The sequence below is a fragment of the Novipirellula artificiosorum genome, assembly GCF_007860135.1.
Classification (GTDB): domain Bacteria; phylum Planctomycetota; class Planctomycetia; order Pirellulales; family Pirellulaceae; genus Novipirellula_A; species Novipirellula_A artificiosorum.
Map to the genome: position 1 here is coordinate 1 of NZ_SJPV01000026.1, position 46,501 is coordinate 46,501.

The following is a 46,501-nucleotide window of genomic DNA, read 5'->3' on the forward strand; positions in this document are numbered from 1 at the left end:
TCCTGCTCTCGATGACCGATCTGCTAGAATCGCCCGACATCGACATCGGTCAACTGAAGCAAATGGCCGCCAACGCTCTCCCGTTCAGACTTGTGTAGATACCAATGCCCTCTGGGAGAGGTCGAGCCTAAGCGAGGGAGAGGGAAAACGGGCTGCGATGACAACATGAAATTCCAGCACTGTTTCTATACCGGCCCTCCCCCTCGCTGCGCTCGACCCCTCCCGCTGCGCGGGCAGGGGTGGTTGGATACCTAAACACTGTATTAGTCACAACTTAAAAACTGCACGACCTCGGAATGGGTGGGTGATCGTATCCAGGCTGGCGGTTTTCTTAGGATCGAGCGGAAACTAAGTGTCTGTTTTTGTCGTGTCCGTGGCTTCCAGATTAGCCTATCTTCATGCGGTTGCTACCAACCGATTNCTACCCCGACAGGNGTTAGATTCCGAAGCCCAGGGTCGCGATAGCGCACCCTGGGTCACCGACCGCATTTGGCAGCATACCTCGAAGAGGTTTTACAATTGACGGCATCGACGCCCCAATCGGAAGCCCATTGGCAGTGGCCCTAGGGTGCGCCGCTTCGCGTCGACCCTAGGCTATGGAATCTAACCGCTTCGCGGTAATGCCTCCTGCGGCAGCAATGCGGCGATTTGGAATCAAATCGCTCGGGACCTGCGGAAGAAATGGTGGAAGCCTATCTCAATGTTCAAGTCCGAAAGTAATTTCCCGATCGATCCTAAGCAGCGTGCGGGAAATAACTGGGCCAGGAAGGGAAGAGTTTCTCGCTGGGCCCCACTCTTGGTCTGAGCGTATCGGTAGCGATTCCATTAGAAAACAACGAGTTTTTGAGCAATCGAAACGTCGGTCGACAAAGCGTCAGACCCCTTTTCGGATAGGTTCTTAATCACATCGAGCGGCCATCCATGCACGGACCTTGATTGCTTGAGCGAAAAGCAGCTGCGGTTGGCCAACCAAGTCGACCCCCAAAGATTCGCACAGGGTGTTCTGCCGCAAGGTGCACTTTGCGGCATCCAGCGAAAAGAACCAAAACGCCGGGCTTGCCGTCATACGTCACATACGTGCGAACATTCAGTTCCAGAAAACGACTCAGCTTCGGAACGGTCGGACAGCATCTCGGTGCAACATTCGACATCAAGAACGGCACCACACCGATCCAAGCTTTGCCATCACGAGTGTCGAGCGTAAGTCCAGTGGGAAGCAGCGAGGAGAGTAACTTCGGCTCAACGGGCCAATGAGCGAAGAGCAGCTCCGACCAAGTCATCCGCCCGATCTTCGCAACAGGCCGGAGTGACGGGGGGGCCGAATGCCGCCTTTTCTTGCCCCTTGTCCCCCGTTCACCTTCGCGGTATCTGATCGCGTATATTGTGTGAAGGTTGGAAAGCACATTTCACTTCACAAAGGAAAGGTTCGACCATGTTACGCCACCGGCGAGAACGGTTTGCAGGATGGTTCCCATTAGTGATCGTTGTTCTATTCTCGCCGACGATTGTGTTGGGCGAACCCGTGGAACGAGTGTTTCAGGCCGGTACTGCGAAAGTGGACATCACTCCGAAGCTTGGCGGATGGATCATCGGTGGATGGGAACCGATACCGGCGGAAAGAGTTCATGATTCGCTGCATGTGAAATGCGTGGTGCTAGACAACGGACAGGCTCGGCTTGCTTTCATGGTTTGCGACAATTTAGGGATTCCGCGACAGGTCTTTGATGAGGCCAAGCGACGCATCTCCGATACAACCGGGATTCCTGAGCAGTGCCAAGTGATGTCGGCCACGCACACGCACTCCTCCGTCTCTGCCGGTTTCGACAATCGCTACGCTCCCGACATGCAGCTGACCGAATATCAAATGCGACTTGTCGAGGCGATGGTACAAGCTGCTGAGGCAGCGAACGGAACGCTGCAGCCCGCGCAGATTGGCTGGTCCAGCATCGATGTGCCGGAACATGTCTTCAACCGACGTTGGTTCATGAAGCCCGACACGCCCACGCCGAATCCATTCGGTGGGACCGATCTGGCAGTGATGAACCCGGGGCAGAACAATCCAAACCTCGATCGACCGGCCGGCCCCATTGATCCGGAGGTCTCGTTCCTGAGTGTCCGTTCGGTCGATGGAAATCCGATCGCTCTCTTGGCCAACTACTCGTTGCATTATGTCGGCGGGGTCGTGAAAGGAGAGCTCTCGGCCGACTACTTCTCCCTGTTCGGCAGTCGCGTGATGGAACTTATCGCCGATGGCAAGGATTCCAGCCCGATGGTGGGTATCATGACCAATGGCACAAGCGGCGATATCAACAACATTCACTTTGGCATCAAAACGGAACGCAGGCCAGCGTACGAACAAATGCAGTACGTCGCATACGATTTGGCCAATCGGGTTGCCGAAGCCGAACGTCAAATGACCTACCACAATTGGGTACCGCTCGCCGGTGCGGATGCCGAACTGGTACTAAAAAATCGCCAGCCAACCGCGGAACAACTTGCACGAGCAAAATTGGTGTCGGAGCGAGGCGAAGAGATCGAACTCTATCACCCTCACGAGCCAACCTACGCTCGGCGAGTGCTGCAGATGCAACAGATGCCGCCAACGCAGAACATCGTGCTGACCTCTGTGCGGATCGGTGACCTTGGCATCGTTACGATTCCATTTGAGGTCCTGGTCGAAATCGGGTTGGAATTGAAACAACGAAGCCCCTTAGGCGATACCCTTGTCATATCGCTTGCCGGCGGATCGGGAGGATACCTGCCGAATCCGAAACAACATGCCTACGGCGGATACGAAACCTGGCTGGGCACAAACGTTGTTGAGAAACAAGCCTCAGTGAAGATTGTTGAAGCGTTGCTTAAGTTGTTGAAGGAAGTTGCGGATTCTTAAAACGCTGGAAGCGTATCCTACATCCATTATCGCTGAATTCGATGTTATTGGAGCATGATTTCAGCGACCAACGTGAGCGGGCCAAAGCCACGACGCGCGGTAGCTCGCTTCGCCTGCGGCCGTGCCGCCCTTCGAGGAGACAAAGCAATTACCTCCATTTTTAAAAAGCAACCAGGTCTAACCATGAACCCTCCGCAGAACAAAAAGCCATCGTCCACAAGTCGTCGCGGTTTCCTTAAAGATTCGATGGTCCTATCCGCCGCTTCAACCGTTGGCGGTCTCGCGCTATCACGAAGTGCCCATGCTGCTGGCAGCGATGTGCTCAGGATCGGCTTAATCGGATGCGGAGGACGTGGCTGTGGTGCGGCCAATAACATCATGGCGGTCTATCCCGGAGCCCGTCTGGTTGCGATGGCGGATCTGTTTGAAGATCGTTTGGAAGCCGGACTCAAAAGTCTTTCCAGCACCTATCCCGATCAAGTGGATGTAGCACACGAGAATCGCTTTGACGGCTTTGATGGGTACGAGAGACTTCTGGAAACCGACATCGACGTTGTGCTGATTGCGGCCGCCAGCCACTTTCATCCCGAGATGACTCGGGCCGCGGTCGAGGCGGGAAAGCATGTCTTCACCGAAAAGCCTCACGGTATCGACGTCCCCGGTGCCAAACGGCTGCTGGAAGCCTGCGACTTGGCCAAAGAGAAGAATTTGGCGATGGTCTCGGGGCTTTGTTGGCGTTACTCTCCCCATGTTCGCGAAGCGATCCAGCACGTTCACAATGGTATGATCGGTGAAGTGGTCGCGATTCAAGAAAACTACCTCTCGCAGCCTTATGTCAAACGTCCACGACAACCCGAATGGAGTGAGCTCGAATACCAGTTCCGCAACTGGTACCACTTCAACTGGCTTTCGGGCGACCAGACGTCGCAACAATTGATCCACAGTCTGGACAAAGCCTCTTGGGTCTTGGGCGACGTGCCGCCGTTGAAGGCTTGGGGGCTGGGCGGACGTCAGGTCTGTACCAGCGATGATTACGGCGATCAGTTCGATAGCCACGCAATCGTTTATGAATATGAAACCGGCCAAAAGGTGTTTGCCTTTTGTCACGATCGACCGGACTGTTACAGCGCGACGTCGGATATTGTTTACGGCACCAAAGGACGTCTCTTCATGCCGCGTTGGAACGAAACTTCGATCACAGATCTGAAAGGAAATGAGCTTTGGAAATACAAAGGCGAGAACGTCAGCATGGTGGAGAACGAGCAACGAGCGTTGGTCGAGTCCATTCTCTCCGGCAATCCGATTAACAACCGGTCGTACATGTTCACAAGTACGATGCTTGGAATTCTCGGCCAGATGGCTTGTTACACAGGCCAGGAAGTCACGTGGGAAATGGCGCTTGGCAGCACACTTGACTTTCGCTTGAAAGAATACAAGTGGGATGCCGAAGCACCGATCGCTCCCCGGCCCGATGGCACTTATCCAACCGCGATGCCGGGGATCACAAAGTTTTCCTGAATCCGTTGTTTCGTTTGATCGAGTAGGATAGGAACGAAATCGATCGAGCAGACATGGTGATTCATCAAAAAAAGCCTCGCAACGATTCGATTGCTACCGAAAACACCGTCCCACTCAACCTCCGATAGTAACTATGTCACAACAGTTGTTCGATGTCACCAACAAAACGGCGCTGATCACGGGTTCGTCACAGGGGATTGGGTTTGCGCTCGCCCGGGGACTTGCGGCGGCTGGCGCCGCGGTTGTTCTGAACGGACGTGACACGAAGAAACTCGCGGATGCCGCTACAGTGCTCTCGGCCGAGGACGCGACGGTCCATCTGCTTGCCTTTGATGCCACCGATCATGACGCGGTTCGGGTAGCGGTTGACGGATTTGAACGGGACACCGGGCCGATTGATATTCTGGTAAACAACGCCGGCATGCAGTTTAGAACTCCGCTCGAGGACTTTCCCGCCGATATGTTTGGCAAACTGCTTGCGACCAATGTGTCGTCCGTCTTCAACGTCGGGCAAGCGGTTGCTCGCCATATGATTGGTCGCGGCGCAGGCAAAATCATCAATATCGCGTCGGTACAGACGTCGTTGGCACGCCCTGGAATTGCCCCCTATACCGCGACCAAGGGTGCGGTGGGAAATCTGACGAAAGGGATGGCGACCGACTGGGCGCAACATGGTCTTCAGTGTAACGCCATTGCGCCAGGCTACTTTGATACGCCGTTGAACGCGGCGCTTGTGGCCGACCCGGACTTTAGCGCTTGGCTTGAAAAACGGACGCCGGCTGGTCGTTGGGGCAAGGTGGAAGAACTCGTGGGCGCGTGCATCTTTCTCGCGTCAGCAGCGTCGGGTTTTGTGAATGGCCAGACGATTTATGTGGATGGCGGCATTACAGCCAGCCTTTAGGAGACCTTAATGCGCGCGATCGTCATCCATGATGCCAAAGACCTGCGGATTGAAGAAACTGTGTCCGCCGAACCGGGTCAGGGCGAAGTGCTGATTCAACTGGCCGCTGGCGGCATCTGCGGGTCGGACCTGCATTATTACAATCACGGTGGATTTGGCGCGATCCGACTCAAACAGCCGATGATCCTTGGCCATGAGGTTTCGGGCTATGTCTCAGGGCTGGGCGAGGATGTCAGCGACCTGCAAGTTGGCGATCTGGTAGCCGTGTCGCCTTCGAGACCCTGTAGGACCTGCCAATATTGTCAGTTGGGCCAACACAACCATTGTGAAAACATGCGGTTCTATGGCTCGGCCATGCCCTTCCCTCACATTCAGGGGGCATTCCGCGAAGCGTTGGTGGCGGATGCTAGCCAATGCGTGAAAGCGGATGGATTGAGCGCTGGCGAGGCTGCCATGGCAGAACCGTTTTCTGTCTGCCTGCATGCGACACGTCGGGCAGGTGAGATGCTGGGCAAACGGGTTTTGATCACGGGTTCGGGACCGATTGGGGCACTCTGTGTGCTGGCGGCCAAGGCCGCCGGGGCTGCCGAAATAGTGGTGACCGACCTCGTCGATTCAGCACTGGAATTTGCTGCAAAGGTTGACGCGAGCCGGGTGATCAATGTTGCGAGTGACGCAAACGCTTTGGCGACCTATCAGACTGGGAAGGGCTATTTCGACGTTCTTTATGAATGCTCAGGTGCCGCACCGGCCTTGGCATCGGGAATTGCCGCGATGCGTCCCCGTGGCGTCATTTTGCAGCTGGGTCTTGGCGGTGACATGACCGTTCCCATGCAAGCGATCACTGCGAAAGAGCTGGATTTGAGGGGCTCATTCCGGTTTCACGAGGAATTCAGTATGGCGGTCAGCTTGATGCAGAAAGGTACGGTGGATGTGAAACCGTTGATCTCTCATACGGTTTCCTTCGACGATGCGGTGAGAGGTTTTGAACTCGCAAATGATCGAAACCAAGCGATGAAAACGCAGATCCGGTTTTCCTGATTCGATCCTTTGCTGAAAGAAGCCGCAGTCGGTACAACACCGATCGGGGACATCGTGGCGGAGATCCTTCTCCTCCGGTGCGAATTGGTGATCCGCCGGCAACGGCGAACTTCGCTAAGATCGACATGGTTTCATTGCAAGGATGTCAGCCAACCCTCCCGTTCTCAGCAGGTCAGGCTGCAAGCTCAGAACGTTTTTGCCAGGTTGATCGGGAGGATCGGCAGCGAATCCATTGGAAAACAACGAGTTTTTAAGCAAGCGAAACTCGGTCGACAAAGGGTCAGACCCCTTTTCAGATAGGTTCGAAAACGCAGGGTCCCTTTTCTCGGACCCTGTCCAAATATCCTGCTGTCTGCGTATGCTGAGCTTCCATTCTTAAAGGCGTTTCCATCCGGTTTGAAGAGATTAAGATGTCCTCCTGGCTATCACGTCACACACCCAAGCTGATCGTTTGCCTGCGAGAGGGCTACACCCGGCAACAATGCTTCGGCGATTTATCTGGCGGACTGACCACAGCGATCATTTCTCTGCCTTTGGCGATGGCGTTAGGGATTGCAAGCATCCCAGAGGATGTGGCCGAACAGATGCGCTTGGTGCATCCCTGGCTGACGCCACCGGCGATGGGGCTGTTCACTGCGGTAATCGGCGGGTTTCTCATTTCTGGGCTTGGCGGATCTCGGGTCCAGATCGGTGGTCCGACCGCAGCGTTCATCCCAATCATTTTTGGCATCGCCGCCTCGTATGGCTACGAGGGCTTGATGACGGCAACGGCGATGGCCGGTGTCATTCTGGTGCTCATGGGGCTATTCCGGTTTGGTCAACTCGTCAAATACATCCCCTACCCTGTTACAACCGGTTTCACCTCGGGGATTGCGGTGACCATTCTGGTATCGCAGATCAAGGATTTCTTTGGAATGAGTCTGCACGATGAAATGGGTCAACCTGTGGCGCTACCCGCCGAGTTGATTCCGAAGGTTCAGTTGCTGGCCGGCAACATCTCGACCATCAATGTGTATGCAGCAGGCGTCGGTGTTGGAAGTTTGGTGATGTTGATCGCCTTGAGACGGGTGATGCCACGGATTCCCGGAGCGATCGTGGCGGTGGTGGTGAGTTCAATCATCGTTTCTGCGATGGGATGGAACGATGTTGGATTGACCGCCGATGGATTGCAAACCGCTCCATTGGTGGAAACGATCGGTACACGGTTCGGCGGTATCCCGGACTGCCTTCCACCACCAAGACTGCCTGCGTTTTCCTTTGATCTAATGCGAGAGTTGATTCCAGCCGCGATGACGATTGCAGTGTTGAGTGCGATCGAGAGCTTGCTCTCGGCAGTGGTGGCGGATGGAATGACTGGCGGACGACATCGCTCGGATCAGGAGCTTCTTGCCCAAGGAGTTGCCAACGTTGCAAGCGCGATGTGTTTTGGACTGCCGGCAACGGGTGCGATCGCACGGACGGCGGCGAACATCAAGAGCGGCGGAACGACGCCACTTTCTGGCATCGTTAGCGCCACCATTATTTTGGTTTTCATGCTCGCATTGGCCCCGTTGGCCAAGAGCATTCCACTGTCGGCGCTCGCTGCCGTGCTGATACTCGTCGCTTGGAACATCTGCGAGATCGATCATTTTCGCTCCTTGTTGCGTGCGCCGAGACCTGATGTCCTTACGCTGCTAACAACGTTCGGGCTAACCGTGTTCACTGATCTGGTCCTTGGCGTCGGTGTCGGCATGATCATGGCGTCTTTCCTATTCATGAGTCGCATGGCCGAGACTTCGACGATTGTTGGTATTCGAAACCGTCGAGGTTTTGACCAGGAATTTGATCAGGAACCTGCGACACCCGACCCGAAGGATCCCGCCACGTTAAGCGACATGGATATTCCTCCTGAAATCGAGGTCTATGAGATCAATGGTCCCTTTTTCTTTGGTGTCGCCGATCGGCTTAGCGATATCCTCCGCCAATTCAAAGCACCACCGAAAGTCTTCATCCTTCGCATGCGTTATGTCCCACACATTGATGCGACTGCCATGCATGCTCTCGAAGAATTCTTCGACAAGTGTCGGCGACAACACACCACACTGCTTCTTGGAGGCGTTCATATCCAACCTCTGTTCGAACTGACTCGTAGCGGATTGCTGGATAAGATCGGAAACGATCATGTCTTCGAGAACTTAGACGGTGCATTGACCTACGCACGCGTGATGGTTTCTGGATCCCCCCTCGCGGGTCAATAATCGAGAGACTTTCTTCGACAGCCCGATCAGGAACGCTTGGATGTCCGGAAGGACCGACTGCTCGTTAGGGTTACGGTTTCTCCATTTGCCAATTCCCTGGCGAGGCTTCGAACCAGGCGGCACCGAGATCCCGGTCGACGCGAATTTCGCGTGTGCTGGATTCGCCAGCCCGTCGTAAGTGCCAAACGCCGGCCGTGAGATCGGCGACCAACACGCCGGTTTTACCGGGGCCGGAAACCTCGATCGTTACCGGGTGTGAGGAACGTTGACCGTCGCGGCGGAAGAGCACCAAGCGGTTGCCTTCCGGACGTTCGATGAATGAGCCCACACGATCTGCTCGATCAACGAGCTGCACGGGAAGTCGTCCTGGAGCGGTTGGGTCGGTGACTTGCATCACGGTCAAAAACAGATCCTCGTTCGCGGTAGCTTTCGGCGACAACTCGATGCGCCACGCGCCAGGCTCCAGTGAACTCCTTTCCAAACGGGCAGGTTCCGTGTCGTTTGCGTAGTTCATGCCGAAGACCCAAAACTCCTTGCCTGGCCCGCCGACGCTGGTCAATACCTGGTTGTCCGCCCGAGGCAACAGCACGTCCAACGTCATTCGGCCTCGTTGGTCATGCTGTGTGCAGTCGACAACAGCCGAAGATCCATGGATGCGAGGCTCTTCCTGGGTATGCAGCAGCCAGGACTTGCGAAAATCGGGATCCGCACTCACGACGCGGTCCAGCACGACCAAGGCCGCCGGCACTTGCTCGTCCTGCAGATTCAAAAAGACGAAGGAACGCGTCACTTGTTGTACCTTGTCACTATAGGCATCGGTAATGTCTCCCGTCAGCAACGTGAATTCCGGTCTCTGCGAATCGGGGCCAAAACCGTGTGCGAGCACTTGGCCGGTACGATAGCCCTTGGCCGGATCGAGCAGGACTTCGAGCGAACGGGCTTCGCTGCGGTTGCCTGCCAGCCGCTGACCGCCGTCGTTGCCGTAGTCGCTCCTGCCAAAACGCTCCTGAGGATCATAAACCAGCAGGCTGTTGTGCGCGATGGTCCGCCAGTAGTAGTTCTGGCAATGGGGACTGCCATACTGGCCCGACGAACCGGAGTACAACCCCGAATCGATCGCCAACGCCCCTTTGTAGTAGATTTGAAATGCCCCGGCGTCCAAGTGCTGGTGGTTCACAAAGTTGTACTCATTGATCTTCATCTCGGCGATGACCGCATCCTGATCCCATCCGGTCCGAGCCACCATCCATCCAAAAGGCGAACTGAAGTATCGCGACAACGGGAGGTCGTTGAGTGGCTTGGCCTGAAGTTGCGTGTCACGCCAAAGAAACTCGAAGATGGCTTCGCTGTCGCTCGTGCCTCCTTGGTTTTGGAACTGCGTCAGCAGCGTGCCGTCGCCATAGTAGCTGGCGGTAAACAGCGTGCCCACAAATTCGCTCCACGGTTGGCCCCGCGGGCTGCTGGTCTTGAAGGTGTCACCGGCCCGAAGCCGCTGACCATCCGGCCGAGTGGTATAGACCCACAGATACGGGACAAACTGTTGCTCCGGGTTGTAGACATTCCCCGCACCCAACCGGTCGAAAATCCACAACGGATAGGTGTCCCAACTGTAGCGGTGCGCCCCGTAGGAATCGCCTTGGTGATAAGCATGGCCATGATAGAACCAATTACGGGCCGGCAAATGTTCGCGAAAGAACCGTCCGGCTGCCAATTCATACATTTCCGGGAACTCGTCGTAGATGGCAATACCCGCGGACAGCATGTCTCGCATGATCATCGCTTCGGAGCTATGGCCGGTAACCGAGCCTTGATGCACGGGCGGATACTCGCACTCCAACGTCTTCGCCAGCCGCACCAACTCGGTAATGAACGCCTGCTTGTCATCCGCTGTCAGCAGCGGATACAGCCAGTCATAGACGATGGCCCCCGTGACCATCATCCGCCCCGTTTCGCGGCAGGCATCCTGGCGGTCCGCCAATTCGGTACGTTTCAGCAACGCCAGAGCTCGTTCGATCGTATCGCGGCCTTCCGCCGGGTTTGGCTTGCACAGATACTGCAACGCCTTCCACTCGACTTGGCCCTGCGGAGACTTTCTGGCCATTGCCTCCAGCCGTTTCACAACCGACTCAAGCACCGGATCCTGTAGCCTTGCGGGCAACGGTGCCACGTTTTCCGCTTGCAGATACAGACGCGGATGTTCACCCGGCGGAACCGGGATTCTTGTTCCAGCGACGTTCTGCCAGGTCATTTCAGCCCCGGCGGAAATCGACATCAGAGCGGCGAGTGCGACCGCGACAGCATAGGGGAAGGGTTTGTTCATTCTCAAATCCTCGATGACCGGGAAGCCGATGGAGTGCGTCGGCAGCGTGCTGTGGCGGGATAGTCGTTCTCTCATAGAACGTCCTACAACCATGTCTCGTTCGTCCCAACGTCAGTCGCCCAACGCGTTTGCGAATCACCGTCGAACGCCCTCTCCGCAGCATACGCCGATTTCATCTTCCGAAACACGGTGACACTAGTTGCCGATGCAGTACAGGTATTTGTCGCTGCGCAGAAATAGCTTACCTCCGTCGACGATCGGGCTGGCGTTGAACGTGCTGCGATCTTCAAGTTCGTTATGAGCGAGTTGCTCGAACTCGGGCTTGGCTGCCAAGACGTACGTGCCGCCAGAACGAGTGACAATGTAGAGTTTGCCGTCACCTACCAAGGGAGATGCATAGGGTTGGCCGCGGAAGCGTTCTGCATACACCACTTCGCCGTCATCCATCCGTACGCAGTAGGCGATGTTGTTGCGGTCGCTGACCCAATACAGGTGACCGTCGTGAATGACCGGAGACACAACGTTTGCCCCCGCCTTGGCTTCCCACAAACGGTGCGTCTCGGTGACGTCACCTCGACCGCCAGCTCGTATCGCAATCGCTCGCGAGGTTCGGCCGCCGATGACATAGACAATACCCTCTTGCGAGATGGCACTTGGGCAAACGTAGTCTGGAATTCCGTCGCAGTTCCACAACGGCTCGCCCGTGTCAGGGTCGAATGCAAGAATCGCTCCCTTGACGCTGACCACCAGTTCCTGCTTGCCACCGCCAACATCCACCAAGTGCGGCGTATTCCAAGACGAGTCCATTCCGCCAGCGCGCCAAACTTCTTTACCATTGGCCTTGTTGATCGCGACTAAGGAACCACTTTCGACACTCGCGTTAATGATGACAAGATTCTTGTACAACACGGGTGATGTTCCACTGCCCCAACCGTGAGTTTTGTCACCGACATCGGCCTGCCAGAGCTTCTTGCCATTGAGATCAAACTTCAACACGCCCGTCTTGCCAAAGAAGACATAAAGATGCTCGCCATCGGTCGCCGGAGTTTGAGCCGCGTAGCCGTGGTCTCGTACTCGTTCGGATTCCGGCAGTCTAGGCTGGATGTGCTTGTCCCAGACAATCTTTCCGTCGGTTTTGAGGCAAACAAGGTGCAGCATCAAATCCTCCATCCTCCCGGGGTTTTCGCGGTCGATCCCGTAGCCGCTGTAGCAGGTCACATACAATCGATCACCAAGCAAAATCGGACTTGAGGCGCCATAACCGGGAAGCTCCGTCTTCCAAGCAAGATTCTCCGTCTCGCTCCACCTCAACGGCAGATTCACTTCACTCGTAGCGCCGTGCCCGCCAGGGCCGCGAAACTGGCGCCATTCGGCGACAGCTGAATTCGACAGGAAGATCGACGCAATAACCGTCATGACGAGATCGAAAGGAAGTCTCATGGTTTTCTCGCTGTGGGAAGGGGATTGGCGGGTGACCGGTGAGGCAAAGCTCGCCCAGCGTCAGTCCACCGGGCCTCGCAAATGGTCTTGAAGTCATTCTACCTCGCGGATGCTCTCAAGCACACTCCACCAAAGGCTGTGCAATGGAGGGGAAGGCTTCGCCGGGCGGGCGTTCAGGCAACCTGGGTGACGGCTAATGAAGTTTACGGTGGAGACTCAAAGTTGTCTCACTCATGTTGGCACAGAGGGGAATTGCTGGAAAAACGAGGCATAGGCTATGTTGTCTGTGTGTCATGCACAGCAACCTCACTACAAAACTCGCAGACACTCGATAAATAGGTAAAGCGCAACTGTAGTACTAACTCGTCGAACGCTCCATTTGTGCGAGGGCGGCGGTCGCTCGCAGTTCGAGTGACACGGCTTTTTGCTTCTTGGCAATCTCGATGGCTTGGCGATACCATGCAGCCGCATCGATTCTTGAGACTCCTTTCCGATTTGCGAGTTCTCCGCGAAGTCTCGCAATTTCGGACTCGTAGAACCGTTCTCCGGTTTCGTTGGCGAAGGCCTGTGCTTCGTCCAATGCGCCCTTGGCTTGATCGAGATCGCCGGCGTTGATCCAGGCTTGAGCTAGAAGCGTCAGCAAGTAGTGGCATCCCGCTCCACTTCCAGAGGCTCGCCACTGCCGGATGCCCTCGCGAATCGTTGTTGTCGCCCCCAGAGTATCCCCACGTTGGCCTTGTACCCAGCCTCGGATTGCTAGCGTCCAAGCATTCCAAAACGGGAAGCCAAACTGCTGTCCGAGTTCATCTGAAAGGTCACACGTCCGCTCCGTACGATCGACATCGCCGCAGAATTGGTGAATCCATTGAGAAAACCCAACGGGCAAGATGTAGGCGATCGGATGGTTCAACTTCAGGCCCTCGTCGATGGCTTGCTCGGATTCCGTCAGGGCTCGTTCCGTGTCTCCCATCAACCACAGGACTATCGACAAGTACGTTCGGCTTGTAACCCATGGATCGGCCGTATCGATCTTCGCGACCTCTGCTCTCAGTTCGGGAGTCGTTTCAATTGCCAGAACCTTTTCAAGATGCTTGCGGGCGAGTGATAGTTCGCCTTTGTAGACGAAAGTCGAACCCGCTACACGATTGGCAACGACGATCAGGCTTTCCAAACCCGTCTGCGACGATAGCGTTAGCAGTTGGCTTGCCAACTCACTGGCTTTTTCCAACTGCGCCTGCATCATAAAGTAGCGACACAACCCAATCAGTACCGAAACTGTCTCCAGCGGATCATTCAGACGGTTGCACAACTCCAGTGCAAGCTCATAGTTCTCACGAACTTCGGGAGAAATGTAGCCGTGAATAACCTGCAGGTGGATGCCAAGGAGGCTTCGTATTTGCACTTCACGTTTCATGCGCGAAGCCGAGTCATCAAGCTTCTTGAGACTTTCCAGGGCGAAGATCAAGTGGCGCTTCGCTTCCTGGTGTGCCGCACGGCTGGTGGCATTGTCGGCGGCTCGTTGCGAGTAATCCACTGACTTTTCCCAGCAGTTCGCCTGGGTGAAGTGATGGGCAAGTACTTCAGGGTTCTGGCTGCACAATTCGGGGAACTGTTCTTCCGAGACGGTCGCGATCTTGAGATGGACGTCCCTGCGATCTTTCTCGATCATCGCGTGGTACGCGACGTCTTGGATCAGTGCATGTTTGAACGTGTACCTTGCAAACTCACCATGCCCGTATCGATAGACCAATTCAGTACGCACCAACTTGTCAAGATCGTGCTGAAGATGCGATTCTGGAATACCTGATACTGCGGCGGCCAAGTCGAAACGAAATTCGCGACCGATCGCTGCCCCAATCTGAACCACATCGATGTTAAGGTCGATCTGGTCTAGCCTCGCTAGCAAAAGCTCTTGAAGCGTCTCAGGAACATCACCGATGGCGAAATTCTCAGATTGGATCATCGACGCGAGTTCTTCGACAAACAACGGCACGCCGTCGGTGCGGCTTGCCAACAGACTCTCCATCTCGGCGGGGATCGTCTCCAACGCCGAACACCGCAGAATCATTTCGCCGACATTCTGCTGACTCAGTCCGCCCAGCTCGATAAATTCGAAGTTCGAGTGTTTCTGCCAAGGTGACTGGAACTCAGGTCGGCAGGTCGCGACAACAAGAATTCGGTCGTTCAACCCGCGTGAAAGCAATCGGTCAATCAGCTCGAGGCTGGATGGATCGATCCAGTGAAGGTCCTCGATAGCGAACAAGAGAGGTTGTCGATGTGCACAACGTGACAACCACTCCAGTACGAGCCGAAAGGTCTTTTCCTTCTTTTGTTGTGGAGAAAGCTCCAGCGGCGGATAGCACCCGGCAAGAGGTATCGACAGCAGTGCCGCCATCAACGCAACTTCTTCGTCCCCCTCAATTCCCAAATCATCCAGGTGGCGCACCAGTCTGCTGAGTTGTTTGATCGGAAGGAGCTCATCGCTAAAACCAAGTGTTTGTTCTAAGAAACCGATGGCCGGGTGCAAACTGGTGGCTTGACGTTGCGGGTCGGCGAACCAGTCAACAATCATCGCATCTGGGGTCCTTGCATCAGGCGATTCTCTCAATACATGTTGCTTCAATTCATACACCAGTCGCGATTTCCCGATTCCCGCTTCACCTTGAATCAAAATCGCAGTGCCTTCGCCACTACACACCTTCCCCCAGTTTCCGACCAACCGATGGATTTCCGATTCACGACCAACCAGTGACGTGAGTCTCCCGCGCACACGTGCAGCATCAAACCGCCCTCGAATCCGTTCGGAGACCACCTGATGCAACCGAATTTCGTCACCGCCCCTAAGTCGATGCGACTTTGCGGATACGAAGTCAAAGTAGTCACGAACCAGCCGATGTGTGTCCTCTGTTGCGACGACCGTGTCGGCGCGGGAGACCAAGGCGATTTGCTTGACGACCGTTCGCACGCGACCGGACAAGGAGACCGATTCATCGTCGTTTAATCGGACGATTGCCATGTCGGTGTGGATGACCACCGATACAGAAAGTCGCACACCTTTCGTTCGGTGCAGTTTCGAATTGAAGGCCGTGGATTCTTGCTGAAGCTCGAGTGCCGCACGCACCGCTCGCTGTGTCGCGTTTTCAACGGACACGGGAAAACCAAAGCAGGCTAGCAGACCTTGATCGGTCATTTGAACGATTTGACCCAGGTGGCGAGCGGCGATGTCACGACAAAGTTCTTGAAAATCTTCGAGGATCTGGTTCTGTTCCCCCAGTTCCAGGAGACGCAAAATCTCGGCCGATTCATACACATCACTACTGAACTGTACAACGGTGACGCGACGGCGTGTCGCCCGATGCGAGCGGGAAACCGACGAATCGGTGCGATGCGAATGTAGAGCAATCGGTTTGACGAGGTGGTTTGTCTCGCGGAGTATTTGCTCAGGATTCCGCAATGCTTCACGCAGGTGCGCTGCAAAATCATCGGCCGTCGTGTACCGGTCAGGAAAGTCCTTTGCCATCGACTTCATGCAGATCGCTTCAAGAACGGGCGGCAAATTCCGAATCAATTGTCGGGGCGGTTGCGGATCATCTTCGCGAATTTGCTTGATCAGCGTACTTGATTGACCGGATCGAAAGGGGGTCTGCCCGGTCAGCATTTCATAGAGGATGACGCCCAACGCGTAGATGTCCGTCCTGCCGTCGATGCGATGCCCTTCACCAATGACCTGCTCGGGGGCCATGTAAGCAAATGTGCCGGCGACAATGCCTTTCTGACGTTTCTGTAGCTCGTGAGGTACGTCGTTGATGGCGAGATTAAAATCGATAATGACGGGTGATCGTCCACCGACCAGAATGATGTTCTCTGGTTTCAAGTCGCGATGCACGACTCGGTACGCATGTGCGTGTGCGAGCGCGTCGGCCAAGGCGATCGCAATTCGAATCGATTCGTTGACATTCGGCCGATGGTCTTGCAAGAATTGTCGCAAGCTTGGTCCGTCAAGGTGTTCTGAAACGATGTAGCAATTTCCATCGGATTGGCCCGCATCGAGAACCGACACGATCCCTGAGTGGGAAAGCTGGCCAAGCGAGCGGGCTTCGTTCAAAACATCCCGCTGTTGATGACGGTCAACCCGAGGAACCTTGACGGCGACCTGACGCTCGTGAACCGGATCGAAGGCAAGGTAAACGGAACCGAATGCACCTTGTCCTAGTCGCGATCGGATTTCGTAGGGGCCGATGTTCGTCGGTCGCTCAGGTTCGATTACCGACGTCATTCATCTGCTCCTTCTGCTGACCAGATCTGTCGAATCAAATTGAGCCTTCGTTCCACGCTGCGTCTCGAAAACTCAATTCGTGTTGCAATCTCGTCCACCGAGTAGCCTTCGATTCTCAGTAACGCGATGGTTTGCAAAATATCGTCTTCCAGTGAATCCATCAGATGCTGGCAGTCGGCGGAAAACTGGGCCAGTGTGCCTCGAGAATCAGGCACTTGTTCAAGTCCGCGATTGGAAATGTCACCAAAAACAGATTCACCACTCACTTTGCCTCCACCTCGCTTTTGCCTCGATTGTTCCCGCACATAGCTTCTTGCTTTTCGTGAAGAAATACAAAAAAGCAACTTCCATAGTTCATCTTCACCGGTAATTTCACCCAACGATCCGCGAGTGGCACCCGCACAAAAACTCTTGAACGCACTAAGAGCAACATCTTCCTCGTCCAGGACGCGGCGCAGGTGACTGGGCAGCTTCTGACGCGCGTACGCCAGCAGCCGAGGGTAAACGTACTCCCAAAGCTCCGTCGTCGCGGATTGGTCCCCCTCCTCAACCGCACGAAGGCAGCGATTAACGTTATCAGAGGAATCGGAGAGCTTTGACATGCACAACGAATGACGAGAGACAAGGATGAGATCCTGGCAGTATAACCTACTCGCGTCGTGTGCATGACAAATCGGTATTCGCTTTGCTCGACCGCCGGCTAATGGCTTAACACGCCTTCAGCGTAATAGACGCCGGCAATCGTCAGCTTCAACAAGTGATATTGCAGCGAGCTTTCGTCTTGAGCCGCGTTCGACATCTACGTAAGTCCATGCAAATCCTGGGCAATCAAGTCAATGTAGTCCAACTCGTTCTCGTCCTCGTCGTCACGTGTGTCCATCCACCATGCTTCGCTGTGCCTTGCATGCACTGGTTCCGGCAACGTTTCTGCGGCGATGGATTCGCCTGAAGCCCCCACCTGCAGCGCCAACTGATTGATCACTCGCAATGCATCTAGAGCCGTGACACTTCCGTCGCCCGTCGTATCGAAGAACGGCAATTGCGACTGATAGGGCCGAGCGCCAAGCGGGCCAGCCCCACGGCTTGCAAGTTCATTGAGGATCAACAAAGCGTCCAGTGCCGAAACACCATCTCTCTGATTCACGTCGTAGATCGATGTTGGGTTTTGCCAGACAAGGTCGTTGGCGGTGATGGTCACGGCGATTCGGTGCGTTACTCTGTTTTCAGGTGATTGGGGATCGGAAAAGTCTACCGAGACGATCATCGATTCGCCTTCATCGGTACTGATCAACTCACCCGATCTCAATCGCAGAGTTCCATCGCTGTACTCAAACCGCGGATCGCTGATCAATACAACCGGAGCGTCGACGCCGAGAATCTGTAGTGTGCTGATAGGCAGGCCGCTAATGTTCTCGACAGCTGCGGTCGCGATTTGATTAACCGTGCTTCCGCTGCCAAGCGTGAATGTGAGGACACTGCATAGCGGAGCGTGGGCAATCGTGTTGGTTCCCGAGCCTGCGTCAATGGCAAAGCAGTTTGCGGCCAAGTCAATGTGATCATCACCGGCCAACGTTTCAATGGACAGTGTGCCCAGTAGCGATTCGGGATTGACGATCACAGTGTCATCACCCTCGGTGCCCGCAACGACGGTCTCGCTCGACTTGACTGTCCCAAGGATCTCTGGACGCCGCGAGGAAAACCGGACCGAACCGGGCGACTCGACCGCTGTTCCCACTGGAATCCTGACTGCTACTTCACCGACGACTTCAATATCGCCCAACGCGGACAAACTTTCCATGACCATAATGGACCGATCGGAACGAATCGACAACGCTTGTCCCGCCTCCAATCCGCTGGCTCCACGCCTACGAGTCGCTGCGTCGGATCCGGTATCTTCGCCTTCAGCGGTCGCGGGCGGATCGACAACACCGCCGAGGGTCACGTCGCCAGTGTTCTCGATAAACACGTCGCCCGTTGTCGCTTGGCCCTCGATTGCTGATGTTGTGGTCGTGATGGGATTGTCCGCCGCACCGATGTGATCACGTGCGAACAACCACAATTTGCCGCCGAGCACATTCGCCTGATCGCGAGCGAGGCCGGTGTAAATGCCGCCGCCGGGTGCGGCGAGAAAGGCGGTTTCATCGTCGGTGTCGATACGACCGAGGTAGAAATCGCCGGTGGTTTCGATTACATAAGCATTGGCTCCGCTGCGAAGCGACACATTGCCATCACCGTCGCCAAATCGCGAATCAATATCAATCTCATTGCCGACCGAGCCGATTGCTGCGAGGTTCGCCGTGAGCGTGATGTTGTTGCCAATGATGTCGACGCGGGGCAAGCCTTCGATCTGGTCCGAGTCCGCCGATTCTGGATGGCTGGCGTCTTGCACATCAACTGCGTCCAGGATCGAAATATCGGCTACCAGGATGACGTCGCCCGCTTGCGAAAGCACCTGCCGCAGGTTCATGTCGCCAACCGTTTCGGTTATCACCACTTCTTGCGTGGCGATCGCCGTCAGTGTGCCTGTATCGGTGAGGTTGATTTCAAGTGGATTACCGATACTCCCAATGCTTCCGCCCGCATGCAGTACCAATCCTTGCGAGCGAATGTTGGTTCCGTCGGTGTCGAAGAAGTCGAGGATTGCACCATCGGCAGTGATCGAAATAGATGCGTTACGCGAGAAGATTTGATTGATACTCAGATCATCGGCATCTTCGGTCGCATTGGTTTGTTCCAGTTCCACGGCTCCGTTCGCTCGAGCGATCAAGTAGCCGCCTTCGGAAAGATTCATTCTTAGAGGCGATTCCATCGAGCCGATGCTGCCGACGGACGATTCCAACACAACACGTTGGCCAGTGATCATCGGTAGATCGGTTTCCGACGCATTGATCAAGTCACCGTGGGCTTTGATTTGCACTCGACGATCGCCGCCTGCTGTGATCTGTCCAAGTCGCAAATCGCCTTCGGATCCGATGAACACATTTCGCTGCGACGAGGCGTTGACGACCCCCGCGGTCGCAAGGTCGATGTCTTCGCGGCGAAGTACACGCAGGAAGTTCGCTTCGTCAGGATTCTGGTCTGGCACGACCGCAGCGATATGCATTTTGGTGCTCGGGACATATTCGAATTGACCGTCCGGCGTCTTTCCTTCTAAGTCCACTGTCATCAGCGGTCCGTCGAGTTCCAAAATTTCATAGAACACGCCTTCGTCCGTTGTCTCGCGAGTGTTACCTTCCAAGTATATCAACTGCCCGACTTCAAAGCCAAAGTCGGCCCAAATGCGCGTGTCGCCTAAAAGTTGCTGATATCGGATTTGGTTGTTGAACAAGATCAACTCGCTATAGAGCTGTTCTTGGCTCAGGTAGACCAAGTCGTTCGGCTCTGCCGTAAGGATCGCGGCACGCTGGTCTAGCGTCAATGTCGCGGGTTGACCATCGTCATCACGTAGTGCAATCGTTCTTCCATTTTGATACTGACCGATCGCCAATGCGTCCGTAATCGTGACACTTGTACCAGTGATGTTTGCATCCTCGATGACAAACTCAGTATCGGAGATATCAAGGACTTCGCCGGGCCGGTTCGTATTGAGCAGTTCTTCTTCGGTCCAAACCTTCATCGAATCGTCGATGGCCAGTTCGTCGTCAGCCGTTGCTTGATACTGGTACTGGCGGTCGTAGGCGTCACCCAATGGCCCCGCGTTTGGATGCAACGCGTGGTACTGCGTGGTGCGGTTGTTTTCGATTGTTGTGATGCTGTCGGCGATGAATTGTTCCAAATCGTCACCTTCCAAATCTTGCTCGCTTCCTTGTTGACGGTACTCATCGTCGTAGAACGCTAGTTCGTCTTCGGACAATTCGACGCGATGATTCTCATCGTAGGACGAAGAATCAGTTTGAGTGTTTCGGTATTCCCAGTACTGGTGGTAATCTCGCGATTGGCTTGCGACCAATGCGTCGAGTCTTTCTTGTCGACGTTCGCTTGCGCCGAATTGCTCGGTAAGTCGCAGGTCGGCCCAAACGTCGCTTCGAAGTGCATCGAGGGCGCGTTCATCGCGGATGTCAACCTTGTTGCCATCGATGATCGTACCGGTGGAGGAAAGATGGACCGCACCGCCGGCTCGGATTTCGTTGATGACGACATTGCCCGGATGATGCATCACAATGTCACCCGACGCGGTTGCCGTCAGCCGATCTTCGAGAGTGTTGCGAAAGCTGATCGCGCTGACTTGAACATTGAGCGGTTTGGCCTGGCTGCTTGGATCGCCATTTGGATCACCAAGATCGCCGATGCTGCCACGCTGGGCATGCAAGACGACGGAATTGCCGGCGATCAGACCTTCGGCTTGACTACCGCCGGCAAGCTGGCCCACTACGATGCTGCCTGCCGCAGTAACTTGGACATCGTTTTCGTTGAGCAGTCCCGGTGTAAATGCCGTCTTGATGAGTCCAACAGGCAAGTCTCCCGCGACTTCATGCACGAACAGATTGCCGGATCGGGTGGTCGCACTGAGGCTGGCTGGCGAGGCGATCCGTTGCCATCGATCGCTGGTAAAGTCCTCGACACCGACGTCAATGATCGCTCGCGCTTTCGGCAAAAATTCGTAGATGTCGCCCACAGTTCCCTGCTCCTGGAAATCGGGAACAACCAGCACACGTTGTCCTCGCATCACGGGCACTGCCCCATCGTCGGTTCGGTAGTCGTAGCGGGGATTTTGCAACACATCGGTCAGTATTGGCGACGAATGGCTACCAATATCTAAAGTAGACGAAAGCGTGATTTGGGGAGATTGAACAAGCGCTGCGCCGGACGATTGTTGGATGCTCCTTGCCTGAATCTTCACAGTGCCGTTGGATGTCGTTAACACGCCGTCGACGAACACCCGTCCCGCCGACTTGATGTCGATCTTGCCCGTTGCATTCCCCAAGAATTCGATATCGATTGGTCGGTCCGCCCGGATGCTGTGGCTGTGCAGCGTTAGCGTTTTCTGTTTGCGAGTAAAGGGATAGTAGACATTTCTAACCGCCCATAGGAATGCTCCCGTCCACTGTTCCCACGGTTTGCCAGCTTCCCAACCGGTATCGTCCGCAGTGTAATTCCTTTCGGCGTACGAGTACCGCGGGCGGCTGGTCTGGTCATTCGCTGTAAAAAAGAATGCACCTGAGCCGTGTACCTTTGCATCGAGCGTCGTGGGTCCCGATGTTGAAAAAACTTCCGCATCGGGTGCAAAGGCGTCGATCGCCCCCAACCAAGACGACGAACGAAGCGTGCGCCGCGAGATCGTGGAGCTATCTTCAGCCACAACCCAACCGTACCTCAAATAGGGTTTCGGCAGGTAGATCATCTCGTCGTCGAGTTCAAACAGTTCGTGATGAACTTCGCCGTTCAATAGGTAACGACTTTGCTCAACGAGATCGCCCTTGCGAATGTAGTGATAAGATTCGGGAATCGTTCCATCGCCACGTGCCAAGTCGTTAATGATGACTTTGCCTTCACCGCGACGACTTGCGTCAAGTCGTTGCAGCTCGATGTCATAGTTTGTTTGGTTATCGATGTTGATGTTGGCATAACCACCGAAGACCCGAATCTCGCCCTGCCGTGTGTTGGCGACGTTTCCCGTCAGTTCCACGTAACCGCCGCCGACAATCAATTCACTCACAACAATTCGCAGGCGTTCATAATCGAAACTGATAACAAAACCGGCACTCGGTTGATTTTCAAGCGGCACGATTCCGGTCACTCCGTTGTTGATGCCCCACGCGATCTCTTCCGCGACCTCTTGATCGATGGTCAAATTGAAATCGGATTTACCACTTTGAATCAATCCATTGACATTGATAAAGTGGGCCTCAATGAAAATCCGGCTGGCGGAAATGCTTGGCGTTGTCGGTTCGGCAGCCAGATAGTTGGTGAATCCCGAGTTGGAGTTAAAACTTGCTTCGATCGGCACAATGCCCTTGAACGTATGAGCGTTGTAGAGCTGGTTGTGGATGTCCGCAAATTCGGTTCCCCTCACTTCGTGAATCGAACCAACGCCCGGCAGGTTGATCGTCGCGGTGCCCAGATTGCCGGCCCGTGTGACCAACTCGGCCGCCACAATTTCCGCTGTGATGATGATGCTGCCCGCGCCGCTTTGGTGATTGGTCAACTCAATCGAACCACCGAGGTTGCGTAGCGGTGCGCCGATGACGCTGATGTTGGGCCAGGGGTAAACCACGTCATCGACCGTCGAGGTGACCGCAGTGTTTCGGACCGAGATGGATGGATCAGGCGCGCCCGCCCCGCCAACGATACTGGAAAAGTCCGCAGCAGCGTTGTATTCCGGTTCGAGCAGGAACAAGATATCGGTTTGAGTCGCGTTTTCCTCAGTAATCGCGGAATTAATTGCACCAATCGTACCGAGACTCGCTTCGGAAACCCCGACATGGTTGAACCAAACGCCACCGGTGGAGTCCGCGATTTGCATTCCCGAAACTTCGATGTGTACCAGCGATTGATTGGTCACTTCGATCGTGGCATCCCCAGGAGCGTCGATTTCGCCGGTACCAACCAACCGATCACCCGAGACATCGATGCGACCAGCCTGTGCAAAAATGTCGCTGATCATGACGACAACAGCGTTCTGCTCCGAGGCCAACTCCGGTGCGTTCGCTTCGGGGCGGACCAGCAACCCCTGAGTTCGCAGTTCATTCTCGAGCCGCGTGATCTCGCTTTGATAGAAATTCCGTATGCCGACGTTGTCACCGTACTCGGCAAGCTGTTCTTGGGCCCGTCGCAAATCGGCATGCAAGCCGCTTTCGATCATTTCAATTCGCTGGCTAAACGGAATGTCGCCCTGGGCGTCGACGTTGTAGTCATCGGCATTGTTGGGATCGCCATTGTCGCTCAGTTGCACACCTGCGATCACCAATTCACGATGGCGATTGATGCCGGTACGCAATGTGCCGTTGACCGTGATGACACCGAATGCAGCGGAGTTTAGTTTTCGTGTGGAAATCTCGACACCGCCTTCGGCTGCCGTCCCGTTCAGAACATCCCTTAGGCCGCTGACCCAATTAACGGCTTTGGCGATGCCCGCGACATTGTTTTCACCATGACGTTCGGCGTGCAGTCCGATGTTGCCGCCCGATTCGACGACCGCGCCAGACGCTACATTGATCTTGTTTTTTTCCAGCAGCGTGGCGGTTGCGTCGATGAATTCGAGCGGGATCACACTGCCGCCAAATGTATCCATTCGCGCCTCGACGTCGTAGTTGGATTCATCAAAGGTATCGATGCCCGCGGACAGAATGATATCGAGGTCGGCGCGAAGCGACGCATTACCTTGCAGATCAATTTCATTGCGTGGACGGAGTGTAATTTCTGAGCTTCCGCTTCCGATCGTGACGGGTCCGTAGGCGTCCGAGTTCGCCTGAATCCGTGTGTCCGCGGTGCCGGTAGCGTCCATTTCAATCGTGCCGGTACTGCTGAGCGACGCACCATCGCCGACAATCACTTGTGCATTCATTTGATTGGCGATGATCGACGAATCGACATGCGTCTGCGCTCCCGCGCCGCCGGCCCGCACGGTCAATCGATCTGTGGCATCGATCCAATTGGCTGCAGACAGGGCAAGCGTTGCTGCATCGCCGCCGGTTGCTCGCAGCGTTGCACCGGAGCCGATATTAACAGCGGTGTTCATCACAAGTGCGGTATGACTGCCCGCACCGCCACCAGTGATCAATCCGCCTGTGGTGGCGTCAACGTTTCCGGCGTCACCGAGGTCGGGTTTAGCGACGTACTGCTTAGCGTCGATATCGATATTGGTCGCTTCGATGGATGCATTGCTGCCGACATTGGCGCTGACCGTCGCGGTCACATCGTTGTAAACAAAGCCGCCTTGGCCCGACAGTACGCCGCCGGCGACCGCACCAAGCACTGCGTTGGTTTGTGTCAAAAAGTTCGCGTCGACAATCACGGACTCAACATTCAAGACACTGGCGTCGCCAATAACCGCTTCCGTTGTACTGCGATTGGCGACTTTCGACTGCGTGACACTGCCGGCACTGACGCCTCCGCTGCCCGCGTTGGCGTCGGAAAGTGCATTCGAGTGACCGGTAGCGCGAATCAACAAATTTCCGCCTGTGATCTGAACATTGTTGCCCAAAAGTGCTTTGGTCTTTAAGTTGTTGTCGACTCGGGCGGTGGGCACACCGACGCTGATTAGTCCGCCGGTGTAAGCGTCCGTTTCCGAGCGTTGCAGGTTTCGAGATTCCGCCTCGACCGTTGTCAACTCACCCACTTGAATATTGTTCGATCCATTGGCGATATTGGCTTGCACTTCGCTGGTGTCAATCGCTTCGGAGTAGGCCGAGTTCGTACCCATCAGCAAACCGCCGCTGGATGCATTGGCGATTGCCGACGAGGCGGAGTCTTGTAGCGGAACAGCGGCACTGCGAATCGTCAATCGTTCGACGTCCACCAACCGGTCGCCACTGCTGAGCTGGGCATCGATCACGCCGCCAACCGTCACGGTCGCGTCGGAGCCACCAAACGACGCACCCACGGCGACTTGGAATCCGAATGCCTCGGCGGTGGCCAACGGGTTGTACGTCGATTTGATTTCAAGGTCATCGCTGGTGACCGCTGTGCTGGACACGAGCGAGTCGACGGTTGGTTGGACGATCGCGGTGGGCACGCTGCCAAAACCGGCCAACCCGAGGACCGAGACGCCGACGGGTTTTGTATCGGAGTTTACTTCGGCAGTAACAATCGAAGCCACCGAGACTTTGGCACCGGCATTCAGGTCGCTGAGTGCAACCTGCGAATCGACATCGGATCGCATGCGACCGTAGGCGACCGCACCACCGCCCGTTACATTCGCTCCGATCGCCAGCGTCGCGCCGACGGCAGTGGTGTACGAGACCGTTTCGATGTCGCCGTCTTCGACGGCACTGACGTTAATATCGTTCACTGCGTTGACAGTCGCATGTTGAATCGAAGCGTCGAGCAGATTGTGAACATCCGACTCCGCTTTGGAAACCGAAATCGAAGCCCCACTGGCAAAAGTGCCGATCATCGCGCTGACCGTCACGGTACCGACGGTGGTGTTTACCTTGGATTCATCGTTAGCAGCGACATTGACGGAGTCGGCCGAATCAATCACGACACGAGCGTCGGCTGACGTCCCAGCAATGCGAGCCGCAATCTCGCTAGCGACTTTGTTGTAGGCGGCCGTTCCCGCGCCGGCTACACTCGCCGCCAATTCTGGCGATCCGGCTGCGGACACGACGTTCGCATTCATCGCGGCGGTGATGGAATCGCTATTGGTCGCCAATACGCTTACCAAACCCGTACTTACAATGGTCGTGTTGCCCTCGATCGACGCAGTGATTTGATTGGCCATTTCGGGTAAGGAGCGATCGTCAGTGATATCGCCGATGACGTTGTGCGCGTCGTTGATGCCGACTCCCAAGCCACCGCCGCCCGCCAAACTGAAACCCGTGGCGACCGAAGCGTTTAGGATTTGCGATTTGGTGTCCGTGTGACTATCAGCCGTGACGTTGACCTTCGACGCATACAGTTGACTATTGCGGATGGTCGCCAGCGTTTTATTGGAAACCGTATTGACCGACGAGGCTCCGGCACCGCTGATTCCGCCAGCGATTCCCGCGGCACCGGTGCCCGAAACCGACGTCGCGACCGACGCGGCATTAATCCTTGACGATTCACTTTGCTCGGCGGCAACCGTGACCGTTGGATTTTTCGTTTCCGCGAATGCAGCAGATGCGATCAAGGCTTCAACGCGGTTGTCAACGATGTTTTCCGCCAGCGAGATGCCGACTTGGACTGCTCCGCCGGCAGCACCGCCAACGAACCCGGCAACGGTGACGGCTGTCGTATTGGCATCAATCCTTGTCTGGTCAGTCGCCTCCACACGAACCGTACCGATCACGTCGATATCGGGAGCCGATTGGCCGTCAATTTTGGCTAGCACGGACGGACTAATGCGGTTGGTTGTCTTTGTGCCCGATCCCGCGCCGGCACCTCCAAAACTGACCGCACCAGCGATGACGAAACCGCCGACAAAGGTCTCCGCATCAATGTCTTGGTTTGAATCACTTGTCACCGCCAGATTGACGGTGTCGATCGTCGAGCCGATGACTTCAGCGTGAACGCGGGCGTCTTGCTTTGTGCCATTGAGCATGTAACCGACAAAGTTGTTCGCAACCGAGGCACCGATCGAGGCACTAGCGCCAGGAGCGGCCGAACCGGCGACGCTCGAGGTGACTCCGTACACTCCGGACTGGATCGTCGCTGTCGAATCCGCCGTCACTGACAGCAATCGCGAGACCACGTTCGCATTCTTCACCAGGGCATCGACGTCACTGAGGATGCCATTCGACGCTTCGGCTCCGCCGCCGCTCATCGAAAACGCGGGCTTTACGGCCGCACTGACCGCCAAACTTGCCGCGACGGCGACCGCGTTGATGTTCGCATTGTCCGCCGCATGGACATGTACCATTGCCAGATCGTTGTCGGATGTGGTCGTCGATCCACCCTCGATCTTCGCCGTTGTCGTGTTCCCGATTTCGTTGCGCGCGACGGACATTCCGACGGCGACCGCACCGCTCAGCCCCGCCGCAAACCCAGCATCGACTGCGGCACCGACGGTCGTGGCGATGATCGATGTTGCGTCATGAGCCAACACTTTGATGGCATGAAGTACCGACTCGACATCCGACTCGACAATCTCTGCGGTAATCGTATTGGCGACCTGGTTGTTACTGCCGCTGCCGGCACCCGCCAGTGACGCCGACAAGCCTTGACTAGCGGCGATACCCATCGATCCGGCAACCGACAATGCATCGACCGAGGCCGGTTGGGATTCGGTGTCGTCGATCGGCAAATTGGATTGGACCAGAATCGCTCCGCTGGTGCGAACTTCGGAGTCGGCGATGCGTGCCGTCGTCGAATTTGCGACCTCGTTGAATGACAGTCCGATTCCGAGCGCCCCGTTGACCTTGGTTGCCGCACCGCCCGAGAAACTCAATCCGCCAGCATCGGCGATCACTTTACTTTCGTCGCGAGCTAGAACACTAACATCGCCATCGAATATTTCAACGACTGAGTCATTTATGATCTCAGCGGCCACGGTTTTATTGACCCAATTTTGAACGGCGGCACCAAGCCCGCCAAACGTTCCCAATGCAGGCGTCAGTGCAAGCGTTGCGGCACCACCTAGCGCCATGCCGCGAACTCGCGATTCCGGCGCATCGTCAGTATCACCGGCTAGCGAAGCCACGCTGACGAGCAAGTCGCCGTTGCCCACATTGAGATGTGATCGATCAATCGTGGCTTTGGTGTGGCCGCTCACATCGTTAATTGCCACACTCGTACCAAATGACAGCGCTGTACCGCGTTTCGGGCCACTGCCAAAACCGATGGCCAACCCACCGGCATCGGATTCGATCTTTGAGGCTTCTGTGGCGGTAACGGTTATGGAGCCCAACGAAGTCACCAAGCTGTCATGAATCGTCGCGTCAACGGTTTGATGCGTGTTGTTAATACCGACGGCTCCGGCTCCAGCCAAATTGAGCTTACCCGAGTTGGCTCCGGCGGCAGTTTGGACTGCGAACGAGCCGCCGATCACCAGTAACTTGGTCGAGGTCTCTGCGTGAGCATCGATCTCGAGAGCCCCGAGTTCCTCCGCTCGCTGGTTGTCCATGTACGCATCGACATCCGTCGTCACCGAGTTGTACGCCACCGGAGCGGTGATCGCGATCGGGCCGGTTTGCTTAGAGTCTGCGTCGGCAAGTGTGCCGCCTAAACCTTGGACTGCACCGGAGATGACAATGGTTTGAACTGTGCCGGTTGCCGCTGCCGCGATTTTGGCCGGCCCGAGGGCGTACAGTGGTGATGCGGTCGCCGGGTTGCCGTCCGCCACCGTCTCTTCGCGACCAACAAACGCGGCCACGTTTTGCTCGACCACATTCACTCCGATCGACGTGCCGATTCCGACTTGTTCGCCTTTGAGCACCGCACCGGCGTAGGTGATGCGGTCGAGATCATCGTTTGCGATCACATCCAACGTGCCGACGCCGATCGCGGCGTCTTCGTGAATCGCGGCCATGGTCGTGGAAGTAAGATCCGAGGCGGCAATCGCGGCGGAGAAGCCGATCTCGGTCGAACCTGTGCCGGTTTGCACGCCCGCGAAGTTGTAGGTGTCGCTACCTGCGATCACGTGCAGATGCGATGCATTGACTGCTGCCTGCGATTCGATCTCCGCGATCACTCGGTTGTCGGTGGTGTTGATAATCAACGTGCCACCGAACGCTTTGTCACCGCTGACACCCAGTGGATTGACGAGGTCCTGCAGGAAGGTCGCGACGTCGAGTGATTTTTGGTTGGCCGCGTTGTTGAACGCTTCCACAATGCCGGGTACGCTTAAGTTGACCGACATCATTTGGCCGACTTCGATGATCGACGCCTCCAGATCCGCTTCCACCGAGACCGTTCGACGATGTGCAAAAAAGCTTGAGTCCTGATTGACCTGCGCGCCACCACCAATTCGCGCAATCACTTCGTTTTCCGTGAACGTCAATGCAACGCCGCCGCCGATGGCGAGTACTTTTTCATTGTTCTCGCTATCGTCGCCATTGGCGATCGATCGCGAGTAGACGTTCGTCAGATGGGTGAAGTCCAAATCGCCGGAAAGCCAAGCGCCGAATCCAGCCAGTCCCATGCTGACGGTGTGCTGGTTACCTTCGGCATCGGGCAGTAGTGGATAGACGACGCCGGCGCGGACGCGAGTGTCCCCCAGTGCATCCAGTGTTGCCGAATCATCCACGATGGCATGAGTCGTGTTGCGATACACACCGACACCGACGCCCAAAGCGAACTCTTTGTTCCCGCCTTCTTCGCTGAGAGCGTTGCGCGTCGATTCCGCCGTAACACCCAGCTTGACGGCTTGCTCGGTCGTCGCGTCGACACTTAAATCACCGAACGACCGAAGTGTTGCAGTCGTTGCGATCTTCGCCGCGACCTGGTGATCAAAGTATGCCACTGAGATCGACCCTGCCGCATCGAGATTCGGTTCCGAATCGGTTTGCGTGTTGCTTTCCGCTTGCTGCTTCGCATTGCCATCGATACCTTCACGCAGCTTGTCAATGAACTCGAAACCGAGCTGTGCGATGTCGTCGATCTGGCCGTTGCTGGCTCCTTGAATCAGTGCGGGCCAAGGTTGCTGGCCGTTGGTCAAATTGACTCCGGCTTGAGCAAAGTTGGTCGCGTCCAAATGTGCATTGACGCGGATTCCACCGTGAAGATCGAGACGCTCGATCGAAAAACTACCATCGCTTACCGCTTGCAAGTCGACCGTCTGGGCCAGTTCTGCATGAACCAGCGAACTCGCCAATCGCACGTCGTTCGGGCGATGCGGGTCGACGATGACTCGATAAGCCAAGTTGTTTTGTAAACCTCGAATCGGCGCATCGGGCAACGTCACATCGCCGAGCTTGCCGACTTGGTTGCCCTCGGCATCGAAGGCAGCGACTTCACGCGACATGGTACGATTGGGATCGACGCCGTAAACCAATAGGTCACCGGTTCGTAAACCGTGCGATTCCGGCAGAGTGATACGACCGGTTTGATGGTCTACAGTATCGCGTGGAATAAAGGCAATGATATTCTCGTAGTAGCTAAAGCCTTGATCGAGACTGTCGGCTGGGGCAGTGAAGTCGACGATTTCGCCAGTCTCCAACGAACGCAGCTTGATATGCACGCCGTCACGCACAACCTCGTAGCTCTCGTTTTGTGTCAGGCCCGCGATGCCTTCGGCGACGGTTTCTGCTTCCGATTCGTTTGGGCTGTCTGGCCCCAAATAAGTCACGCGGTCCACATTCGCGGGCAACGAAAGTTCAATCAATCCATCACCGCTGGCGGACTCGGTGCTGATCGCCGAAACGGGAAACTCGATCAGTGCGAGTTTGGAAAGCGTATGCTCGCTCTCCTCAGGAACTTGTCTCGCGTCGACGGGCAGACTTTCTGCACGCGTAAGACGCACGGACTGCGAAACTTGCCCTTCACCTGCATCGACCGGTTCGGTCGCTTCCGCGACGATGTACTCCGCTTGGTCGTGCAGTCCGATTTCGGTATTCGCCGACGTGTTGGAGGTAATCCGCTCGCCTACTCGTAGCGGCTCGCTCGACGGAACCGTCATAAGGATCTGATCGCTCGTGGCGTCAACGTCACTCACAGAGAATGGCACAGTGCGCACGTTGGTGGTATCGCCGCTAACGATATTTCCGGCGATATTCGCGCGAACCTCCGCGTTGTCGACTCCGATGGCTACCGAGAACGCCGCTTCGCCATCTTGGAACAGTGCTGTGTCGGCTTTGGCCTTGTTTGTCACCGTGGCTTGCGCGTCCAAGTTGACTCGGCCTTGGGAGTCAAGTGTGACGAACTGGCCGACATCGATGACGGAGACTTCGTGCGTCAGTGCGACGGCCAGGTTGAATGCGTAGTCGACGTCGCCGGACGAGAAATGCGAGCCGCCTTCGGAACGAGTGGTTGTCTGTGCCGTACTGGTCGCGTTGGTTTCCACGTCGATGTAACTAGCCGCATCGAAGGTTGTCGTACCCAGCAAACTGATCGTTGCCGACGATGCCGACTTGCTAAAGCCAACCGAGCCCATGAATTCTCGGTTCGTGCCGTTGATGGCCAGTGCGTTGATCGATGAATCCGCGGTCGCCGAAGCGTCGATATCAATCCATGTCGAACTCGTAATGCCCGCGTTTTCAATCACGATCGATGACGTGGCCTCGTGAATCTTCACTTGCCCCGATACAGGCGAGACGGCGCTGATGCCGATTTGCGGAGCCTGCTGCAGGGCATCAATCACACCCGAGGCGATATCATTCTGATACGCGGCGACATCGTCGTACCGCGACAGCGTATTGCCGTTTGCATCTAGAATGACATCACGTCCAAGCAACACCGAACCGGTGATCTGCAAACTGGAGTTTCGTGCGTCGCCCACAATTGGCAGGGCGGCATCCTGAAAAAAACGGTTCAGGTCCGAGATCCGATCGACCGCTCGCAGCGTGATTTGCCCCGCCGCCCGAGTGGAATCGGGGGCAACTTGAGTGTCGAGCTTTGAACCCGAGAGAACTTGAATCTGACGAGCTTCGAACAGCAGGGCTCCCGCGTTTTCTAGATCCTCAAAGTCCGTCGTGACGATCTCTGAATCGGTAAGATCAATCATCTCGGCGTAAACGAATAGCGAGTTTCCATCGAGTGCGAGATCCGAATCGGCCACAAAAGACCGGCTCCTGATCTCGATTCTGTCATCGATGTCGACCAGCAGTGCCTGATCGAGGATCGAGTTATCAACTCGATCGCGGATCTGGACAAGATCGCCCACCATCTGCAGCTCGACGTCCTTGTAGGGGACATCGACGATCAGGTCGGCTGCCAATAGTTGCCGCTGCTCAAGTCTCTCAAACCGCCCCAATCGACGCACACAGCGTGCTCGCCCACGACGTCGAAAGCGACTTCCGGATTCTTTATGTAGAGTCATCAGATCAGGCTGAAAAGGAAAAGAGAATCGCCGCCCGTGACGAGCCAGCTTCACCCCAACGTGGCCAAGCGACTCCCCCTCCCGCCATGAAAACTGGAAATTTTGACGGAATCCGCCCATCCAAGTCGTCTCGAGCATTGATTCAAAAACGCCCCTGAATCATTGACCCATTGATATTGCAATCACGCCAGAACGGGGTTTGGCGGGCGCGAATTGCGAAATTCGCTCTCCAATTTTCGCAGAAAGCGCTCCAGCTAGGATATCGCAATACAGGAATCCAATCGATTGTGAGAGTTGTCGCTGCACTGGCTAGGTTCTGTGTTGTTGTCCCCGCCCTCGCGGTGGAACAAGCGGTAGATGAAGACCGATCTTGACTTGTAGTATCGGATCGCCAGCTGGATTCGTCCTTCGATTGGCGACGACGAACATCCAGTCTCTCGCCACGAGCAAGCTGGATCGCTCGACCGCGTCTACTCGAAAAGGAAACATTGAAGACAGGATTAACAGGATTGACATGACGCGCTAATGCGACAGACATGAACTTCTTATTCTGTAGATCATGTCAATCCCGTCCATTCCCCAGCCAATGCGAGACAATAGAACTCAAACAATGAACAAGAGCACACATCGACGCAGTTTTGAGTACTGCCTTGCACCGAGAACCCCACCGCTGATGGGACCGGCCATCATGCACGAGATTCCACTGCTCAATGGAACACGATGAGACCGCTTAGATAATTCCAAAACTGGCTGCCGAGTGTAGCATGTCGATGCTTGATCCGCACGAAGGCTCGTTGACCACAACGCAACACTTGGCTCTGCTCGGCCGTCAGCGAGATGAACGCGTTGATTCGTGGTTCGCTCAACAGGAGTTCCTCCGTTTCCGTCTTCAGTACCGGAAGGTTGCCTCCGTTAATCGCGATCAGCGACTCATCGGGAATGCTCACACTGGCGCGAGACTCGACGTGCGATATTTGAGCCATCCAACTCGGCTGCCCAGCCATGACAACCAGCACAGGATTCGTCGACAAGCCCTCGTGACGACTTGCTTCACGTTGGCTCAATGATATCTTCAATCGCTTCTGCTGCTCCACTCCGATCGCACCGAGCTCGTCACCCTGATGCACATAGCAACCGAGTTGCCATGCCAACTGGCGAGCGACGACACGCCCGCCACCGGGCGCACGCACGACCAAGCTATCCAGCTCTTGTTGTTTCGCCTCGACTTGTTCTCTCAACCCAATGAGTTGCGATTGCGAGTCGCCTAACAGAGAGGTATCGCCGTTCCATCGCGCGGAACGCACGGCCAGTTCCATTTGCGCAATTTCTTTCTGAAGCAGACCAAGCGATTGCACCAAGTCGTCATTGCGAAGGGTCACAAGCGGTTGGCCATCGGTGACCGTTTCGCCATCAAGCACATGCACTTGGTCAACGAATCCGTCAAGCGGTGCTCGCACCACCAACGGTGGATCGTACTGAACGATGGCAGGCGTGGTCATTTGCAAATCCGTCGGAATGACGAATGTCAGTGGCAAGATGGCGGCAAACAAGATGCCGAGGCGAAGCAATAGGCGAGTAGGATAGAGATCGCCAGATTGCTTTAGCGATACCAGATGAACACCAAGCCGGTATAGCGGCAGCAGGATGAACGAGATCAAGCCCGCAGCCGCGATCACGAGGCCCGCGCCGTGAAAGAACGCAGCAGCAATGATCAATCCGGATATCGTAACGACCCGATAAGCAGCGGCCGAAAGACCGTAAACTTTCACCCAAGGCGGATTTCCTGCGGGCATCGGAGGAACATGCTGGTTGAGTCCGAGTATGTACCGCCCACCAAAGTATCTCGCATACGATTGGCCGTAGTTGTAGAGATTGTCGACGCCGGTTGCATCGGCCAGCGCGAAGTAGCCATCGAAACGCAACAGCGGATTCAAATTGAACAGCAGCGAAGTCACGGACGCTAGAAGCACGAAATCCGCAGCGACTTGCTTCCATGTCAAGGAATCGATGAATTGCCATGCAATCAAAGCAACCCCAGCAACGAACAGTTCCACGCCAATTCCTGCCAATGTCACATGCAAACGTTTCCAACGCGAATTGAAACGCCATCATGCCTGACTCGATAGACGTTACGTCGGCTTCAGGAATCGCGATCTCAGCGACGAGTTGATCAAGGGGTGCGATCTCGAACAGGTTTTCGCCGATATGCAGCGGGACGCCTTCAGCGCGTTCCAAATCACCGCTGATGACAACGCCTGTGATCGGTGAGCGGATTTCTAGGTTCCGTTTGCGATCCTCGAGCAAATGAATTTCACTTTGCAGTTGAAATAGCTCAAGACGCTCGAACTCGGCCTTGGATCCAACGCCGGATGACAAGGCCGCCGAGCGCCGCTGAGCGGTTTGGTCCATTTTGGCTTGCAGGCTTGCGATCTGTGATTGTAGTTCGCCGCCATCGAGTACCGCCAACAATTGCCCCTCGTCCACTTGATCGCCCGGTCCAACGTATGACTTCAATAGCTTGCCATCGAAAGGAGCAGCAACAAAGCGCCGCAGCGCTGGTTCGCAGGTGACATTGCACTTGACAGAATGTCGCCAAGGGACGAAGCCAATCAACATCAATGCTGCGACGGTTACAAGGTAGAGCTTCGCATTGCGTATGTTTTCAACGGCGAACGGTATCATTCGACCGTACCAACGGACTCGAGATGGCTCGTCATCGAGGTGCTCAGACGCAGCCGGAAAGACGGCGTTGGAAACGGGGGTATCGATCTGCACAAGCGTCCCCTGCTTAGTTGTAGCGTCTGTTCAGCTGATAAGTGTCGCTCGCGATGCCTTTGTTTGATGCATCCACATTCAACAGATGGCACCGAGAACCCGCACTCAGCGACCGATCGAAGTTATCCACATGTACTTTGACAGAATACATGTTGGTCTCGCCATCGGGATAGGGCGACACGTAGTAGGCGGTCCCGTTGGCTCTGCGCCCTTCGTCGACGAACAAGATCGTCGCTTCGTGGTCCAGTACAATTTCATCGCATCGACCCTTGAGGCGTTGCAGAAATCCAAGCAAGAAATCAGCAAGCAAAATGATGAATTAAGGTATTTAGCGACTCGAGACCCGTTGACAGCGTGCTTGAATCGAAGACTGTTTTTTGAGATGTTCGACGAGCAATTCAATCATGCGAAAGCGAATGCTCTTCCGCTTTGTGCAATCATGGTTGACATCGATTACTTCAAAGCAATCAATGATGGTTACGGTCATAGCATGGGGGACGAGGTCCTCCGAGAAGTCGGGAACTTGCTAAACGCTGCGACGCGAGCGGACGATGTGGTCTGTCGCTATGGGGGTGGAGAATTCAGCCTGCTGATGCCAGCTGTAACGGCACTCTTGTCAGCACTGTCGTACCGCGACAATCAAACGGGTCAGCATTCGACCCGTGTTTCCAACTATGCAGCACTTCTTGCACAACGAGTATTGAGTCCACGAGATGTGTATGTGGTCGAAATGGCAGCGTTATTGCATGACATTGGCAAGATCGGTGTGCCCGATGCCATACTATTGAAACCGGGACCGTTGACGAAGGACGAATGGGTGCAAATGGAACGTCACGATCGCATTGGAATCGAGATCATCAGCAAGTCGTTCAAGCACCCCGGGTTGACGGACATTGTCAAGCATCACCATGCGCGATACGACGGAACCAACGGAAGTGAGAACGAACCTGTTGGCTCGGAGATCCCAGTGGGTGCCCGAATCTTGACGATCGTCGATGCATTTGATGCGATGGTATCGGATCGGCCTTATCGAAAAGGGATGCCGGTAGCGGACGCCGTCAGCGAACTACGCCGTTGTGCCGGCTCGCAGTTTGATCCTGAATTGGTCGAGCACTTTATCGACGTCATCGCAAATCTGGGGTCTGTTCTTCCCGAAAATCAGGGCGAGACGATTTCCAATGACTTGGTACTGAACATTGGCGAGCAGGTTGAGCGGCTTGTTGACGCCGCGGATGCCGGCGATAGCACGACCTTCGCAGCCATTGCGGAGCGACTACGAATGACTGCGGAGAAATCCAACGTGCCATCACTTGCCAGCGCTGCATCGCGTGCCATCGAGGTTGTCAGTGAAGAAGTTCAGCTCGAGCAATTGATTGAGCAATCGTTCGAGCTTCTAGCTGTCTGTCGGTCCATGCGAAGCAACCTCGCGTCGACCGAGGAAGAGCTGGTTGATTCACGCATGACTTGACATTGGGGCGAATCCAGGCACTAGCAGTGACCATCGAAGATGGTTCGTTCGCCTTTTTTTGACCCCGCGCGATCAGATTTCACCAAGACTGCGCAATGCAACGGCATCGTCGCTGTCTTCTATCTCCGAAATGAGCGAGCGAAGTTGGTCAATCTGGGGTTGCAGCCCTTTGGCCTCCGTGTGGGCAAGCAAGTCCCTTTCCAATTGTCGGAGTTGAGGCAAGTTCGGCTTGGCGGCGCCACCGTAGATTGCCAGCGTTTTGAGGCAACGTGAAATTCGATCACGCTTACCCCACTTGTCGATCTCCATGATCTCGATGCAAAGCGGGATGCCTTCCTTGATACGGTGTTTGGCCAACAGGTCGATTCCGGCCAAACGGACTCCACTTGCGAACATGATTCCACTCGGGGCGGGTGTGACGATCGCCTCGTGGATGGCGGGCAACAGCGGCTTGATTTCTTCGTAGGTCAACTGTTGATAGATTCCGCCGACCGTCCCGCGAGCTCGCCCATCTTGGTTGTTCAATCCGGCCGCCACCGCTTGGCGAAGCAGTTGGCGATCGACGTCGTCGAGGGACCGTTTCAACATTTGCCCAAAGACAGCGAAGCAGAGGTAACGCTGCTCCATCCCACGCGGGTCGTTCTCGGAGGGGCCTTGTGCCAGCATCGTGAGCAGTTCTGGCACCGCCGACATGGCTGGCTTGCCGATTGCGGCCAAAGCATCTGCGGCCTTCACTCTCAGCCAGAGATCATCATGCTTCAGGGCCTTCCTCAGGGCCGGTACGGCAGCAGCAGTTGCGCCCTTGAGCGTCAAGATGGCCTCACAGGCGCCGTAGCGTGCTTCGAGTCGCGGTGATTCCAGTAGCGAAAGGACCGAGTCGATTGAGATCGCTCGGCGCCGAGCCAATGCCTTCGCAGCCCGCTCACGCACTACTGGCGACCAGCTTTCCAGACGCTCGATGAGCTCGTTTTCATCCAGCTTGTCATAGTAACTGTTGCGGTCTTTATTCGTCCAGCCACACCCGTCTTGAATCAGCGCTTGAGCGGCTGTGGCATCAAGATGGGGAACGGTCGACGACCCTTTGCCGGTCAGACAGATCTTCTTCAGCGGCATCGCATAGGCCAGCAGATAGCCGCCGGTACAATCCCAACCTGGGTACTTGTCGTTTTTCGATTGAGGTGGACCTTGGTGCAGAAAGGTTCCATCCCAGCGTCGTGCAAGATCAAAATACCAAGCACCAAATTCCTGCATCCATGCCCCCGTGGCATGGGGGCCGGATTGGGAGACGCCAGGAATCGACCACAGGATGTTGAAGAAGTTGCCGGTGTGTCCACCGTCACGCTCGGCACCGTAGGAGGCGACACACATCCGCGAGAAGAATTCGCCTCCTTGAGGATTATCGAGAAGGCTAAACATAACCGAGGCCATCCCGCATTTTCCGTTGTCCTCGTGGGTTTGTGTCCAAGGGTGATGATCGCCGTAGGGGACCGCTCCTTTGCCGATGTAGAACCGCATCAATCGCGCGCTCTTTTCAATCGCCTCGCTCACTTCCGGATCGTCGACCCCGGCCTCGCGTGCCAGGATCATCCCAATCGTCAGCGGCAGGCCGGGGGCATTCATCATACCGTAGCCCAGAAGACGTCCGTCGGGTCCAGCAAACTTGTGCCCCCATGAACCAACGATGCTTTGCCCCTCAGCAGCTTCCAACGCCAGACGCCGCAAGCCAGGCATGACCGACTCGTCGCCGGTAACCATCTTGTACTCGGACAGCAGCATGATGACGTAGCCGTAATACCAAGTCTGAAAACTATCGGCCGAGTAGTCTGCCGCCCACTCGGCCTCTTTCTTCACGATTGGCAGATATTCAGATTTGCCGCTGGCCAGCAGTGCCAACGCGTTCAAGCAACGCGTGATCGGATCCTGCCGATACGCGGGGCCTGCGATACGCTGGGCCAATACCTGGCAACCTTGCTCAAAAATCCGCTTTGACTTTGGACAGTCGTACGGCGCCATGGGGCTGTAGGAACCCAAGACCGAAAGCTTGACGATAACGTTCTCTGTCGTGCCCGTTCGCCAACGAATCAACGACAGATTTCCCTTACCGGTCTCCGATTCCGCCATCGTCAACGCCTTGCCCAATTCGGTGCGAGGGTCGTAGGAAAACGGCTTACCGCTCACGCCAAGAATCACATCACCCACCGCGAGGATTCCATCGGCGGGCGATCCTTTCTCCACTTTGGTGATCGCGATTTGCCGCGCGTCGGTGGTGACAAGCTTGTCACTAAACATCCAGCCTCGGGCACCGGTAGCTCCCAAGTTCCAGTCGTGATTGGCGCCGGCGGGGATCTTCTCACCTTCAGTGAAGTCCGGGTTAGTCATGGTGGAACCAGGCCCAGCGGCAAACGTCGGTGTCACGTCAAAGAGGCAAATTGCCATCGCAGCAAAGGAAAGGGCAACGTGTTTTAAGTTCATGGCGGGAGCTCTTCGTTTGTTTAAGGGAGACAATTTTAGTCGCTTTTCGCGGGGCACATGAGAAAAACAACTCTGGTATCTGAGAAGTGGCGTAAGCTTTCAGCTAGCGATATCGGTAATGCATGCTGGAAGCTGGCGCCACCTATTCTTCTTACGTCCCTCGCGGCCTGAGTACACCAAACAACCCCTCCCGCTGCGCGGGCAGGGGTGGTTGGATACCTAAACATTGTGTTAGTCATAACTTAAAAACCGGACGACCTGTTTGGGAGGGGGAGGGGTTGGCCGGCGTGAAGCTACTCGCAAGGCCATGCGAAAAACGACCAACATCGATTCACAACCTCGTGGACGGTCAGCATTAAATTTTAGGGTAGTGGATTTCGCCAGAAATCCGTAACTCAATTGTTCTTAGGGACTTCTGGCGAAGTCCACTACGTCCCAACTCGCAGTTTTAACCTTGACGGTCCACTAAGAGCGAAAGTCGTACCTCTTTCAATTGTTTCGCTGCTGGTCCTTAGCGGGGTATTAAAGTGATTTCCAAAGACTTCGTCGTTTCGTGCTGGATCCACACGATCAAATCGGAGTTTTCCAATCCGTGGCGGTGCCCGATTCGGAAGTTTGGGCCTTGAGATACTTCTTTGCCATTGATTTTGAGCGTCGCTTCGGAAGTACCCCAACCTTGAATCACCAAAGCGGGATTGTAAATGGGGCTGTTGTCGTCGGCGGCAAACCTGATCTTTAACTCGTCGGCCTTGTCGCCGGTACGAGAGAGCACGAAGGCTCGTTGGCCACGGTCGTAGCCAAGATCTTCAGCACCTTGGCTTAAACTCAAATGCGGCGGATGGTTCCAGCTCTTTGCCAAAGTAACGAGCTTCTTCATCGGCAGGTCGGTCATGCCATAGATGCCGTTCCACCAACTACGTCCCCCTTCTTCGTGGACCGGTGGTGAGGAGATGGGAAAGCCGAGGAAGTGCGTTGGACGGTCCGCCGCTTGGACGGTGCGACCGTCACAACGAGCTTGGCCCACAGGCCAGTGGTTGCAGGCGCCGGGCCGATCGAAGCCGCTAATGTCGCGGTCTTTGACGTACTGCATGCGGTTGCCTGTTTCGTAAATGATGACCGGGTCATGCGGCGAACGGAAGTTGTAACGCTGGATGGTCAACTCATCCGGCACGTTGTCCAATTGCTTGGCAGGATTCTCGACGAAGCGAAGCGTCAGTTCTTCGCCACGCATATTGGCTACGGTGCAGAATTCCTTCTCGACCACATCGTTGTTGTATTGGTCGGGGTTCGTGAACGGCAGCGATTCCTGAAACTGCCGCGGGTTGCCAAGTGTTCCCGTCATCCATGTCGGTTTTCGCACCCCGATGGCGTCCGGGTAAATCGTATAGTATTCGTCGACCCAGCAGGCGCGACCGGTCTTTTCATCAACGTTCCAAAGATTGTCCTTTGAACTGACGGGAGCGTAGCGCCAATGGACGACGGTGCGAGCGTCGTTACTTTCGATAATACGCACGTGGCTGTAGCGGCAGAGACGATCCTGCATGTGCTCGAAGCAGCCATCGGTATCCGCATCGCCGGTTTTCCAGGCCTCGACACTTTGATCGGCCATCCATTGGTCATCGTTGGTTACCCAAGCAGGCGAATAGCGACTGCCGCGCCAAAAGACGACGCGGACCGGCGTCTGATCAAAGCGCACGAGCACGTCCGGATGATCATCGACCCGCCACAGAGCATCCCACTGTTCGTAGTACTTCAAGTTGCAATAGACGGCGCCGAATCGCCCAGGCCCCTTGGGACCGGAGGGCATCCGCCGTGGTTGGATTTCACAGCCGGCTACCGGTTTGGCACTTTCAAATGCCCTGGCGAGGTCGGAGGGAGAGAGTGCCCGGTTGTGGATCTTCAATTCGTCAATCGCCCCGTCGAGGCACCAGAACGACGCGACCGTGCCATGTTCGCGGTGGATGTTCGATGGTTTCATCAGCATGTGGTTGGCACCGATGCGGAGGTCGGTATTGGGAGCGAAATTTGCTTGCCCCTGTATTTCAAGCGAGCCTACGATTTCCCCGTTGGCATAAAGTGTGATTCCCTTGTCGGGGTGAAAGGTTGCGGCGATCGAGATCCACTGGCGAAGTGGCAGGACCCAATCTTCGCTTGCGCAACTTTGCCATTCACCATCGACGGCCACTTGCAACCGAATTTGGCCGCGCGGCCCCACGCTCAGTGCATAGCCCGCCTGTTCGTCGCGCTGTTGCGTGACGATGGGGCACCAGTTCCAGGGATAGGCGCCTTGGGCAACCCACGCCTCGACCGAGAAGTCGCCACTGAGACGTGGCGCATCGGCGGATGCCCGATCAATCACCGTGGTGAATCCGTCGAATTGCAACGCTTTGCCCACGGCGCCACCGATAAGCTTGTGATTTCCTTCAACGTGGTCCTCCCGATCCGCCGAACGATCTGCGACGACGTTCTTTTCAATCGAGTCGAACGACCACCAAGCCGATGGATCTTCGGACGCAACAACGCTGGTGGTTAAGATCCATGGAAGGCAAAGGGAGACTGCAACGTGGGGGAGCAGATTCATTCGATAGGTCCTTGTTGGAGATGTCATCGTTGGAGGGCCGTGTAGTTTTGTCTCACCCAAGCTCTGGGTGGGGCGCGAAGCGAACTCACGCGGAGAGGGTTGATTCGGAGGATAAATGGCGATTGCCCTGCGGCGATTTCATTTCGGAAGCATTTAGATACACGAGATCACACGCACCAAGGCTATACGATTTCAGGTGCCTGCTCGGCGACGTACTCAACCAGGGCTTTCATGTCGGTGTTCTTGTCGCCGATGAAGACGGTATCGCCGGTCACGATGACGGTTAGGTTTTCCGCCGCGACCACCACATGCCGTTGCGAGTCGGCCAAAATGTGGTTCCCCGTTCCTTGTACAACGACTTTGCCAAAGGTGACATTGCCGTCCTGCGGTGAACCGATCCTATTTGCCAATGCAGCATGCGTTCCCATGTCTTCCCAGCTGCAGGGAAGAAGAATGCTACATGCTTTGTCTGTTTTTTGCATGATCTTGTAATCGATCGAACCGGTCGGCATCTGGGGAAACAACTCATGGAGAACTTGATCACGCTGGGGCGTTTCCCATGCATCGCCGATTCGCTCAAGCAAAGGAGCTGCTTCCGGCAAGTGAGTGCTGATCTCCTGCAGAATCGTTTCCGCCTTCCAGGCAAATTGTCCAGAATTCCAGCAGTATCCCCCTTCGTTGATGTAGCGCTCCGCGATCTCCAACTCCGGCTTTTCCGTGAAGGCCGCGATCTGTCGCACCTCACAACCTGGAAAGCCAACGGCGTCACCCAGCTTCTGCCAGCCGACGAGCGTACTGGGCGAGACGGCCTTTACGCCGAAAGCGATCAGTCGGTCGGGATGCAATTCAAGAAAATCAGCTGCGTCGGCAATGGCGGTGTTGAACTGGTCGGCAGGTTCGATGATTTGATCCGCAGTGAGCACGACCATCGTCGCCCTGGGGCACCGGGTTTTCAGCACGGTCGCTGCTAAACCAATCGCGCTGGCCGTGTCGCGCAGGCAGGGCTCGTAAACGAAGTTCTGTGCAGGAATTTGAGGAAGCGTCTCTTGGGCGATTGCCTTGTACTTGGTACTCGTCAGAATCAGAATACGGTCGTTGGGTAGGTGATCACGGAGCTTGTCCACCGTCAGTTCGATCAGTGACCGACCGCCGAACAGTTTAAGAAAGTGCTTGGGCTTGTCCTTGCTGCTCAAGGGCCAAAGGCGTGTTCCCGCCCCGCCAGCCATTACCACTGCATAGCAATTCTCGTTCAGCATGTTGGTCTTCTATTCCAGGTTGACTTTGACTTGGAAGCCGCCTTCAACCGGCTCGGAAGAAGCGACGTAGATGTAACCCACGCCGCACCCCGAAGGCATCGCGCCAGAGTACTTCTTCTGGTAGTAACGCAGTTTCTTCATCACTGGCACATCGATGGTTGGGTGCTCGAAGATGGCGGGTAGCATTTTCCGCCAGGCGTAGGAGCAGAGATTGAAAGAAGCTCCCAACGCGTCCACATCCCGATTCTTGATCGCGGTGAAGCAGTCCTGTCCGGACTGTCCGAGTTGCTGGACGACCTTCTTGGTAGCGAACCGACCGCTGTCAAAGGGATTGTATCCCTCGGGGCGAGGTCCGACACAATCGACGATCCAGAAGTTGTTCTCGAACCACTTGGCGGTACGCTGATTGACAATCGATGTTACCGTCTTGGGCAGGACGCCGTTGTGATGGCGAAAATCATAGTGAAGCAGCGTGACTCCCGGATAGACGGAACCCCATGCGTCTTGGGAACCGCCAATGGGCACCTTCGTCGCATTCTCCCAGTAGTACAGGTCGCTTGCCAGCTGATACTTGTCGATATCCTCGGGGATACCGCCCGGGTACTTGTCCACGAGAATCTGTCGGGTGCTCGAGCAGATTCCGCATCGATCGTGAAAGGTGAGATTCGGCTGAATCTGGACAACCACGACGTACCCGTCCGCCAGAAAGTTGACGAAATTGTGGTCGCCCCACCCGCCGGCAAGCGCGACTCGGTAAGGCAGGGTGGTTGCCGATTTCTTACGTGGCTGTTTTTCCATCAAAGTGCTCCGTCGATCGTTCAATGGCTAGCGAAGTAGTGTGTAGAGAACGCCCATGATGAGGATCAAGACAGCCGCCATGACACGAGGGTCGGTGATGGTGCCTTCCATCTTTCCGCGAAGAGCGTCGAGTGGCCGAGTCCAACAACAGTTGTCGATCTGCTCTTGGGCCGGAGCGGGGGTCATCAGACTCACAGCCACGTAGACCGCGCTGGAGATTAGGAACAGATACCAGCCAACCTGCATGAACGGGATACCCACCACTTTCGCAATGATCTGTTTGTCACCGACCAGCGGGATATCGATCGCCAGGTAGACGAGTCCGAGCACCAGGTTGAAGAGCAATGCCGCCATCGCACCCTGCTTGTTACCGCGCGGCCAGAACACTCCCAACAGGAAGATGGTGGTGATCCCCGGCGCAAAGGCCATCGGTATCTTGTTGATGGCTTCGAAGATACTGTCGAACTTTCCTCCTTGCGTCGACCAGAGCATCGCCAGCACAACGACGACACCTGCTGTGATCCGACCGATCAAGACCAGGGATGCATCGGAGGTGTTGGGCCGCAAGCGTTTGACGATATCCTCGGCCGTAAGCGTGGCCGTACTGTTGAGCGCGGCCTCAATCGTGCTCATCAGAGCCGCCAGCAGCCCAGCCGCCATCAAACCCCGAACGCCGACCGGAAGTAACTCTTTCATCATGATCATCAAAGTGGCGTCGTTATCGTCGCCGATCTTTTCCTTGAACAGCACGTAACCAATCACGCCCGGCAGCACCATCAGAAAGACCGGAAGGATCTTCAGAAAGCCAGCGAAGATGGCGCCATCACGACCGTCCTTTTCCGTCTTGGCGGCGAGGATCTTCTGGACGATCGTTTGATCCGTACACCAGTACCAAATTCCAAGCACTGGGTAACCAAACAGGATCGAGTACCAGGAAAACTCGCGAAGCCCCAGACTCCCTGGAGCGGTCGCGTCTTTGATCGGTTGGATCATGTTGAGTTGGTTCGGTCGACAAGCCGCCTCAAAGTCGGCCCAAGACGCGATGCCAACCGCTTGCAACTCAACGATGCCGAAACCGGTCAGGATCGCCGCTCCCGCAAGCAGCAAGACCGCTTGAATGGCGTCGGTAATCATCACCGCCCTGAGACCACCGATGATGGTGTAAACGGCAGTGATCACGGAAATGCCTATGATCGAAGCAACGTAGGGAATACCGAAGAATGCTTCGAGCACTTTGGCTCCTGCGTAGAGGCTGATACCGATATGCACCAGCAGCGCAGACATCACAAAGATGAAGGCTAAAAAGGTCCGGGCCCCCGAGCCGTAACGCTTCTCAACGTACTCCGGTAGCGTGCTGATTTTTTCGCGGAAGTAGAACGGTGCAAAGACAATCCCCAGCAGAATCAGGCAGAAGGCAGCCATCCACTCGAAGTTGCCAATGACCAATCCGTCCTTGTAGCCCGACGAGGCAAGGCCCACGAGGTGAATCGTGGAAATGTTTGCGCAGAACAGCCCGGTTCCAATGATGGGCCACCGCAGCGACCGACCAGCAAGAAAAAACTGATCCGACGATGTGTTCTTCCGATACCCGGCCAGAATGCCAACCGCCATGATCCCTAGCAAATAGGCAACGACAATGATCGTGTCGATGACTGAAATCGAATCGTTGCCCATACCGAACTCCTTCACGACTTGGGGACTGCAGTCCTTCTGAACCGCGAAGCGCCAGTCGACTCACGACACAATCAGAGAATTTCCAGAGGGGGGTGGGCGGGAATTCATTGGCGTCTCCCGCTCGTAGGAATGGAAGGCCACCAAAAGGACTGGGACAAGATTATAGGGTCAAGCACAAAAAAAGCATCCCCACATGCAAAAAACGAACCGCCATATTTGGTGATTGGCCAAATCGTCGCCATGACTGATCGCGCCGGCCTCCGTTGTTGGAATAGCCGACGTAGAGATGTCCAGCATGCTCGACCGCGCAGGGATAAGAAGGACTCAGTTCATCCGCCAAATCGCAAAGTTCAGCACGCTCGCAAAACTGACCCAGGCCAAGTAAGGCAGCATTAGCCCACCCGCAACTTTTGATCTCCGAAAGAATGCGACCGTCGTCGCCACGATCGCCAGCCACAGGATCACGATTTCGACAAACGCCCAACCGGGCTGGTGCATCCCAAAGAAAACCCAGGACCAAGCGACGTTCAGACCGAGCTGTGCGGCGAACAGTGTCAGTGGCGTCGCCGCAGGCTTGAAGCCTTCCTGCTTCCACACCCTCCAAGCGGCGACCGCCATCATGATGAAAAGCGTGGTCCAAACCGGTCCGAAGACGTAATCCGGCGGATTCCACGATGGCGTTTCAATCGTCTTGTACCAGCTTTCGATCTCAGAAGTGGTAGCGATGGCTCCGATGCCGCCTGCGCCAAGACAGATACCGATGAAGATGGCGAGTCCAATCCAACGTGTCCTATTCTTCATGTCCCGCCCCGTATCCGTACAGCCATCGGGCCGTTTGGCCGCCGATGTTCCGTGCCGAGTGACTCGCGCCGGCTGGGATGAACAGTTCCTCGCCCGGTTGCGGGTGATGGACTTGGCCTTCGACCTCGAACTCCATCTCGCCTTCGAGGACGATCACCACTTCATCGGTGGCGTGCGTAAAGCCCTCCCAACGCTGGCCGGGCGGATCGGTCCACAGCTCGCAGCTGAAGCCGCGGGCGGCCCAGTCGGCCGCGATCTGCTGGCGATCGGTCATGGTTTTGTGTTTGCTCATCGCGGTATTCTATCAAAGAGAGAGCGCCCACAGAATCGATCGATATCCACTAAGCAGCGCGGGATCAATATCTAACGGAGATGGGGATGAAATGCTCGCTGCAGAGTAAAACCAAGTGATATCTAACTTCCCCTGATTTCACTCGGAGCAACGAGCAATGTCGAAAATAACCTATCACGTCGGACTGGACTATCACCAACACAGC

Annotated in this window: 21 protein-coding genes and 1 pseudogene; 6 read left to right on the top strand and 16 right to left on the bottom strand. The window is 55.7% G+C overall.

Annotated elements, in window-relative coordinates; genetic code table 11:
- Positions 1-902 precede the first annotated feature (902 nt).
- Positions 903-1,280, bottom strand: a complete 378-nt coding sequence (locus tag Poly41_RS32005) for a DUF2071 domain-containing protein (protein ID WP_197231925.1) — start codon at positions 1,278-1,280, stop codon at positions 903-905.
- Positions 1,281-1,432: 152 nt separating this feature from the next.
- On the opposite strand from Poly41_RS32005, the gene Poly41_RS32010 reads away from it, so the two are divergent.
- The 5 genes from Poly41_RS32010 to Poly41_RS32030 all read left to right on the top strand — a co-directional run bounded on the left by Poly41_RS32010 (position 1,433) and on the right by Poly41_RS32030 (position 8,587).
- Positions 1,433-2,890 (top strand): hypothetical protein, encoded by a 1,458-nt coding sequence (locus Poly41_RS32010; RefSeq protein WP_231616120.1) that lies wholly within the window; start codon positions 1,433-1,435, stop codon positions 2,888-2,890.
- Between the two features lie 183 nt (positions 2,891-3,073).
- Complete coding sequence (locus tag Poly41_RS32015) at positions 3,074-4,408, top strand: Gfo/Idh/MocA family protein (RefSeq protein WP_197231926.1); 1,335 nt, start codon at positions 3,074-3,076, stop codon at positions 4,406-4,408.
- A 133-nt stretch (positions 4,409-4,541) separates the two neighbouring features.
- Positions 4,542-5,309: an SDR family oxidoreductase gene (locus Poly41_RS32020; protein ID WP_146531451.1), complete on the top strand. Its 768-nt coding sequence runs from the start codon at positions 4,542-4,544 to the stop codon at positions 5,307-5,309.
- Positions 5,310-5,318: 9 nt separating this feature from the next.
- Complete coding sequence (locus tag Poly41_RS32025) at positions 5,319-6,350, top strand: L-idonate 5-dehydrogenase (RefSeq protein WP_146531452.1); 1,032 nt, start codon at positions 5,319-5,321, stop codon at positions 6,348-6,350.
- Between the two features lie 410 nt (positions 6,351-6,760).
- Positions 6,761-8,587, top strand: coding sequence for a SulP family inorganic anion transporter (locus tag Poly41_RS32030; RefSeq protein ID WP_146531453.1), 1,827 nt, complete (start codon positions 6,761-6,763; stop codon positions 8,585-8,587).
- A 70-nt stretch (positions 8,588-8,657) separates the two neighbouring features.
- Here the strand turns inward: Poly41_RS32030 and hepB are convergent, their stop codons facing one another.
- The 8 genes and pseudogenes from hepB to Poly41_RS34620 all read right to left on the bottom strand — a co-directional run bounded on the left by hepB (position 8,658) and on the right by Poly41_RS34620 (position 35,264).
- The gene (gene hepB / locus Poly41_RS32035; protein ID WP_197231927.1) at positions 8,658-10,907 is read right to left on the bottom strand and encodes a heparin/heparin-sulfate lyase HepB; all 2,250 of its coding nucleotides are present in this window, start codon (positions 10,905-10,907) and stop codon (positions 8,658-8,660) included.
- Positions 10,908-11,102: 195 nt separating this feature from the next.
- Positions 11,103-12,347: an outer membrane protein assembly factor BamB family protein gene (locus tag Poly41_RS32040; protein ID WP_146531455.1), complete on the bottom strand. Its 1,245-nt coding sequence runs from the start codon at positions 12,345-12,347 to the stop codon at positions 11,103-11,105.
- Positions 12,348-12,705: 358 nt separating this feature from the next.
- Entirely contained in the window at positions 12,706-16,623 is a 3,918-nt protein-coding gene (locus Poly41_RS32045; RefSeq protein WP_146531456.1) for a protein kinase domain-containing protein, read from the bottom strand.
- A complete protein-coding gene (locus Poly41_RS32050) occupies positions 16,620-17,225 on the bottom strand; it encodes an ECF-type sigma factor (protein ID WP_146531457.1) in 606 nt (201 codons plus the stop codon). Before Poly41_RS32050 ends, Poly41_RS32045 begins: the two co-directional genes overlap by 4 nt.
- A gap of 197 nt (positions 17,226-17,422) precedes the next feature.
- Positions 17,423-32,179, bottom strand: coding sequence for a dockerin type I domain-containing protein (locus Poly41_RS32055; protein ID WP_197231928.1), 14,757 nt, complete (start codon positions 32,177-32,179; stop codon positions 17,423-17,425).
- 707 nt (positions 32,180-32,886) lie between these two features.
- Positions 32,887-34,233, bottom strand: coding sequence for an efflux RND transporter periplasmic adaptor subunit (locus tag Poly41_RS35300; protein ID WP_231616121.1), 1,347 nt, complete (start codon positions 34,231-34,233; stop codon positions 32,887-32,889).
- Between the two features lie 49 nt (positions 34,234-34,282).
- Positions 34,283-34,861 (bottom strand): annotated as a pseudogene (locus tag Poly41_RS35890) (efflux RND transporter periplasmic adaptor subunit); the annotation flags it as partial.
- 106 nt (positions 34,862-34,967) lie between these two features.
- Complete coding sequence (locus tag Poly41_RS34620; RefSeq protein ID WP_197231929.1) at positions 34,968-35,264, bottom strand: hypothetical protein; 297 nt, start codon at positions 35,262-35,264, stop codon at positions 34,968-34,970.
- On the opposite strand from Poly41_RS34620, the gene Poly41_RS32070 reads away from it, so the two are divergent.
- A complete protein-coding gene (locus Poly41_RS32070; protein ID WP_261344933.1) occupies positions 35,193-36,422 on the top strand; it encodes a bifunctional diguanylate cyclase/phosphohydrolase in 1,230 nt (409 codons plus the stop codon). The genes Poly41_RS34620 and Poly41_RS32070 overlap by 72 nt on opposite strands.
- A 72-nt stretch (positions 36,423-36,494) precedes the next feature.
- Here the strand turns inward: Poly41_RS32070 and Poly41_RS32075 are convergent, their stop codons facing one another.
- The 7 genes from Poly41_RS32075 to Poly41_RS32105 form a co-directional block, all read right to left on the bottom strand.
- Positions 36,495-38,894: a DUF6288 domain-containing protein gene (locus Poly41_RS32075; protein ID WP_146531462.1), complete on the bottom strand. Its 2,400-nt coding sequence runs from the start codon at positions 38,892-38,894 to the stop codon at positions 36,495-36,497.
- A 511-nt stretch (positions 38,895-39,405) separates the two neighbouring features.
- The gene (locus tag Poly41_RS32080) at positions 39,406-41,475 is read right to left on the bottom strand and encodes a LamG domain-containing protein (RefSeq protein WP_197231931.1); all 2,070 of its coding nucleotides are present in this window, start codon (positions 41,473-41,475) and stop codon (positions 39,406-39,408) included.
- A 182-nt stretch (positions 41,476-41,657) separates the two neighbouring features.
- Complete coding sequence (locus Poly41_RS32085) at positions 41,658-42,731, bottom strand: mannose-1-phosphate guanylyltransferase (protein ID WP_146531464.1); 1,074 nt, start codon at positions 42,729-42,731, stop codon at positions 41,658-41,660.
- A 9-nt stretch (positions 42,732-42,740) separates the two neighbouring features.
- Positions 42,741-43,529, bottom strand: coding sequence for a hypothetical protein (locus Poly41_RS32090; protein ID WP_146531465.1), 789 nt, complete (start codon positions 43,527-43,529; stop codon positions 42,741-42,743).
- A gap of 27 nt (positions 43,530-43,556) precedes the next feature.
- On the bottom strand, positions 43,557-45,203 hold the full coding sequence (locus Poly41_RS32095; protein WP_146531466.1) for a sodium:solute symporter: 1,647 nt from the start codon (positions 45,201-45,203) through the stop codon (positions 43,557-43,559).
- A gap of 324 nt (positions 45,204-45,527) precedes the next feature.
- A complete protein-coding gene (locus tag Poly41_RS32100) occupies positions 45,528-46,004 on the bottom strand; it encodes a TspO/MBR family protein (RefSeq protein ID WP_146531467.1) in 477 nt (158 codons plus the stop codon).
- Entirely contained in the window at positions 45,994-46,296 is a 303-nt protein-coding gene (locus Poly41_RS32105) for a cupin domain-containing protein (protein ID WP_197231932.1), read from the bottom strand. Before Poly41_RS32105 ends, Poly41_RS32100 begins: the two co-directional genes overlap by 11 nt.
- Between the last annotated feature and the right edge of the window lie 205 nt (positions 46,297-46,501).

Coding starts and splice junctions, on each gene's coding strand:
- Poly41_RS32005 (WP_197231925.1), bottom strand. CDS start 1,280: ATGACTTGGTCGGAGCTGCTCTTCGCTCATTGGCCCGTTGAGCCGAAG.
- Poly41_RS32010 (WP_231616120.1), top strand. CDS start 1,433: ATGTTACGCCACCGGCGAGAACGGTTTGCAGGATGGTTCCCATTAGTG.
- Poly41_RS32015 (WP_197231926.1), top strand. CDS start 3,074: ATGAACCCTCCGCAGAACAAAAAGCCATCGTCCACAAGTCGTCGCGGT.
- Poly41_RS32020 (WP_146531451.1), top strand. CDS start 4,542: ATGTCACAACAGTTGTTCGATGTCACCAACAAAACGGCGCTGATCACG.
- Poly41_RS32025 (WP_146531452.1), top strand. CDS start 5,319: ATGCGCGCGATCGTCATCCATGATGCCAAAGACCTGCGGATTGAAGAA.
- Poly41_RS32030 (WP_146531453.1), top strand. CDS start 6,761: ATGTCCTCCTGGCTATCACGTCACACACCCAAGCTGATCGTTTGCCTG.
- hepB (WP_197231927.1), bottom strand. CDS start 10,907: ATGAACAAACCCTTCCCCTATGCTGTCGCGGTCGCACTCGCCGCTCTG.
- Poly41_RS32040 (WP_146531455.1), bottom strand. CDS start 12,347: ATGAGACTTCCTTTCGATCTCGTCATGACGGTTATTGCGTCGATCTTC.
- Poly41_RS32045 (WP_146531456.1), bottom strand. CDS start 16,623: ATGACGTCGGTAATCGAACCTGAGCGACCGACGAACATCGGCCCCTAC.
- Poly41_RS32050 (WP_146531457.1), bottom strand. CDS start 17,225: ATGTCAAAGCTCTCCGATTCCTCTGATAACGTTAATCGCTGCCTTCGT.
- Poly41_RS32055 (WP_197231928.1), bottom strand. CDS start 32,179: ATGACTCTACATAAAGAATCCGGAAGTCGCTTTCGACGTCGTGGGCGA.
- Poly41_RS32075 (WP_146531462.1), bottom strand. CDS start 38,894: ATGAACTTAAAACACGTTGCCCTTTCCTTTGCTGCGATGGCAATTTGC.
- Poly41_RS32080 (WP_197231931.1), bottom strand. CDS start 41,475: ATGAATCTGCTCCCCCACGTTGCAGTCTCCCTTTGCCTTCCATGGATC.
- Poly41_RS32085 (WP_146531464.1), bottom strand. CDS start 42,731: ATGCTGAACGAGAATTGCTATGCAGTGGTAATGGCTGGCGGGGCGGGA.
- Poly41_RS32090 (WP_146531465.1), bottom strand. CDS start 43,529: ATGGAAAAACAGCCACGTAAGAAATCGGCAACCACCCTGCCTTACCGA.
- Poly41_RS32095 (WP_146531466.1), bottom strand. CDS start 45,203: ATGGGCAACGATTCGATTTCAGTCATCGACACGATCATTGTCGTTGCC.
- Poly41_RS32100 (WP_146531467.1), bottom strand. CDS start 46,004: ATGAAGAATAGGACACGTTGGATTGGACTCGCCATCTTCATCGGTATC.
- Poly41_RS32105 (WP_197231932.1), bottom strand. CDS start 46,296: ATGAGCAAACACAAAACCATGACCGATCGCCAGCAGATCGCGGCCGAC.